This window comes from Promicromonospora iranensis (assembly GCF_028994775.1).
GTDB lineage: Bacteria > Actinomycetota > Actinomycetes > Actinomycetales > Cellulomonadaceae > Promicromonospora > Promicromonospora iranensis_A.
The window spans coordinates 223,318-280,040 of sequence record NZ_JAJQMN010000007.1; the positions used below are offsets into that span (position 1 = coordinate 223,318).

Genomic DNA, 56,723 nt, shown 5'->3' on the forward strand with positions numbered 1-56,723 from the left:
CGCCGTGCGACGACCGCCAGCTGGGCGGTGGCGGTCAGGGCGAACGGCGCGAGGGCCGCCCGACGGGCGGCCCGGTGGCGGCCACGGCCCGTGGGGGCCGGGGCGGGGGAGGGTGCGACGGAGACCGCCGGGGTGACCGTCCGGACGGTCGTGGGGTACGCCGTGCGGGACGGCGCGGGAACGGTGTTGCGCTCCATGGAGGGAATTGACCTTTCTGCTCGGGTAGAACCACACGCGCTGGCCCCTGGGTGGGCGCGCGCGAACGACCGACGCCGGGGAGGGCGCCGGATGCGTGCGGTGTTCTACGTCCGAGAGATCCCGAGCGCGTGCAACGACGGGGCGGTCCCTGCCGTCGTCGTGGGGAGCGCCCAGCGGGCGAGCAGCGCCCAGACCGGTACCAGGCGCATGGCCACCGACCGGTTCGGGGCGGTCAGGGCGAGCAGCACGACCAGCGCCAGCAGGCACAGCGTGGCGGCGTTGTGGTGGTCACCGCAGCCTCCGTCCGAGCACCCGCCGGCGTCCCGCGGGTGGTCGTGCGGGGCCGCGCCGGCGTGGGTGTGCGTGCTGCTCGGGTCGGCCGTCAGATGGTGGTCGGCCACGGCGACCACGGGCGTGCTGTGCACGTCCGAGCTGCCACTCGTGGCGTGCACGAGCATGACGCCGACCGCCAGCATCATGATCACCAGGACGCGCGCGGAACCACGCCGGCGAACGGCGGGCAGCGAGCGGAACAGGATCATCAGGCGCATGACGCCCATAAGGATAGCCACATCACGAACCGGTCACGGGCACGTCCGTCATTCCCGGGCCTGTCGCGCTCCGGCCTGCCGCGCCCGGGCATACTCCAGCTCCGGCCTGCCGCGTGCCCCGTAGCGAGGTGCCCGCGAGGCGACCCCGTGGTCCGCGAGGAACTCCAGATAGCGGCGTGCGGTGATCCGCGCGAGGTGGAGCTCGTCCGCGACCTCGCTGGCCGACAGTGCGCCGGCCTGCCGGGCCAGCAGGTCGGACACCGCATCGAGGGTGTCCTGGGACAGACCCTTCGGGAGCCCGGCTGCGTTGGACGTCCGCAGCGCCGCGAACGCCGTGTCCACCTCACGCTGACTGAGCGTGGAGACCGGCGACCGCATCTGCTCGAAGTACTTGCGGTACGCGCCGAGCTTCTCGGCGAACAGCCCGAACACGAAGGGCTTGATCAGGTACTGCACGACGCCGATCGCCACCGCCTCGCGCACCGTCTCGAGCTCGCGCGCCGCGGTCACCGCGATGACGTCCACCACGAGGCCGGCCGCGCGCAGCTGACGGCACAGCACCAGGCCGTGCCGGTCAGGCAGGTTCATGTCCAGCAGGAGCAGGTGCACCTCCTCGCCCGCGGCCTGGGCGTCGCGCAGCGCGCGCACGGTCTCGCTCGCCGTGTGCACCACCCCGGCCAGCTCGAAGCCCTCCACCCGGCGCACGAACTCGCCGTGCGCCTCGGCCGTGCGGTGGTCGTCCTCCACCACCAGGACCCGGATCATGGGCGCACCGGCCCGGTCACACCGGCCGGCGGCGCGGCCGCCACCGCGGTGGTCTCCGGCTGTCCCGGCTGTCCCGGCTGTTCGACGGCGGGCGGGCGCGGCAGCGTGACCGTGAAGACCGCCCCGACGCCGTCGGACACCTCGATGGCGCCGCCGAGGCTCTCCACCACCTGGCGCACGAGCGCCAGCCCGTAGCCGCGCCCGCCGGCAGCCGCGTCCTTGGTGCTCCAGCCGTGGTCGAAGATGCGCTCGCGGTCGGCGTCGGCGATACCGGACCCGCTGTCGGAGACCTGGAACACCAGCGAGCCGTCATCGCCGTTGGCGAGGTAGACCTCCACCCACGCCTCGTCCGGCGCGCCCTCCAGGGCGCGGGCCGCCGCCGCGTCGATCGCGTTGTCGATCAGGTTGCCCAGGACCGTCACGACGTCCACGGGCTCCAGCCAGTGCGTGCCGGGCGCGAGATGCGTCTCGAAGTGCATCTCCACGGCGCGCTCGCGCGCCTGCGCCGCCTTGCCGAGCACCAGGGCCGCGATGACGGGCTCCTCGATCGCCTGCACCACGCGGTCCGTGAGCCGCTGCCCCAGGTCCCGCTCGCTCGCGACGAAGCGCAGCGCCTCGTCGCTGCGGCCCAGCTCGATGAGGGTGGCGATGGTGTGCAGCCGGTTGCTGAAGTCGTGGGTCTGGGCCCGCAGCGCCTCCGAGATGGTGCGCACCGACGACAGCTCGCCGGTGATCCGCTGCAGCTCGGTCCGGTCCCGCAGGGAGATGATCTCGCCCACGTTCCGCCCGGCCGCGGCGGCGGTGTCACGGCCCACGAGCAGCACCCGGTCGCCCACGCGTACCGGCCCCTCGGGTGTGGCGCCGCCGAGCACGTACCGGACGGCGGGGGACAGGCGCGGGTCGGCCACCGCGAACGGCGCCGCGAGGTCCGGGACGTCGAGCAGGCGCAGTGCCTCGTCGTTGGCCAGCACCACCGTGCCGTCCTCGACCAGCAGCATGCCCTCCTCGACCGAGTGCAGCACCGCCTCGTGCGCGGTGAACAGGTGCGCGAGCTCCTCCGGCCCCTTGCTCTCGGTGATCCGGTCCAGCCGGCGCGCCAGCAACGTCGCGGCGACCGCGCCCGTCCCGAACGCCAGGAGCGTGCCGAACCCGACGATGACCAGGCGGCGCACGATACTGTCCCACAGCCGGTCGAGGGTCACCCCGGCGGACACCAGGCCGACCACCTCGCCGTCGTCGGCCACCACGGGGACCACCGCGCGCACGGACGGGCCGAGCGTGCCGTCGTAGACCTCGGTGAACGTCTCACCCCGCAGTGCGGGGGCGGTGGTGCCGACGAACGGGCGGCCGATCTGCCAGTCGTTGCGGTGCGTGTAGCGCGTCCGGTCCGTGTCCATGACGGTCAGGTAGTCGATGCCGGTCGCTGCCATGACCCGCTCGGCGTACGGCTGCAGCTCGCTCGACGCGTCGGCGACCGAGCCCGCACGATCCGTCGCCGCGGCGTCGTGCGCCCGGGCCACCGTGTCGATCACCAGCGACTCCGCCGCGACGGTGGCCGCGAGGTCGGTGCTCTCCTCGGCGGCGTGCGCCTCGGCCGAGGACCGGGCATCGAGCGCCAGCAGCCCGAACACGATGACGGCGCCGGCGAACAGCAGCGCCGTGTGCACGGCGAGGAACCACCTCGCGATGCTCGCCCCTCGCCGCTGCGTCACCGACCCATTGTGGCGCGTGCCCACGTCCCCGCCGACCGCCCGGGCGAACGGCCCGAGAACACAGCCCGAGAACACAGCCCGAGAACACAGCCCGAGAACACAGCCCGAGAACACAGCCCGAGAACACAATGTACGCAATGCCGGGTCCGACCGTGACCGCCAGCACCCTTGCCGGAAGACCACACAGCGTTGTGAGAGGAAAAACCATGGCGGTAACGAAGCCCGCCGGCACCGGGACCACCCCGCGCCGCCGGCTCGACAAGAGTCACTACCTGTACATCGCGGTGATCGTCGCCGTCGTCGCCGGCGTCATCGTCGGCCTGGCGTCCCCCGCCACCGGAGTGGCGCTGAAGCCGCTCGGTGAGGGGTTCGTCGACCTGATCAAGATGATGATCTCGCCGGTGATCTTCTGCACCATCGTGCTCGGCATCGGGTCCATCGCGAAGGCGGCGACGGTCGGCCGGGTGGGTGGCCTCGCGCTGCTCTACTTCCTCGTCATGTCCACGTTCGCCCTCGTGATCGGCCTGGTCGTCGGCAACCTGCTGCACCCCGGCGAGGGCCTGTCCATCACCGGCACCACCTACGAGGCAGAGGGCGAGGCGTCGTCCCTGGTGGACTTCGTGCTCGGGATCATCCCCACCACCCTCGTCTCGCCGCTCACCGGTGAGTCCGTGCTGCAGACCCTGTTCGTGGCGCTGCTCGTCGGGTTCGCCATCCAGCAGCTCGGCGCTCGCGGCAAGGCCGCCCTCGACGCCATTCGGCTGGTCCAGGCGATCGTCTTCCGCGTCCTGACGATGATCCTGTGGGTCGCACCGGTCGGTGCGTTCGGCGCCATCGCCGCGGTCGTCGGCGAGACCGGCTGGGGCGCCGTCGTCCAGCTGGGCACGCTGATGCTCGGGTTCTACGTGACGTGCGTCCTGTTCATCGTGCTCGTGCTCGGCACCGTGCTGAAGCTCGTGTCCGGCGTGAACATCTTCCTGCTCATGAAGTACCTGGCGCGGGAGTACCTGCTGATCGTCAGCACGTCCTCGTCCGAGGCCGCCCTGCCGCGCCTGATCTCGAAGATGGAGCACCTGGGCGTGTCCAAGCCGGTGGTCGGCATCACGGTGCCGACCGGGTACTCGTTCAACCTGGACGGCACCGCCATCTACCTCACCATGGCGTCGCTGTTCATCGCCTCCGCCATGGGGACCCCGCTGACGGTGCCCGAGCAGATCGGCATGCTGGCCTTCATGATCATCGCGTCCAAGGGCGCTGCCGGTGTGACCGGCGCGGGCCTGGCCACCCTCGCGGGCGGCCTGCAGACCTACCGCCCCGACCTGGTCGACGGCGTCGGGATCATCGTGGGCATCGACCGCTTCATGTCCGAGGCGCGCGCCCTGACCAACTTCACCGGCAACGCGGTCGCGACGGTGGTCATCGGCACGTGGACCAAGGAGATCGACCGCGACCGGGTGAACGACGTCCTCTCGGGCGGCCTCCCGTTCGACGAGAGCGCGATGGACGACCCGCACGGCGCTCCGGCCGACGACGACTCCGACGGCCGTCGCGCCGACGGGCAGAACACCGGCTCCCGGGAGAGGGTGGTCGAGCCGGCCGCGGTCTGAGGACCGCGGACCTGACGGGCGGCGGTCCGGACACTCTGGGGGTGTCCGGACCGCCGTCGTTCCTGTGGCCCCGTTCCAGCGCCCGACGGCGGCAGCCGGGTTCGGGCAGCAGACTGGTCGCATGCATCGGAACCTGCGACGGCCGGCGACCCTGTTCGCCTCGGCCGCACTCGTCCTGACCGCCTGCACGCCCGGCGCCGCCGAGCCCGCGCCGAGCACGACGATCTCGGCTCCGTCGTCCTCCGGGTCGTCCTCCGGGCCGGCCGCCTCGGACCCGATGGCGAGCGGGAGGGCGACCACCCCGCCGTCGCCGGCGGTCGACGTCACCGCGGAGATCGGCCGCCTCGAGGAGAGGTACGACGCCGTGGTGGGGCTGTACGCGGTGGACACCGGCACAGGGACGGAGGTGGCCCACCGCGCGGACCGCCGGTTCGCGTACGCCTCGACGTTCAAGGCGCTGGCGGCAGCCGCGGTCCTGGAGCGCAGCAGCCCGGACGAGCTGGCGCAGGTCGTCACCTACGACGCCGGCGACCTCCAGGAGTACTCGCCGGTGGCCGAGCGGCACGTCGACGAGGGCATGACGATGTACCAGATCATCGACGCCGCCGTGCAGGAGAGCGACAACACGGCGGGCAACCTGCTGCTCGAGGCGCTGGACGGTCCGGCCGGTCTGCAAGCCGCGCTGCGCGAGATCGGCGACGAGACCACGATGGCGGCGCGCTACGAGCCCGAGCTCAACGACGTGGCCCCCGGGGACGAGCGGGACACCAGCACCGCCCGGGCGCTCGCCCACGACCTGCGCGCCTACGGCCTGGGAGACGTGCTCGACGACTACGCCAGAGAGACCCTCGTCGAGGCGCTGCGCGGCAGCGTCACCGGCACCGAGACCATCCGCGCCGGCGTGCCGGACGGCTGGGTGGTGGGCAGCAAGACCGGCACCTCGGGGAACGGCGGCCGCAACGACATCGGTCTGCTCTGGCCGCCCGACGGCGAGCCGGTGGTGCTGGCGGTCCTCACCCAGGCCAAGGACCGCGAGGCGGAGCCTGACGACGCCCTCCTGGCGGAGGTCACGGCCGTGGCCGTCGAGGCCTTCGGCGGCTGAACCTCCGGGGCGCCTGTGGACTGCGCCACACCGAGAGATCATGTGCGCATAGATATGGACGCGGCGTACACATCTGTGGTTATATGAACGCACAGTCCACATCGGAACCTCAGGAGGATGTCGTGAGCACCAGCACCAGCACCAGCACCAGCAGCATCCGGGTCGCCCTCGTCACGGGCGGGTCCGGCGGTATCGGCCGCACCGTCGTCGAGCGGCTCGCAGCCGACGGCTTCGCCGTCGCCGTCCACTACGCGGGCAACCAGGCCCGGGCCGAGGAGATCGTCGCGAGCGTCACGGCCTCGGGCGGTCAGGCGATCGCCGTCGCCGGGGACGTCGCGGACGAGGAAGCCATGGCCGCCGCGTTCGACGCGACGGAGGCCGCGTTCGGCGGGATCGACGTCGTGGTGAACACGGCGGGGATCATGATCCTCGGCCCGGTCGCGAGCTTCGACCTGGCCGACCTCGACCGCATGCACCGCACCAACGTCCGCGGCGCGTTCGTCGTCGCCCAGCAGGCGGCCCGCCGGGTCCGGGCGGGCGGCGCGATCATCGGTTTCTCGACGAGCCAGACCCGACTGCAGCACCCGACGTACGCGCCCTACGCCGCCTCCAAGGCAGCCGTCGAGGCGCTGACCCTGGTGCTCGCACGCGAGCTGCGGGGCAAGGACGTCACCGTCAACGCCGTCGCCCCCGGGCCGACGGCGACGCCGCTGTTCCTCGACGGCAAGGACGAGCAGACCATCAAGACCCTCGCCGGGCTCGCCCCCCTGGAGCGCCTCGGCACCCCGGACGACGTCGCCGAGACCGTCGCGTTCCTGGCCGGACCCGCGCGCTGGGTCAACGGGCAGACCGTCTACGTCAACGGCGGCATCGCCTGACCCGTCGCAGGCCACCGCACGCACCAGCAGCAACGCCACCGGCAGCAACACCATCAGAAGGAGCAGTCATGAGCAACGTCATCGTGATCACGGGGGCCTCGTCCGGCTTCGGAGCCCTCACGGCTCGCGCCCTGGCCTCCGCGGGAGACACCGTCTACGCGGGCATGCGCCAGACCACCGGCCGCAACGCGCCGCAGGTCGAGGCCGCCGAGGCCTGGTCGCAGGAGCACGGAGCCGACCTGCGTGCCATCGAGCTCGACGTCAACTCCCAGGAGTCGGTCGACAGTGCGATCGCCCAGGTCCAGGCCGAGCACGGCCGCATCGACGTGCTGATCCACAACGCGGGGCACATGGTCGTAGGGCCCACCGAGGCGTTCACGCCCGAGCAGCTCGCGGAGCTGTACGACATCAACGTGCTGTCCACCCAGCGGGTGAACCGGGCGGTCCTTCCCGGCATGCGCGACCGCGGCGAGGGCCTCGTGATCTGGGTGTCCAGCTCCAGCGTCAAGGGCGGCACCCCGCCCTACCTCGCCCCGTACTTCGCCGCCAAGGCGGGCATGGACTCGCTCGCGGTGTCGTACGCGGGCGAGCTGGCCCGCTGGGGCGTCGAGACGTCGATAGTGGTGCCCGGCTCGTTCACCAGCGGCACCAACCACTTCGCGCACGCCGGCCACCCCGCCGACGCCGACGTCGAGGCCGCGTACGAGACCCGGTACGCCGGGCTGATGGACCAGGTCGCCGAGAAGCTCGCGGCGCTGGCGCCCGAGGGTGCCGACGCCTCGCTGGTCTCGGACGAGATCGCCCGCATCGTCGCCCTGCCCGTCGGGCAGCGGCCGTACCGCGTGCACATCGACCCGGCCGACGACGGCTCGGAGGCGGTCTCCGACCTCGCCGACCGCACCCGCGGCGAGTTCCTCGCCCGGGTCGGCCTGGGCGACCTGCTCACGGTCGAGGCCGGAGCGCACCCGTAGTGGGTGCCCGACCTAGACTGGCGCGCGCTGCCCACGACCTGGCTGCCCGTCACGCGGCGGTCGACGAACCTGGAGGAGGACACGTGGAGAACGAGGTGACGGCCTCCGCCGTCGAGGCGTCCGGGACCCGCGGCCGAGGGCGAGGGCGGCGTCCGGCCGAGGAGGTGCGCGGCGACGTGCTGCGCACCGTGGGGGAGCTGCTGCTCGACGAGGGCATCGCCGACCTGACGTTCGAGCGGGTCGCGCGGCTGTCCGGCGTCAGCAAGACCACGCTGTACAAGTGGTGGCCCTCCAAGGGCGCGCTGGCTCTCGACGGCTACTTCCACGCGGTCCAGGAGACGCTGGCGTTCCCCGACACCGGCGACATCCGTACGGACCTGCTCGACCAGCTGCACGCGTTCGTCCGCCTGATGACCACCACGCCGGGGGGCCGCATCCTCGCGGAGCTCGTCGGCGAGTCCCAGACGGACAAGGACCTCGCGATCGCCTACCGGACCCTGTACTCGTCCGGGCGCCGCGCGCTGGCGGGGGAGCGGCTCACGAAGGCGCAGGAGCAGGGCCAGCTCCGGGCCGACGTCGACGTGCAGGTGGTCGTCGACCAGCTCTGGGGCGCCGTCTACCACCGCCTCCTGATCCCGGACGAGCCCCTCACGGACGCCTTCGTCGAGGCCCTGGTGGACAACCTCCTGAACGGCATAGCGGTCCCGTAGCGGATCCGGCCCCGGGGCGCGTTCGGCCAGGGCTCGCTCAGCCCAGCAGCAGCGCGACCAGGAAGACGTTCTGCCCGGTCGCCAGCGCCACCAGCCCGCGTGAGTGCTGGATATTTGTGGGCCAGACGGCCGTTTGACCCACAAATACCCAGCACTCAACGGACGAGGCACGGGCGTTTCGGGTCGAACGTCCACCCCTCCACCAGGTACTGCATGGCCACCGCGTCGTCCCGCGCCCCGAGCCCGTGCGCCAGGTACAGCTCGTGCGCGGCGGCCAGGCGCTCGCGGTCCAGCTCGACCCCGAGCCCCGGCGTCGTCGGCACCTGGATCGCGCCGTCGCGGATCTGGGGCGGCGCCGTCGTCAGGCCCTGTCCGTCCTGCCAGATCCAGTGGGTGTCCAGCGCGGTGATGGCGCCGGGTGCCGCCGCCCCGACGTGCGTGAACATCGCCAGCGAGATGTCGAAGTGGTTGTTGGAGTGCGAACCCCAGGTCAGCCCGAACTCGTGGCAGAGCTGCGCGACACGCACGGAGCCGGCCATGGTCCAGAAGTGCGGGTCGGCCAGCGGGATGTCGACGGCGCCCGCGCGCACGGCGTGCGCCATCTCGCGCCAGTCCGTCGCGACCATGTTGGTGGCGGTCGGCAGGCCGGTCGCCCGCCGGAACTCCGCCATGGCCTCCCGGCCCGAGAACCGGCCCTCCGCGCCGCACGGGTCCTCGGCGTAGGCGACGACGCCGCGCATGCGGTGCCCGAGGCGGATCGCCTCCGCCAGCGGCCAGCCGCCGTTCGGGTCGAGCGTGATCCGCGCGTCGGGGAACCGCTCCTTGAGCGCGACGACGGTGTCCACCTCCAGGTCGCCGGACTGCACGCCGCCCTTGAGCTTGAAGTCGCCGAACCCGTAGCGCTCCTGGGCGGCCTCGGCCAGCCGCACGACGGCGTCGGGCGTCATGGCCTGCTCGCGACGCAGCCGGCCCCACGCGTCGGACTCGTCGTCCCCGCGCAGGTAGGGCAGGTCGGTCGCGTCCGGGTCGCCCACGTAGAACAGGTAGCCGAGCATCGGCACGCTCGCGCGCTGGACGCCGTCGCCGAGCAGCTCGGCCACGGGCACGCCCAGGTCCTGGCCGTGCAGGTCCAGCAGCGCGGACTCCAGGGCCGTGACCGCGTGCACCGTGGTGCGCAGGTCGAAGGTCTGCAGGCCGCGACCGCCCGCGTCGCGGTCGGCGAACGTGGTGGACACGGAGCGCAGCAGGCTCCGGTACCAGGCGACCGGCTGTCCGACGACGAGTCTTCCCGCCTCCTCGATCGTGGTGCGGATCTTCTCCCCGCCGGGCACCTCGCCGAGGCCGGTGCGGCCGTCGGAGTCGGTGACCACCGCGATGTTCCGCGTGAAGAACGGGCCGTGCGCGCCGGAGAGGTTGAGCAGCATCGAGTCGTGCCCGGCGACGGGCACCACCTCGACGCGAGTGATCGTCGGGTGGCCGCTCACTCAGCGGCCTCGCTCGCCTCGTCCGCACCGAGGACGACGTCGAGCACGCCGTCGACCCGGCGCGTCAGGTGCCACGGGTTGTCCGACCGGACCGGCTCGGGCAGCAGGTACTCCGGCAGGTTCTGGTAGGCGACGGGGCGCAGGAAGCGCTCGATGGCGAGCGTCCCCACCGAGGTGGTGCGGCTGTCCGACGTCGCGGGGAAGGGCCCGCCGTGCACCATCGCGTGCCCCACCTCGACGCCGGTGGGCCAGCCGTTCGCGAGGATGCGGCCGGCGGTGCGCTCGAGGACCGGCAGGAGCCAGGTGGCGGTCTCCCGGTCGGCCTCGGTCAGGTGCAGCGTGACGGTGAGCTGCCCTTCCAGCCGCTCGATCGCGGACAGCAGCTCGTCGGCGTCCGCGTACCGGACCACGAGCGACGCGGCGCCGAAGATCTCGGCCTGCAGCACCGGGTTGTCGAGCAGGGTGGTCACGTCGCTCGCGAACACCGTGGGCGCGGGGGCGTTGCGGGTCGTGCCCGGCGTGCCGGTACCCACCTGCTCGACGCCGTCCTGCGCGGCCAGCGTGTCCACGCCCTGCTGCCAGGCCTCCGCGATGCCGCCGGTGAGCATGGTCTGTCCGGCCGCGGCGGCCGCGGCGCGCCCGGCGGCCGCCACGAACGCGTCGCCGCGAGGGCCGGCCGGGACGAACACGAGGCCGGGCGCGGTGCAGAGCTGGCCGGACGAGCCGGTCACCGAGGTGAGGTACGCGGCGGCGAGCGCGTCGACGTCGCCGGCCAGGGCGCCGTCGAGCAGGACCGTCGGGTTGATCGAGCTCATCTCCGCGTACACGGGGATCGGTACGGGGCGCGCGGCGGCCGCTGCGACCAGCGCGAGGCCGCCCGCGCGGGAGCCGGTGAACCCGACCGCCCGGATCGCGGGATCGCTCACGAGCGCCTGGCCCACCACCTTCCCCGGCCCGTACACGAGGGAGAAGACGCCGGGGTGCAGCCCGCACCGCGTGACGGCGTCGGCGACGGCGCGGCCGACGAGCTCCGCCGTGCCCGGGTGCGCGTTGTGCGCCTTGACGACGACCGGGCAGCCCGCGGCGAGCGCCGAGGCGGTGTCACCGCCCGCGGTGGAGAAGGCGAGCGGGAAGTTGCTCGCGCCGAACACGGCGACGGGGCCGAGCGGCACCTTGCGCTGCCGGATGTCGACGCGGGGCAGGGGAGTGCGGTCGGGCCGGGCGGGGTCGATGCGCACGCCGCGGTGGTCACCCTGGCGGACCACCTGCGCGAACAGGCGCAGCTGGCCGGTGGTGCGGGCGACCTCGCCCGTCAGGCGTGCCGCGGGGAGGCCGGTCTCGCGCATGGCCCGCGCGACGACGTCGGGCCCGAGGGTTTCGATGTTGTCCGCGATCTGCTCCAGGAGCCGCGCGTGCGGTTCGGGTTCGAGCGCGGAGAAGGAGGCGAAGGCCTCCTGTGCGGCGGCGGTCGCCCGGGCGACCTGGGCCTCGTCGAGCAGGGAGTAGGCAGGTTCGAGGGCCTCGGCAGTGGCCGGGTCCTGCCCGGCGACGGTGCCTGCGGTACCCGCGAGGGGAGCGCCGGCGACTATCGAGTGGCCGGTGAGCTCTGTCGTGAGGGCTGTGGTGGCCTGCGTGGTCATGCTGTCTCCTTCTGGGCGGTCGCTGTTCGTCTCGCTGATCGTCTCGCTGAGCACCGGTCAGCCGGCCAGCGCGGCTTTGTCGGCGGGGCGGACGTCGGCGGGGCGCACACCGGCGGCGTCGACCAGGGCGCCGAGGTCCGCGAGGTCCTGCTCGGTCAGGTCCTGCAGGGGCGCGCGGACGCTGCCCAGGTCCCGGCCCACCACCTTGAGGCCGGCCTTGACGATGGACACCCCGTACCCCTTGGTGCGGTCACGGATGTCGAGGTAGGGCAGCACGAACCGGCGCAGCTTCTCGGTGACCGCCGCGTGGTCCTGGGCCCGCACGTCGCGGTAGAACGCCAGGGCGAACTCGGGCACGAAGTTGTACATGGCCGACGAGTAGGTGCTCATGCCGAGCTGCAGCAGCGGCAGGGCGAACGTCTCCGCGGTGGGCAGCCCGCCGAGGTAGAAGAGCCGGTCGCCGTTCGTGGCGTAGACGCGGGTGAGCTGCTCGATGTCGCCGATGGCGTCCTTGAACCCGATGAAGTTGGCGTGCCGTTCGGCGAGGCGCGCCACGGTCTGCGCGGAGTACACGGCGTTGCCGCGGTTGTAGACGATCACCCCGAGGCTCGTGGAGGCGCACACGGCGGAGGCGTGCTCCAGCAGCCCCGCCTGGTCGCACTCGGTGAGGTAGGGGGGCAGGAGCAGGAGTCCTTCCGCTCCGGCGGCCTCGGCGGCCCGCGCGTTCTGGATCGCCTGGGCGGTGTTGCCGCCGGCGCTGCCGAGCACCGGGGTGCGTCCGGCGGAGGTCTCGACGGCGAGCCGCACCACACGGGCGGACTCCTCGGGGGTCAGGCTGAAGCCTTCCCCCGTGCCGCCCGCGGCGAAGAGGCCGCCGATCGGGAAGCTCGACTGCCAGTCGATGTGCTCGCGGTACAGCTTCTCGTCGATCTCCCCGTCCCCGGCGAACGGGGTGACGGGGAACGAGAGCAGCCCGTCCTTGAGGGCGGCGGCGAGCTCCTGGGGTGCATACGTGGCCACTGTGGCCCCTCCTGTGACAGACGTCGGCGATGGCGTGCTGGCGCCAACCTAGGAACCTCGAACGATGCCTGTCCAAGCCCGATCGTGCATCGGCTGATACCCCAACAACATCGCTGGCCTGCCCTCACCCGTTGAGTGCTGGCTATTTGTGGCATCGGAACGGTTCGACAGCGCAAATACCCAGCACTCAACGAGGGGTTAGTCGTGGGGTGGGTGGAGGGAGGTCAGGAAGCTGTGGAGGGCCGGGTTCTTCGACGTCCGGTCCCAGATGGCGTGCAGCTCTACGACGCCGTGCGGGACGTCGCCCAGTTCCACGAACGTCACGCCGGGCAGCCCCAGGAGCCGCGCCGACTCGGGGACGAACGCGACGCCGCGCCCCGCGGCGACCAGGGAGCACATGGTGAGGATCTGGCTGACGACGTGCACGACGTTCGAGTGCTCGACGGCGATGTACCGCACCACCATGTCGTAGAAGTACCGGGCCTTGGTGGGGTGGTGCCCGATCACCGGCTGCTCGCGCAGGTCGGTGGCCGCGACCGGCCGGTCCAGGAGGGTCAGCGGGTGCCCGTGCGGCACGGCGAGGACCAGGTCCTCCGACAGGAGCAGCCGGGAGTCGAAGCTGTCCTGGTCGAACGGCGGACGGCCGAGTGCGAGGTCGAGTTCGCCGCGCCGGATCGCCTCGATCTGCTCGACGGTGACGAGTTCCTGGAGGTCGAGGTCGACGTCGGGCATGAACTCGGCGATCTCCTGGACGAGGGTGCCCAGCAGGCTGAACCCGGACGCGGCGGTGAACCCGAGGCGCAGCACCCCGGCCCGGCCCGCCGCGATCCTCCGGGCCAGGGCGGGGGCGGCGTCGGCGGCGGTGAGCAGGCGGCGGGCCTCCTCCAGGAACACGGCGCCCGCCGTCGTCAGCTCGACATGGCGGTTGTCCCGCTCGAGGAGCGGGACCCCTACGGCGCGCTCCAGCTTCTGAACCTGGCGGCTCAGGGGCGGCTGGGTCATGTTGAGCCGCTCGGCGGCGCGGCCGAAGTGGAGCTCCTCCGCGACGGCCAGGAAGCAGCGGACCTGATCGAGGGTGTACACGATACCTTCCGAGAATCAAGCAATGCAGTAAGAGGCTTAGACAGGCATCGTAAGTGGTTCCTATGCTCAACGCCCGACCGGGATATGCCTTTCCGTCTGTCATGTGCGGTCCTCGAACCGCTCCCAGACCTCGATTCTTGCCCGATCGCAGTGATCCGAACTCAATGACCCGATCTCAACGAGGAGAGCCGTGATGACAACTCTTGCCCCCAGGACCTTGCGTACCCGCAGGGTCTTGCTCGGCGCCGGTGCCGCCTTTGCCGCCCTGACCCTTGCCGCGTGCGGCGGAAACGTGGCCGGCGGGGCGGACGCCGCGGGTGCCGACTTCCCGACGGGCCCCGTGACCATCACCGTGGGCCAGGATGCCGGCGGCTCGACCGACCTCATCGCCCGCGCCGTGGCCGACGGCATGGCCGAGGACCTCGGCGTGTCCGTACCGGTGGTCAACCGCGCCGGCGCCAACGGCGCGCTCGCGACCGAGGAGGTCGCCGCCAAGCCCGCCGACGGCCACGAGCTGATCCTGCTCAACGCCTCCCTCATCACGATCACCCCGCTGGCGGTGTCCGACGACGAGGCGGTGAGCCTGGACGACCTCGAGGTGTTGGCCGGCCTGTCCCAGGACGACTACGTGCTGCTCGCCAGCGCCGACTCCGGCTTCGAGACCTTCGACGACCTGAAGCAGGCGTCCGGAGACGTCACGTACGGCACCACCGGCGTGGGGACCGGCTCCCAGCTGGCACAGGCGGTCCTGTTCGCGCAGGCCGAGGTCGAGGGCACCGCCGTCCCGTTCGACTCGGGCTCGCCCGCGCTCACCGCCGTCGTCGGCGACCAGGTCCAGGTGGCCACCGTGCAGCTGGGCGAGGCCAAGTCGCAGATCGACGCCGGGAACGTGGTGCCGCTGCTCGCCTTCTCGGCCGAGCGCAACCAGTTCCTCCCGGACGTGCCGACCGCCGTCGAGGAGGGCTACGACGTGCCCGTCTCCCAGTACCGCGCCGTCGCCGCACCGAAGGGTCTGCCCGAGGACGTCAGGACCCGGCTCGTGGAGTCGATCGACGCCGCGATCGCGACGGAGACCTACCGGTCGTTCAACGAGAACAACCTGCTCACGCCGCACGAGATCTCCGGCGAAGAGGTCACCGCGGAGTGGACGGAGCTCGCCGAGAAGTACCAGGCGCTCACCGACGAGTACGACATCAGCCTCGCGGAAGGCTGACCGGCGTGGAGAGCGCAGCCGTGCGGACCACCGAGCCGGTCGAGCCGGAGCCCACCGAGCCGGAGCCCACCGGCTCGGAGCCGGTCGAGGCCCTGGCCGACGACGCCCCGCCCGCCGCCGGCCCGGTGGCCAACCTGGCTGCGTGCCTGGTGACCGCCGGCGTCGGCGGGGCAGGCGCGGTGGCGGCGGTGGGCCTGGGCCTGGGCACGCCGGCACAGCCGGGCGCAGGGCTCTGGCCCCTCGCGGTCAGCGTCGCCGTGGTCGTGCTGTCCCTCACCCAGGCGGTGGTCGGACGCCGGGGCGGGGACGGCGAGAAGTTCTCCCGCTACTCGTGGCTCTCGCTGGCCGGCCTCGCGACGCTCCTCGGGCTGGTGGCCCTGCTGCCGGTGATCGGCTTCGAGATCCCCGCCCTGCTGCTGAGCCTCGTGTGGATGAAGTTCCTCGGCGGCGAGTCCTGGCGCTCCGCCGTCCTGTACTCGGTGCTCGTCGTCGGCGCCCTCTACGCCGTCTTCGTCGGGGCGCTCGGTACGAACGTCCCGCACCTCTTCTAAGGGAATCTCCGAGGGAATCACGTGGAATCGCTGCAGAACGTCCTCGCCGGGTTCGCCGTCGTGCTGGAACCGACGAACCTCCTGTACTGCCTGGTCGGGGTGGTCATCGGCATGCTCATCGGCGTGCTGCCGGGCCTCGGCCCGGCGGCGACCATCGCCATCCTGCTCCCGCTGACCTACGGCGTCGAGCCCGTCACGGCCATCATCATGCTCGCCGGGATCTTCTACGGCGCCCAGTACGGCGGCACCATCACCTCCGTGCTGCTCCGCCTGCCCGGTGAGGCCAGCTCCGTCGTCACCGTCCTGGACGGGCACGCGCTCGCCCGGCAGGGCCGGGCGGGCACGGCGCTCGGTGTCGCCGCGGTCGGCTCGTTCGTGGGTGGCACGGTCGCGATCATCGGGCTGACCTTCCTCGCGCCGCTGGTAGCGGGCTTCGCCCTCGACTTCGGGCCGCCCGAGTACACGGCCCTCGCCCTGCTGGGCATCCTGCTGGTCTCGACCATCGCGTCCGGTGCCCGGGTCAAGGCCCTGATCGCCGCCGCGATCGGCCTGCTGCTCGCCACCATCGGCCGCGACGCCTTCACCGGGGCCGAACGGTTCACGTTCGACAACCTCAGCATGGCCGACGGCATCGACTTCGTACCCGTCGCCATGGGCCTGTTCGGTCTCGGCGAGATCCTCTACAACCTGGAGGAGCGGCACCGGGCGGTCCACGCACCCGGCAAGATCGCGAACGTCTGGCCGTCGCGCAAGGACCTCAAGGAGTCCTCGGGCGCCGTGACCCGCGGGTCCGTGCTCGGGTTCTTCCTGGGCATCCTGCCCGGCGGCGGCGCGACCATCGCCTCCATGGCGGCCTACGCCGCCGAGAAGAAGCGCGCCAAGGACCCGAGCCGGTTCGGCAAGGGCGCCATCGAGGGTGTCGCCGGCCCGGAGACGGCGAACAACGCCGCCGCGACCAGCTCCTTCATCCCGCTGCTCACCCTCGGCATCCCCGCGAACGCCACCATGGCGCTCATGTTCGGCGCGCTGCTCATCCAGGGCATCACGCCGGGCCCGCAGCTCGTGACCGAGCACCCCGAGCTGTTCTGGGGCGTCGTCAACTCGATGTACATCGGCAACGTGCTGCTGCTCATCATGTCGATCCCGCTGGTCGGCGTCTTCGTCCGCATCCTCCGGGTGCGGGCGGCGATCCTCGCGCCCGTCACCGCGCTCATCACCATGATCGGCGCGTACACGATCAACAACTCCGTGTTCGACGTACTCCTGGTCGTCGTCTTCGGCGCCGTCGGCTACCTGATGAAGAAGTTCGGTTTCGAGCCCGGGCCGCTCGTCCTGGCGTTCGTGCTCGGCTCCCTGCTCGAGTCGAGCCTGCGGCGCTCGCTGCTGATGTTCGACGGGTCTGCCGCCGGCTTCTTCACCCGGCCCATCTCCGCGACGCTGCTGGTCGTGTTCGTGGTGGTCGCCGTGCTGCCGCTGGTCCGGTCCGTCCGTGAACGGCGGGCGGCCCAGAACCCCGCGCAGGACCGTTCCGCGCAGGACCGTTCCGCGCAGGACCGTTCCGCGCAGAACCGAGAGGAAGAGTCAGTATGAGCATCGTGGTCGGCTACGTCCCCACGCCCGCAGGGGAGGCCGCCGTGCAGGCGGCGATCACCGAGGCCCGGCTCCGGGACGAGGACCTCTTCGTCGTGAACTCGGCGCGCGAGGGCGCGGTGGTGGAGACCACCGTCGCGACGACGGAGGACCTCTCGCGGATCCTCACGCAGGCCGACGACGCCGGGGTGCGGGCCGAGGTGGTGCGCGGCACGCACCGTGAGGACTTCACCGACGAGATCCTCGACCTGGCCGAGAAGCACGACGCATCGCTCATCGTGATCGGCCTACGCCGTCGCAGCACGGTGGGGAAGTTCATCATGGGGTCGGTGGCCCAGCGCATCCTGCTCCAGGCCGACCACCCGGTGCTGGCGGTCAAGCCTGCGCGCTAGCCGACCGCCCTCCGCCCTCGGCCGTCGCCCACGTTGACCACAGCCGTCGCTGCTATGAACAGTCCGTTCGGCAGCAACTGCTGTGGTCAACGCGGGCTGTTCGGGGTGGCTGCCGCGGACTCCTCGAGGAGCCGGCGGCGGGAGCCCGCCAGGTGGACCCGCATCGCCGCCGCGGCGGCGAGCGGGTCCTGCGACTCCAGCGCCGCGAGGACGGCGCGGTGCTCCTGCACGACGGCGGTGAAGCGGCCGGCGTCGTGCCCGGCGCCGTCCAGGCGGCCGCGCGGCATGGCGATCATCTGCGGACCGAGCCGGTCCAGGGCCTCCAGCAGGAACCTGTTGCCGGCGGCCTCGGCCACGAGCCGGTGGAAGGCGAAGTCGTGCTGCATCGCCGTCGCCGGGTGACCGTCGGACGACGCCAGTGCGTCGAGCCGGTCGGCCAGCGCGGCGAGCTGGGCGGACGTGCGGCGGGTGGCGGCGAGCGCGGCGGCCTCGGCCTCCAGCGCCAGGCGGTACTCGACGAGGGCGAGCCGGTCGTCGAGGGAACGGGCGAGCGGTGCGCCGCCGTCGGCGTCCTCGGCCGGGGGAGTGAGCGCGTAGCTGCCGCTGCCCCGCCGGGTGTGGACCAGGCCCTCCAGGTTCAGGCGCGCGATCGCCTCGCGGACGACCGTGCGGCTGACCTGGTGCTCGGCCGCCAGGCGCGGCTCGCTCGGGAGCTTCTCGCCCGGCGCGATGTCGCCGTTGACGATGCGCGAGCGCAGCGCCTCCACCAGGGTGCTGCTCAGGGTCTGGGCCATGTGCTCATGCTTCCATCAGCGTTGCCCGAAGGTCGCGGTGTCCGTGGTCCAGGCGCGAGCCTGCTCGCTGAACGTGACACCCAGGCCCGGCCGGTCCGGGACCAGCATCCGGCCGCCGGAGGTCTCCAGGCGCTCGTTGAAGAGCGGGTCGAGCCAGTCGAAGTGCTCCACCCACGGCTCGCGCGGGTAGGTCGCGGCCAGGTGGAGGTGGATCTCCATGGCGAAGTGCGGCGCGAAGCCCAGCCCGGCCTGGTCCGCGAGCGTGAGCAGCCACAGGAACTGAGTGATCCCGCCGACGCGCGGCGCGTCCGGCTGGATGATGTCGCACGCCCGCGTCGCGATGAGGCGCTCGTGCTCGGCCACCGACGCGAGCATCTCGCCGGTGGCGATCGGGGTGTCCAGGGCGGCGGCGAGCGCGGCGTGACCCTCGGCGTCGTAGGCGTCGAGCGGCTCCTCGATCCAGTCCAGGTCGAACTGCTCCAGCCGGCGGCCCATGCGCAGCGCGGTGGTGCGGTCCCACTGCTGGTTGGCGTCGACCATGAGCGGCACGTCCGCGCCGATGTGCTCGCGGACGGCCGCGACGCGCGCCAGGTCGGTGGCGCCGTCGGGGAGGCCGACCTTGATCTTGATGCCGCCGATGCCCTCGGCGATCGAGCGGCTCGCGCGCTCCTTGACCTCCTCGATGCTCGCGTTCAGGAACCCGCCGGAGGTGTTGTAGGTGCGCACCGAGTCGCGGTGCGCGCCGAGCAGCTTGGCCAGCGGGAGGCCCGCGCGCTTTGCCTTGAGGTCGTACAGCGCGATGTCGATCGCAGCCAGCGCCTGGGTCGCCACACCCGAGCGGCCCACCGACGCGCCTGCCCACAACAGCTTCGTGTACAGCTTGGCGATGTCGTTGGGGTCCTCGCCGACGGCGGTCTGCGCCACCTCCTTGGCGTGCGCGTACTGGGCGGGCCCGCCGGCGCGCTTGGAGTAGGAGAAGCCGAGGCCTTCGAACCCCTGCTCGGTGGTGATCTCCGCGAACAGGAAGACGACCTCGGTCATCGGCTTCTGGCGGCCCGTGAAGACCTTGGCGTCGGAGATGGCGGTGGCCAGCGGCAACGTGACAGTCGAGAGCTGCACGGTCCGGATGGCGTCGGGCTGGTACGTCATGGCGCTCCTTTGCGGCGAGGTTCGGAGTGAGCATACAAGTTGCAGACCTGTATGACGAATATGGATGGCACCCTGAGCCCATGACCACGCATCTCGTCGTCGGCGCCGGGCCGGTCGGCGCCGCACTCGCACACCGGCTCTCCCAGGCCGGACGCACCGTCCGCGTCGTGACCCGCTCCGGCGGCGGCCCCGACCTTCCCCGCGTCCAGCGGCTCGCACTGGACGCGACCGACGCGTCGGCGCTCGCCGCGGCCGCCCGCGGCGTCGGCGTCGTGTACAACTGCGCGAACCCCGGGCCGTACCCGGAGTGGGAGCGCGGCTGGCCGCCGCTGGCGACGTCCGTGCTGCACGCGGCCGAGGCCTCCGGCGCGGTGCTCGTCAGCCTCGGGAACCTCTACGGCTACGGGCCGGTCGGCGGGCCGATGACGCGCAACCGGCCGCTCGCGCCGTCGAGCGCCCTGGGCGAGGTCCGGGCCCGGGTCTGGCAGGAGGCGCTCGCGGCGCACCAGGCCGGACGCGTGCGTGTCACCGAGGCGCGCGCCTCCGACTACATCGGGCCGACGGTGCCCGTCTCGCACGGGCTGCTGCCCAGGTACGCGGCGTCGACGCTGGCCGGGAAGACGGCGGCGGTCATGGCGGACCCGGACCAGCCGCACACCTGGACCGCCGTCGACGACGTGGTCTCCACCCTCATCGCGCTCGGTGCCGACGACCGGGCCTGGGGCGAGCCGTGGCTCGTGCCGTCGAACCCGCCGGTGTCCGTCCGCGAGGTGCTGCGCGAGCTCGGCGCACGGGCAGGCACGGGGGAGCCGCGGCTGCGGCAGGTGCCACGCATCGCGCTGCGGGCCGGTGGTCTCGCCGCGCCGTTGGTGCGGGAGGCGCTGGGCGTGCTCTACCAGTTCGACAGGCCGTTCGTCGCGGACGCCACCGAGACCAGCAACGTGCTGGGCATCCGGCCGACGCCGTGGGACACCATCCTGGACCCGACGGCCCGAGCCTGGCGCGCCCGCGCACAGTCCTGAACCGGGGCGGCTGCGGACTGCCGTGGTGAGGCGCTCCTGTTAGCATCGCTATATGGCGATGACAGAGACTGCTGGCGATCATGCCCTGGACGGCCCTGCGGCGATGGCGGTGGCGGCCTGCCTGTTCCACGGCTTCTCGGACCCGTCGCGGCTCGCGATCCTGCGACACCTCGCCCTCGGCGAGCATCGCGTCGTCGACCTGACCGGGCACCTGGGCCTCGCGCAGTCGACGGTGTCCAAGCACCTGTCCTGCCTGCGGGACTGTGGGCTGGTCGACTCCCGGCCGCAGGGCCGGGCGTCCGTGTTCTCGCTGACCCACCCTGAGGCGACGCTCGCGGTGCTCGAGTCCGCGGAGCGGCTGCTCGCGCTGACCGGCGACGCCGTCGCGCTCTGCCCGGTCTACGGGGTCGACGGCTCTGCCGCGCACCCGTCGGAGTCGGAAGCCGCGGTGGCGTGAGCTCGCAGAAGCAGCCGGCGCCCCCCAGGCAGCCGGAACCGCAGACGACGGAGCGGCTGACGCGACGAGGCCTGCGGCTGGCCCAGTTCACCGTCGCCTACAACGTCGTCGAGGGTGCCGTCGCGATCACCGCGGGCGTCGTGGCCGGGCTGGTCTCGGTGATCGGGTTCGGCATCGACTCCGGGATCGAGTCGATCTCGGCGGTGCTGGTGGGCCTGCGTCTGTCCGCCCGGCTGCGGCACGGGGAGGCCGACGAGCGCAAGGAGCGGCTCACCCTGCGGCTCGTCGCGATCACATTCTTCCTGCTCGCGGGCTACGTCACCGTCGAGGGCGTCCGCAGCCTCGTGGTCGGCGAGACTCCGGAGAGCTCGCCCGTCGCTGTCGGGCTGCTGATCGCGTCGCTCGTCGTCATGCCGCTCCTGGCCGAGGCCAAGAGGCGTGTCGGAGTGGCGCTCGCCGACCCGCTCATCCTGGCCGACGCCGCCGAGACCCGGATCTGCGTGCTGCTCTCCGTGTCCACGCTGACCGGCCTCGTCGTCTTCGCGCTCACCGGCGCCGGCTGGGTGGACGCCGTGGCCGGGTTCGTGATCGCGGCGTTCGCCATCCACGAGGGCCGCGAGGCGTGGGAGGGCGAACTGGCGCACGACCACAGCCAGGGCCATGATCACGAGCACGACACCAAGCACGACCACGACACTGACCACGGGAAGGCCGCAGTCGATGGCTGACCACCAGCACCACCACGGCGCCCACGGCACGACAGGCGGCGAGGGCAACCGGCGCCGCCTGGCGGTCGCGTTCGGGATCACGGCGGTGGTCTTCGTGGCGCAGGCCGTCGGGGCCGTGCTCACGGGCAGCCTCGCGCTCCTCGTCGACACCGCGCACATGCTGACCGACGTCGCGGGCCTGGCCATCGCGCTGTTCGCCGCGTCGCTCGCGCTGCGGCCGCCGTCGCCGCGCCGCACGTGGGGGTTCCTGCGGGCGGAGGTCCTGGCCGCGCTGGCCCAGGCTGCCGTGCTGCTCGCCGTCGGCGTCTACGCCCTGGTCGAGGGAGTGAGCCGCCTGGTCGGCCCGGCGCAGGCGCCCGGTCCGGGTCTCCTGGTGTTCGGCATCGTGGGCCTGGCCGGGAACGTCGTGGCGCTGCTGGTGCTGGCGGGCGGCAGGTCGGCGTCGCTGAACCTGCGCGCCGCGTTCCTGGAGGTGGCGAACGACGCGCTCGGGTCGGTGGCGGTGATCGTGGCCGCCGTCGTGATCGCGACCACCGGCTGGCAGCGCGCCGACGCCGTCGCCGGCCTGGTCATCGCCGTCCTGATCCTGCCGCGCGCCGCCAAGCTGCTGGTCGACTCGGCGAACGTGCTGCTGGAGTCCACGCCCGCGGGTATCGACCTGGAACAGGTCAGGGCCCGGCTGCTCGAGGTGGAGAACGTCGAGGCGGTGCACGACCTGCACGCCTCCCTCGTCGCCACCGGCGTGCCGACCATCAGCGCGCACGTCGTGGTGCGGGACGCCTGCTTCCGCGACGGGCACGCGCCCCCGGTCCTCGACGCCCTCCAGCGGTGCGTCGCCACCGAGTTCGACGTGTCCGTGGAGCACTCGACCTTCCAGCTCGAGCCCGCCGAGCACGCGCGGCACGAGGCGCCGACGCACGCCTGACGGTGCCCGACCCAGGTCGACGTCGGACCAGCATCGGACCGGACCGGACCGCACCGCGCCGCGCCGCGCCGCCGGTCAGTCCGCCGCCGTGCCTGCCGGACCGCAGACACGCTCGACGAGGTAGCGCCAGCCCGCCTCGAAGCGGTCGGTGCGCGCCGTCCGGTACTGCTCGGGGGCGTCGAAGATCTGGAGCAGGAGCGGACCTTCCAGCGCGGACGCGAGCTGGCCGGCGAGCAGGTCGACGTCGGCGTCCGGCAGGTCGAGCTCGCGCAGGAGCACGTGGATGTGGATCTGGGACAGCGGCGGGCGTCGGCCGCTCACCCGACGGCCCTCGGTCGCGGCGCGCGCGATGGCCTGGTTCTCCGCGAGGAAGCGGATGCGGGCGGAACCGTAGGCGATGAGGCGGTCGACCGGCGGAGCTCCGGGACCGAGGGGCGGCGGGCCCGAGAGGATCTCCTGCTGCAGCGCACGCTCGTTGTCGTCTAGGAGCGCCTGGAAGATGCCCGCCCTGGTCCCGAACCGCCGGAACACCGTGCCCTTGCCCAGCCCGGAGCGCTCGGCGAGACGGTCCATCGTGAGGCTGTCCGGTCCCGCCTCGGCCAGGAGCTCGCGCGCAGTGGCGAGCAGCCGCTGACGGTTGCGCGCCGCGTCGGCGCGCTCGGGCGGCGGAGCGCCCCACGTCAGCGGTGTACTCATTCCCGGATGCTATCGGGAATCGCGTAACCGGGGTAAAGTCCGGTTAGTCGACCGGTGCGGCCGACCGAGACTGTGGAGGATGAGATGGCAGACATGAACACGCAGGTCATCGAGGCGTTCCGGGCCAACGCGGGAGTGTTGGGCGACGACGTCGCGGGCGGGCACTTCACCGGGAAGCGCCTGGTGCTGCTGCACCACGTGGGCCGGGTCAGCGGCACGGAGCGTGTGACCCCGCTCGTGGCCGCGACCGACGGCGACGCCTACCTCGTCGTCGGGTCCCTGGGCGGGGCGCCCGACGACCCGGCCTGGGTGGCGAACATCGAGGACGGCCCCGGCGAGACCACCATCGAGGTCGGGGACCAGACGCTTCGCGCGGCCACCACCGTGGTGCGGCCCGGGCAGCCCGACTGGGAGCGCCTCTACGGCATCTGGGCCGAGTACTGGCCGGACGCCAAGGAGTACGAGAAGAAGACGGACCGCCAGTTCCCGGTCATCCGGCTCGAGCCCCAGGCCTGACCTCCGGTCCGGTCGGACCGGCCCGTCCGGTCCGGTCGGGCCCGACCTCAGCCGACCGAGCGGACGAACTCCCGCACGCGCGCCGCCATCTCGGCCGGCACCTCGGCCACCGTGAAGTGACCGCCCTCCGTCAGGCGGTCGAACACGCGCAGGTCGAGGTAGTGGCGGCGTGCGAGCGCCTCGGGGTAGGTGGCCTCGTGGCGCTGGATCAGCACGGCCGCGGGCACCGTCGTGGGCGGGATCGGGTCCGGCTGGTCGGCGCCCTCGTAGTACGGCCGGAACGACGAGCCGATCGTCTGGGTGGCCCAGTAGATCGTCGCCTCCGTGAGGATGCGGTCGCGCGAGATGCGGCGCTCCACCGCCCGCGGATCGCCCGGCGGCGTGTCGCTCCACTCGACCAGCTTCTCGGCGAGCCACCCCAGCAGGCCTGCGGGCGAGTCGTTGAGTGCCGTCGCGAGGGTGTCGGGCCGGGTGGCCTGCACGTGGCCGTAGGCGCCGTCGGTCTGGTGCTTCGCGGCGATGCCGTCGAAGAACTCCGTGACCTCGGGGTCGTCGAGGGCGGCGCGCTCCTCGCTGGTGGGGAAGTGGGCGTGCGTGGCCACGATCCCCGCCACCTGCTCGGGGTAGCGGGCGGCGATGAGGTCGCTGACGTTCGCTGTGACGTCCTCGCCGTACGTGAAGTACCGGTCGTAGCCCAGCACGTCCGTCATCAGCGCGTGCATGGTGGCGGCCAGCCGCTTCTCCGACACCGGGCCGGAGGCGTACGGCGAGGAGAAGCCGAACCCGGGCAGGCTCGCGACCACCACGTCGAAGTCGGGCAGCAGGTCGGCGAAGTCGAGCTGTAGCGCGAACGTGTGCGGCCAGCCGTGCAGCACCAGGAGTGCGGGGGCGTCCGGCCGGTCCGCGCGCAGATGGGCGAAGTGCAGGTCGACGTCGCCGATCTCGGCGACGAACTGCGGGTGCTCGTTCAGCCAGGCCTCGCGTGCGCGCCAGTCCCAGCTGATCCAGTGGTCGACGAGCTCGCGCAGGTAGCCCGCGGTCATGCCCGACGCCGGGCGCCGGGGTGAGTCGTCCAGGATCCGGCTCCGGGCGAGACGCTCGCGCAGATCGGCGAGGACCGGGTCGGGGACGTGGACCGTGAAGGGGCGCGGGTTGGTCGGCGGCTCGCTCATGAGGACGACGCTATGCCGAGCCACTGACATCGACGGGGAGGACCCGCTGCCCGGGAGGGTCGTTGCCTACGGGGCCGGTGGTGCGGCTCGCTCGAGGAGTGCCCGGGTCGCGGCGTCGATGTTCTTCACGAGCTTGTGCACCCCGTCGAGGAAGATGACGAGGCCGACCAGGAAGAGCGTGAGCCCGACGATCACGGCCGGCGCCGAGACGGCGGGGCCCCAGATCATGAGCGCTGCCCCCAGGATCAGCCCGCCCAGACCGAGAGTGATCGGACCGGCGGACCGGTGGGCCGTCGTCGGCCATGTCGTCGCCTGCTGAGTCGTGTCGGTCATGCCCCACATCGTCGTGGCCGGGGAACGCCCTGGCCAGAGGCTGGCCGGGTGAACCGCGCACCGCCCGTCAGGGGGTCAGGGAGACGGTGAGCATGTGTGCCGGGGCCTTGTGGAAGGTGAGCACGGCGCCCGTCGTCGGCTCGGTCCAGGACGTGCCCGGGGCGAACGGTGCGTCGTCCAGGCCGTCCGCCGATCCTGGCGTCGAGTCGATCACCCGGACCGGGCCCTCGCCCGAGCTCACGGAGGTGTCGACCGTGTAGACGAGGGCGCCGCTCGCAGCGATGTCCCGGTCGTAGCCGATGGCCTGCCGGTTCTCGACGACGACGGCGCGGGTCGCCGACACCGGGTACACCAGCATCCTGTCGCGGCCCGGGTGCGGGTCGCCCGACTCCGCGACAGGGCTCAGCCGGGCGCGGGTGGCTCGCTCGGGAACCGCGCAGACCACCTGCTCGTCGTCGAGCCAGCCGAGCTGCCACCGGTGCCAGGCGAGGTACTCCGGAGCCTGCCCCGAGATCAGGCCCATCAGGTCCCAGCCGCCGGCCGCCGCGTGCCAGTTCCCCGGGTCCTCCGGTGGCGCCTCGAACAGGTACAGGTCGGGCAGGCCGAGGCTGTGCCCCGTCTCGTGCGCCAGGACCAGCCCGCCCCAGCGCCACTGGTCGTACCCGAACGTGACGGCGTGCGTGAGGTGGTTGCCGTCGGCGGTGACGTCCAGGAAGTTCGTCGTCGGCGAGTAGGTGATGTTCGGCGCCTGCTTCGTGGCGGACACCCAGACCACGTCCACGTCGGAGAAGTCGAAGGTGTCGTCGGCCGCCGCTATCGCGTCGCCGATGTAGCGCACGTGGTCCTCGTACGTCAGCCCTCGTTCGAACGGGTAGGCGGTGGACGGCTCGGGCATGCGTACCCAGCCGTCCGACGTCGTGGTGGTGACCTCGAGCCGGCCACCCGAGACCCGTTCCAGGTACTCGATGCCCGACGCGAGGTTGGCCTCGGCCTCGTCGAACGAGCCGGCGGGCGCCGGATGGTCCTCGAAGTCGACGAAGAGCTGCGCCGCCTTGAGCGTGCCGACCGCGGGGAGCGCCTGCTCGTCGACCGGGAAGCCGGAGCCGAGCCCGTCGACGGCGGCGGGCAGCTGGCAGTCCGCCGCCGAGGCGGGCTGTGCTGCCACGGGGAGGGCTGTCGCAGGGACGACTGTCGCGGCGGTCCCGAGCAGCCCCAGGGCCAGACCGGCGGCCACCGCGCCGCGGACAGCAGGGCGGACAGTTTGGCGGACAGGAGGGCGAGTTCGGCGCTGGACGTGCTGGTGCATGAGGTTCCCAACTCCTTCGTTGTCGTGCTCGTGCGGCTGTAGCTCTCGTGCGGTTCCCGGACTCGTGCGGTTCCCGGATTCGTGCGGTCAGCCGGCAGGCGGGAGCTCGAGGGTCCGTACCGGCTCCTCGTTGCCCGCCCGGTCGGTGGCGGTGAACTCGATGACCTGTGGCGTGTCGCCCAGGGCGCGCGTGAACGGTTCGCGGAAGGTCGCCCAGAACGTGTCCGGTCCCTTCCACCGGATGCTGTCCACGCCGGAGACGTCGTCCGTGGCGGCGAGGTTGATCTCGACGCCCCGCGGGCCCAGTCGCCGGGCGGTGGCGGTGGTCACGGGCGGCGTGGTGTCGACGCTGATCTCGCTGACGACGTGCCGCTCGCGCCCGTCGCGGTCGACGGCGCGCGCGGTGACCGTGTGCACACCGTCGCCGAGGCGCAACGGCTCCGGTCCGGCCGCGACCCAGGGGCCGTCGCCGACGCGGACCTCGACGGTGGGCTCGCCGACGTCGGCCCGCCCCGTGACGGTGAGCTCGGCCGGCCCGTGGTACCAGCCCGTGACGCCGGGCGCCGTGGCCGGGACCACCTCGACGCGGGGCGCCGAGCCGTCCCGCGCCGCGGTGGGTGCCTCGGCCAGGAGCGCGGCCTCCTCGCGCGCGGCCTCCGCCTCGGCCGCACCCGCTGCCCCGCCGACGCCGTAGCCCGCGTCCCGCCCGACGCCGGAGCGTGCGGCGGCCCGCAGTACGTCGGCGGCCTCGGCCGCGCTCAGCAGCCCGAGCCCGACGAACTCGTGGGCCGTGCGCAGCACCGCCCGGAGGAACCCGGCCCGCGAGGGGAAGCCGCCGTCCGACCAGAGGACGTCGAGGAACGTGCTGCCGTCCCGGCGGGCCACGTTCGGCACGCCGGAGTCGGCCCCCGGCCCCGCGAACGCGATGCGGCCGTCCGACCGGCGCAGGTACATGTGGTACCGGGCGTCGGACCCGGACCATGCGGGCTCCAGCACGAGGTCACCGAGCCGCCACGTCCCGTCGTCGTCCGGTGTGAGCGGGGCGTCGAGCGTCCCGTCGAGGCGCCGCCAGGTCGCGGCGGCCACCGGGAGCCAGGTGGTGGCGGCGCTGCGTGCCAGCAGCACCGTCGGCCCGAGCTCCAGCGTCACCAGGGAGGTGTCGTCGGGCGCCGGGACCTCGCGGAGGGTCAGCGGCATGCGGATCTCGACCACGGTGCCCGGGCGCCAGTCGCGCCGCAGCGAGACGTACCGCCCGGGGACGGCGTCCACGGGCTGCGGCTCACCGTCGACGGTCACGGTGACGGCACTTCCGGGCCCGTTGGTGACCCAGCCCGGGACCCGCAGCCGCAGGTCCAGGTCGCCGGTGGCGTCCACACGGATCCGGCTGCCGCCCTCCAGCGGGTAGGCGGTCTCCTGGACGAGGCGGACGTCCTGCTCGGCCCAGTGCACGGCGGAGGCCAGGTAGAGGTTGACCCAGACGGTGCGGTCCGCGCCGGCCACCGACCGGAAGTAGACGGAGTCCTGGTACTTGACGTGGTTCTCCAGGCCCGTGCCGCCGCAGCAGGTACCGACGTTGTCGTACTCGCGCAGCGCCCCCGGGTGCACCGGGAACATGTACGTGACCTCCGGGGAGTCGTCCGAGTCGACGTCGCGCCGCGAGCCGAGGACCTGGTTGGTGACCGCCCGCTCGTAGTACTCGGCGTACCGGGGATCGCCGGTACGCCCGAACAGGGCACGGGCGAGCTTGAGCATGTTGTACGCCACGCAGGTCTCGGCGTTCCGGTTGCCGATGTCGCCCGCGACGGCGCCCGCCGGGCCCCACAGCTCGTTCTCGCCCGAACCCCCGTGCGCGAACGTGCGGCCCGGGACGAGCATGTCCCAGATATTGACGACAGCGTCCAGGTAGCGGGCCTCGCCCGTCAGGTCGTGCAGGCCGAGATAGCCCAGCAGTGTCGCGGCGTGCTGGTTGGCGTGCATGCCGTCCAGCACGTCGCGGCCCGACGCCGCGGCGTCCAGCAGCGAGTCCAGGTCGAAGAGCCGAGCGGTCTCGACGAAGCTCCTGTCGCCCGTCAGCACCGCGAGGTCGCACAGGACCTCGTTCATGCCGCCGGCCTCGCCCGCGATGTAGAGGGACCACATGTCCCGGCGCTGCTCCGCGGGCAGCACCGAGAGCCGGCCGTGCACCCACCGCCCCATGTCGGCGGCGATGTCCAGCGCCGTCCGCGACCCCGCGTGCCGGTACGCGTCGAGCAGCCCGGCCATGATCTTGTGGCACGTGTAGTACGGCGCCCAGATCTCGCCGTACGGGGCGAGCCCTTCCAGCCTGGAGAACTGCCACTCGCCGTAGGCCGCGAGGAACCCGGGATGGCTGTAGCGGCCCGACGCCGCGAGCGCCTCCTGGACCTCCCGCAGGCCCTCGACCATGTGGTCGACCTTCTGCTTGAGGATGGCCTTCAGCTCGGCCTGCTCGACGGCGTCGCCCGTACCGCCGTGGGCGAGGGCGAGCATGGACAGGAAGTGGCCCGCGTAGTGGCCGCGCAGCAGGTTGGCGGTGGGCGCCGCCGCGCGTCCCGGGTACTCGTCGGGGCCCCAGGGCTCCTCGTCCGGGTGGCCGAAGTCCTCCCAGCCGCCGGGCGGTAGCGCACCGCGTGTGTCCAGGCCGGCGTTCGCCCGGAAGACGGCGAGCATCCGGTCGACCGGGTAGGTGCGCGCCAGGTGCAGCATCCGGTCCCGGGCGCGCGTGAAGATGCCGTCGTGCAGCGTGACGGCGCCGAGCGGGAACTGCTCGGCGACGGTGATCGGCTCAGGCATCGCCGATCCGCTCCGTGGTCCAGCGCTCGATGCCGGCGGCGTCGATGGGGAGGGCGTCGGACAGCACCTCGGCGCCGTCGGCCGTGACCAGCAGGTCGTCCTCCAGGCGGACGCCGATGCCGCGCAGCTCGGGTGGCACGGTCTCGTCGTGCGCGTGGAAGTACAGGCCCGGCTCGACGGTCATGACCACGCCCGGCGCCAGGGGCGCCGCCTGGTAGGTCGGGTAGTCGGAGTGGGCGCAGTCGTGCACGTCGAGCCCGAGGTGGTGGCCGATGCCGCAGACGAGCCAGCGCCGGTGCTGCTGCCCGCCGGGGGAGAGGGCCTCGTCGACGGAGACGTCCAGGAGGTCCCAGTCGTGCAGCCCCTGGGCGATCACCTCCATCGACGCGAAGTGGAAGTCGAGGTACTCGACCCCCGGGCGGATCTGCGCCATCCCCGCGCGGTGCGCCTTCTCGACCAGGTCGTGCACCTCGCGCTGCACCGGGCTGAAGCTGCCCGACGGCGGGATCGTCCGCGTCACGTCCGCCGTGTACAAGGAGTTCGCCTCGACCCCCATGTCGAGCAGCAGCGGCATGTCGGGCAGCACCGGCCCGTCGCAGCGCACCCAGTGCAGGGTCGGCGCGTGCGGCCCGGAGCCGACGATGGTCGTGTACCCCGGCCCGTTGCCGAACGTGCGGGCGTGCCGGTCGAACGTCCCCTGCAGCCAGCGCTCACCCAGCCCGCCGATCGCGCGCGGCAGCTCGGCGACCACCGCCTCGAATCCGCTCACCGTGTGGTCGACGGCCTCGCGCAGCTGGGCGATCTCCCAGTCGTCCTTGATCATCCTCAGGTCCGAGAGGGCCCGGGCCAGGTCCTCGGACGGCTTCAGGCCGAACCGGCGCACCAGGGCGTCGTCGACCGACGGCGCCGCGAGCGCCCCGTCCATCGTCCCGAGCACCGTGTCGAGCGCGGACAGCGGCTCGACGGCGATGCCGAACGCCTCCGCCCAGTCGGACAGGTCGGGCGACGGGCCGACCCAGAGCTCGCCGTAGGCGGCGTTGCCGAAGAACGCACTGTCGCCCGGCTTGGCCGGCGGCGGCAGGTAGAGCGTCGCGTCGTGTCCGCCGCCGCTCGCCCGGAGCACGAGCACGCCGTCCTCGGCCTGCGCGCCCGTGAGCCAGACGAAGTCGCTGTCGGCGCGGAACCCGTACTGCACGTCACCGTTGCGCAGGCTCGCGCGTCCAGCACCTACCACGACGTCGCTCGCGCCGATCCGCTCCGACAGCCGGCGGCGGTGCTCGGCGGCGGCCGCCGGAGCTCCGGGGGTCACCGGCACGACGACGTCGGGCGCGCCCCAGCCCTGCTCCATGTGGGCGTTGAACGCCGCGCTCTCGACCAGCCGGGGCGCGCGGGTGCCTGCGTAGGGGGGCCGGCCAGGGTTGGTGTGATGGCTCATCGGATCTCTCCTCCTCGGTCGCGGACCAGCTCCCGCAGCCGGGTGAACACCCGCGGGTCGCCGATGCCGTCGTGCTCGTACTCGTTGGTCACCCACGCCTGCGACGACCCGACCCGCGAGAGCGTGGCGAGCTGCAGGCCGGAGTCGACGAACATGTCGTCGTGATAGACCACCGCGGCGACCGGCACCTCGTTCGCAACCAGGCGGTCCAGGTCGTACAACGGCGGCCAGTCCGGGCGCGCCGCCAGCTCGTGCACGGCGGGCGCGAACGGCCGCAGCAGGCGGATCTCCTCGAACATCCACGGGAACGCCATCTCGCCCGTGAACAGCAGCGGACGGCGGTCCGGGCCGAACTCCGGCCGCCGGTCCCGCTCCGCCTGCGCCGCCCATGCGAGCGGCCCGTTGCCGCCGTGCCCGTAGATCGACTCCTGCAGCGTCCAGAACAGCGGGCCGTCCGCCTGCGACGTCCGCACCATCGCCTCCTGCAGGAACCCCGCCGACAACCGGCCGGGCCGGGCGAACGCCTTCTCCACCAACCAGTGCAGCCGCTCGGGCCCTGGCTTCATGCCCAGGTCGATCCCCATGGACTGGAACCGGTGCACGGTCAGCACGTCACCGTCCGGCAGCCGGACGTCGCCCTCGGCGAGCCGGTCCGCGACCGCCGCCACCGCGCCGTCGTCGGCCGGGTAACGCCGGTAGAACTCGCCGGTGCGCGCGGCCACCCGGCCGAACGTCCGGCGGTACACCTCCGCGGCGTCCGGCGGCGTACCCGGCACCCCGCCCGCGACGTAGCACGCGCGCAGCGCCTCCGGCGCGACCGACAGGTAGGTCAGCGTGATCCAGCCGCCGAAGCTCTGCGCGAGCGTGGCCCACGTCCGCCCGCCGTACACGCGCGCCCGGACCTCCTCCAGGTCCGCGACGATCGAGTCCGCCCGGAAGCACGCCAGGAGGTCCGCGCCCTCGCGCGCGCCCAGCCCCGCCAGCACCGCACCGTCCAGCGGCGTGCTGCCACCCGTCCCGCGCTGGTCCACCAGCACCACGCGGTAGTCGCGCAGTGCCACGTCCAGCCAGCCGTCCCGCCGCAGCGGGCGCGGGTTCGCGCCGCCCGGACCACCCTGCAGGTACACCAGCAGCGGCAGGTCGTCCCGGTCCTCAGCCGGATCCACCAGCTCACGGACGAGCAGCTCCACCTCCCCGGACAGGCGACCCGACCGGTCCAGCGGCACCGCGAGACGGCGCTCGCGGACGCCGACGCCGCGGAGCAGGTAGGACGTCCAGCCCGCGCTCATGAGGTGGCCCCCGCGGACCGGCCCGCGTTCGCCCGCCGCTGCCGCTCCCATTCGGGGCGGATGCGCGGGACGGCGTCGAGCAGCTTGCGCGTGTACTCGTGCCGCGGCGCGTCGAAGACGGCGTCGCGCGCACCTTCCTCGACGACCTGCCCCTGCGTCATCACCGCCACCCGGGTGGCGATCTGCCGCACCACCGCCAGGTCGTGCGCGATGAACAGGTACGTCAGGCCCTCCTCGCGCTGCAGTTCACGGAGCAGGTTGATGACCTGCGCCTGGACCGACACGTCGAGCGCGGAGACCGCCTCGTCGCACACCACGACCCGCGGGCTCACCGCCAGCGCGCGGGCGATCCCGATGCGCTGCGCCTGCCCGCCGGAGAACTGCGCGGGGTACTTCTGCGAGTGGTCGGGGTCGAGCCCCACCCGCTCCATGAGGGAACGGGTGAACGCGCGGGCGCCGCCCGGGACCGGCCGCTGCTGGTAGAGCAGGGGAGCGGTGACGATCCGCTCCACGGTGTGCCGCGGGTTGAGCGAGGAGAACGGGTCCTGGAACACGACCTGCACCTCGCTGCGGAAGCGGTTCAGCGCGGACCGCTTCAGCGCGGTCACGTCCTCGCCGTCGAGCTCGACCGTGCCGGACGTGACGTCCAGCAGGCGTGCGGCGAGCCGCGCCGTCGTCGACTTGCCCGACCCGGACTCGCCGACCAGGGCGAGCGTCTCGCCCGCGCGGATCTCGAAGCTCACGTCGTCCACCGCCCGGAAGGTGGCCGGACGGCGCAGCAGGCCGCCGGTACCCATGACCGGGAACTCCTTGACCAGGTTCGTGGCTCTCAGGAGCGGCTCGCTCATGCGGGACCTCCGTTCTCGGTGGCAGTGTTCTCGGTGGCCGGGCTCGTGGTGGCAGCATCCGGCACCACGGCGCGCAGCTCGCCGATCTCGTCGTCGATGCGGGGTACGGCGTCGAGCAGCGCCTGGGTGTACGGGTGCCGCGGGTCGGTGAAGATCTGCTCGACGGCGCCCCGTTCGACGCACACACCGTCCTTCATGACGACGATGTGGTCGGTGATCTCGCTGACGACCGCCAGGTCGTGCGTGATCAGGACGAGGCCGGTGCCGGTCTCGCGTCGGATCTCCTGGAGCAGGTCCAGGATCTGGGCCTGCACCGTGACGTCGAGCGCCGTGGTCGGCTCGTCGGCGATCAGCAGCTCCGGCTCGGTGCTCAGCGCCATCGCGATCATGACGCGCTGGCGCATGCCGCCGGAGAACTGGTGCGGGTAGTGGTTGACTCGCACCGCGGCGTCGCGGATGTGCACCCGCTCCAGGGCCGCGATCGCGATCTTGCGCGCCGCCCGGCGGGTCACGCCGGGGCGGTGGGCGCGGTACGCCTCCTCGATCTGGAGCCCGACGGTGTAGTACGGGTTCAGGGAGGACAGCGGGTCCTGGAAGACCATGGCGACGCGGTCGCCGCGCACACGGCGCAGGTCGGCCTCGGACATGCCGACGAGCTCACGCCCGCGCAACCGGACGCTCCCGGTGCGGCGCGCCGCCCGGGGCTGCAGGCCCATGATCGCGAGGCTGGTCATCGACTTGCCCGAGCCGGACTCACCGACGATGCCGAGCGCCCCGCCGGGCTCCAGGTCGAGGTCCAGCGACTTGACCGCGTCGAGCGGGCCGCGCGGCGTGGGGAAGGTGACCGTCAGGTCGCGCACCTCGAGCAGCATGGGATCGGTCGTCATGCGTTCACCCGCACTCTCGGGTCGATGGCGGTGTAGACGACGTCGACCACCATGTTGCCGACGACGACGAGGAAACCGGCGAGCAGCGTGACGCCCATGATCACCGGCTGGTCGTTGCGGGCGATGGAGTCGGCGGCCATCTTGCCGACGCCGTTGATCCCGAAGACCGTCTCGGTGATGAGCGCCCCGCCGAGCAGGCCGGCGAAGTCCATGCCGAAGATCGTCACGATCGGCGTCAGGGCGGGGCGCAGGGCGTGCCGCCGCCACACGAGCGACTGCGGCAACCCCTTCGCGTAGGCGGTCCGCACGTAGTTCTCCCGCAGCACGTCGAGCACGTTGGCGCGGGTGAGCCGCGTGTAGGCGGCCGCGTACCCGATCGCGAGCACCATCCACGGCATCACGAAGTTGAGGAACCACTGCACCGGGTCGTCGGCGAACCGGACGGCCTGGGGGAACGGCAGCCACTGGAGCTGGACGACCAGCACGTACTGCAGCACCAGCGCGAGCACGTAGTTGGGGATCGACATGCTCGTGAGCGTCAGCCCCGTGGTGAACCGGTCGAGGAAGGTGCCCTCCTTGACGGCGCTGAGGAGCCCGCCGACGAGGCCGGCCAGCAACCACAGCACGGCGGCACCGATCGCGACGGTCGCGGAGACCGGGAGCCGCTGCACGATCATGTCCCAGACCGCCTGGCTGGACTGGAACGAGTAGCCGAGGCACGGCGCCGCGCACTCGACGGCGCCCGCACCGTCGCCGTACGTGCGGCCCGCGAAGATGCCGACGACGAACAGGAAGAACTGGGTCCAGAAGGGCTGGTCCAGCCCGAGGTTGCCGCGAATCTGGTCGATCAGCTCCGGGGTGCAGTTCTTGCCGCAGATCTGTACGGCCGGGTCGGGCGAGAGCGCGAAGAAGACCAGGTACGTGAACAGGCACACCAGCAGCAGGACCATCAGCCCGGACGAGACACGGGTGAGGAGGAACCGGGGCATCAGCGACCTTCCTGGGCGTCGACGACGGCACGCAGCCGGTCACCGAGCACGGTGAACGCGAGCACGAGCAGGAACAGGCACATGCCGGGCACGAGGAAGTACGCGGGGTCGACGGCGTACCACTTCACGGAGGCGGCGATCATCTGCCCCCAGCTCGGCGCGGGCGGGACGACGCCGACACCGAGGAACGACAGTCCGGCCTCCGTGCCGATGAAGCCGGGCACGGCGAGCGTCGACATGACGATGATCGTCGAGCGCAGGTTGGGCAGGATCTCGCGGAACACGATGCGTGCCCCGCTCGCCCCGGCGGCCCGCGCCGCCTCGACGAACTCGCGCTGCGCCAGCGACATGGTCTGGCCCCGGACGACGCGGGCCAGGTAGGGCCAGCCGAAGACCGAGATCACCACCACGAGCAGCGTCGACCGGTTGCTCGCCGGCAGCGCGGACAGGACGGCGATCATGAAGATGAGCGCCGGGAAGGCCATGAGGAAGTCCATGACCCGCGACACGACGAGATCGACGCGCCCGCCGAAGTAGCCCGCCAGGAGCCCGAGCGAGACACCGAGCACGGTGGTCAGCAGCGTCGCCGACAGTGCGATGCTCATGGACACCCGGGCGCCGTAGACGATCCGGGCGAAGATGTCGCGTCCGCTGCCGGGCTCGACGCCGAGCCAGTGCTCCGCGCCCATCCCGCCCCACGGCCCGATCGGCATGCCGCCCAGGTTGGGGTCGATGGCGGTCTGGTCGAACTCGTAGGGCGTCCAGCCGCTGATGGAGGTCAGGACGGGCGCGAAGATCGCCACGAGGGTCACGAGGACGATGTAGCCGAGCCCGAGCATCGCGCCGACGTCGCGGCGCAGGGCCTGCCAGGTCCCGCCGGCACCGGCCTGGACGGCGCCGGCAGCCTGGGTGGCCGCCGGCGCCTCCGCGGTGTCGTCGGCCCCGGCCCCGCCGGCCGTGGCGGCCGTGAGGTCTGTCTGGGGTGACGTCATGGGTCAGCCCTTCTCGGGATCCTTGAGACCGACGCCGACGTAGTCGATGCCGCCGGTCGCGGCGTTCGCCGAGGAGAAGAGGCCGGTGACGTTCTCACCCGGGAGGGAGACCGTCTTGGCGACCATCAGCGGCACGATCGGCGCCTGCTCCAGGATCTGCTCGTCGAGGTCGCCCCACTGCTCGTTGGCCGCGTCGATGTCCGCCATCGCCTTGATCTCGTCGATCCGGGCGTTGATCTCCGGGTCGTTGATCTGGGCGAGGTTGGCGTTGCCCTTCTCGTAGATGTTGCGGCCGTCGAACAGCGGCGGGATGAAGGTCGCCGCCGACGAGGCCCAGTCCGGGCACCAGCCGGTGATGGCCGCGTCGTTCTGCTGCGACGGGGTGCCGATGGTCTCGTAGTACGTGGAGGTGTCGATCAGGTTGAGCTCGACCGTGATGCCGATCCGCTCGAGCGCCTGCTGCACCGCCTCGCCCTGCGCCTGCATGGACTCCTGCGAACGGATGTCGAGCGTCATGGTGAAGCCGTCGGACAGGCCCGCCTCGTCCAGCAGCTGCTGTGCGGCCGCGACGTCGCCGCTCCCGTCCTGCGACGGGTACAGGTCGAAGTCCTTGTGACCGGCGACCGTGGACGGGAGGATCGTCGTGGACGGCTCGCCCAGCTGGGTGCCGCCGCTCGCGTTGACGATGGCGTTGCGGTCGATCGCATAGCTGATCGCCTGCCGCACGCGGACGTCGTCCAGGTGCTGCTTGGTGGTGTTCAGGCTCATGTACGTGGTGCAGATGCCCGGGAGCTCGAGGATGCGCTCCTGCAGCTGAGGCGTCTGCAGCCGGGGGAGCGTGGCCGGCTGGACGGTGCCGGCGATGGCGTTGACGTCCGCGCCCTGGCCGGCGATGAGCCGCTCGTCGATGGTGGCCGGGTCGAGGCCGATGGTGAACTCCCAGCCGTCCGGCTTGGCGGCGCGCACCTCGTCCGTGGCCGGGTCCCAGCTCTCGTTGCGCTCGAGCTTGATGGTGCTGCCCGGCACGTACTCGGCCAGCTTGTAGGGCCCGGACGCGATGATCTCGTGGATGAACTCGTCGCCCTCACCGGTGCCCTCGGGGAACGGCGTGGCGTTCACCTGGGAGACCACGGCGTCGAACTCCGGGAACGGCTCCTTGAGGTGGAAGACGATCGTCTTGTCGTCGGGCGTCTCGATGGTCGGCAGGTCGCCCGTCTCGTACGGACCCTGGTAGTCCTCGGGAGCGTCGACGACCTGCTTGAGGTACGGCGAGCCGATCCCGATCTGCGGGTCCCAGGCCCGGGAGATGCCGAACTTGACCTCGGCGGACGTGATCGGGTCGCCGTTCTCGAACGTCAGGCCGTCCTTGAGCGTGTAGGTCCAGGTCAGCCCGTCGTCGGACACCTCGCCCAGGCTCTCGGCGAGGTCCGGGACGATCTCGTTCGGGTCTTCGGCCGAGCCGGGAGCGGACGTCGTGAGCTGGCGGTAGACCAGCCGGTAGAAGTTGTTCACGCCGCCGTCCCAGCCGCGGGCCGGGTCGAGGTACGAGAAGTCGGCGTTCTGCAGCACGTGGACGGTGCCGCCCTCGGCGGGCTCGGCAGTGAACCCGCCTCCCCCGGAGGAGTCGTCCTGGGCGCCGCCGCCGCAGGCGGCGAGAGCGAGGGTCGTGGCGGCAGCGATGACAGCTGTCGTTATCCGATGGAGCTTCACGATGTGGCCTCTCGGTCGGTGACGCGGTCGCGTCGAGGGGTCGTACGGGTAGGACGCGAGGGCCAGGTCGGGCTGGTCCTCGGGCGGGTCGGTCCGGTCAGGTGTGCCGGAGCCAGACCCGCATCGCCCCGGGTTCGCGGTTCGCCCAGAGGTGGTAGGGCACCAGCGCGACCGGCGTCGTCGTCGACGGGGTCGGTGGGTCTGTCCGGTCCGCGGCCGGGTACGGGTCGTCCGACGGCGCGGGCCGCCGGCTCACGTGCGCGGTCACCGCGTGGCGCAGCACGGGGTCGTCCGACGGCGAGTCGCCGCCGGCGGTGCGCTCGCTGACGGTGCCCGCACCGACGGTGTGCACGACCAGCTCGTCGAGGGGTGCGGGGGAGTCGGCCCGCTCCAGGCAGTGCACGACCGGCCCGCGGACGACGGCGACGGCGCCGCGCGTTGCGTCGACGGCGGGGTGCGAGACGACGAGGGTCGGTCGCATCGGCAGGTCGAGCACCACCTCCTGGCCGGGTCGCCATGCGCGGGTCAGCCGCAGCCAGCCGTGCGAGATCTCGCTGTCGCCCGGTTCTCCGGCGATCGGCGCGCCGTCGACGGTGACACGCGGCGTCGTCGCCCAGGCGGGGACCCGGAGCGTGAGCGTCGCCGGCTCGTCGCGGGCGGCGAGCACGCGGACCGTGACCCGCCCGTCCCAGGGATAGTCGGTGACGACGTCGACGGTGAGCGCGGCGGACCGGATGCGGCAGGCGGTGAGCAGAGCGACGGTCAGGCCGTCCGGCGTCTCGAGCGCCACGTGGTCCTGCAGCCCGCTGATCCAGCGCGCCGCGTTCGGCGGACAGCATGCGCAGCCGAACCAGCGGCGGCGCAGCGGCTCCGCGGGGTCCGCCGGCCGCCCGTCGGTGTGGTCGGGGCGACGCTGCAGCGGGTTGTCGTAGAAGAACCGGGTGCCTTCGAGCGAGACCCCTGCGGCGAAGCCGTTGTAGAGGACGCGCTCCACGTGGTCCAGCACCGCGGCGCTGCCGGTGGCCAGGAACAGCCGCCAGCCCCACTGCATGGTGCCGATCGCGGCACAGGTCTCGGCGTAGGCGCGCTCGGACGGCAGCTCGTACCGGTCGCCGAACGCCTCGTCCGAGTGCCGCGAGCCGATGCCGCCCGTGACGTAGGACTTGGTGCGCACCATGTCGTCCCACAGCCGCAGCAGGTGGTCGGTCCGCGCGGTGTCGCCGCGCTCGATGGCGACGTCGGTGGCGCCCGCGGCCAGGTAGACCATGCGGACGGCATGCCCGGTCACCGTGTCGAGGTCGCGCAGCGGTGCGTGGTCGGCGTAGTACGCCGGCCCGAACGGTGCCCCGGCGAAGAGGCCTGAGCCACGCCGCTCGACGAACAGCTCCGCCTGGCGCAGGTAGGGCTCGTGACCCGTCTCGCGGTACAGCTCCACGAGCGCCGTCTCGACCTGCGGGTGGCCGCAGTACTCCGCGCGGCCCTCCTCACCGAACCGGTCCACCACGAGGTCCGCGAACCGGCGGGCGACGTTCAGCAGCCGGTCGTCGCCCAGCCGGCGTGCGGCGGCGAGCGCGCCCTGGATCAGGTGGCCCAGGTTGTACAGCTCGTGCCCGCCGGCCAGGTCCGCCCACGGCTCGACGGGGGTGTCGGTGCCCTGGTGGAAGGAGGACAGGTACCCGTCGTCGCCCTGGGCACCCTCGATGAGGTGCACCGCCTCCTCGTAGAAGGCGCGCACCGCTGCCCTGCCGGCGTCGTGCTCACCGCTGTCGTGCTCACCGCCGCGGGCCAGCTCGTACGCGGCCGCCTCGAGTGTCTTGTAGGCGTCCGTGTCCGCGAACGGGTAGCCGCCGCGGAAGGGCTCCTCGGTCTGTTCCGCCACGCGGCGGAAGTTGTCGAGGACGCCGGCTGCCCGCACCTGCTCGACGGCGTGCGGCAGCGTCGCGGCGGCGTTGCGCCGTTGCCAGTGGCCCAGCAGACCATCGGTCAGCGCGACGTCGCCGAGGCCGAGCGGTCGCCCGGCTGTCTTGGCCGGGGCGGTCCGGTCCTGGGCCGCGGGTTCCGGCGCCCCGGTCCTCGTGTCGGTCGGCATCGTCCCCTCACCTTCGAGTAGTCGGTCCGCGATATGTGATGCGTGATATTTTACTGATGGACGACGACGGTGTCGATGGGGTGAATGTAAACGACGTGTTTCCTTGTTCCTGGGCCGTTCTCGGCGCCAGCCAACCCGCCCGCGCGGACCTGCCTCAGGTACCCTCGGGCGCGTTGACGATCGGATTCCCGTCCCGTGTAATATACTACTAGCGTTGCCTGACCACCCAGGAGTGCATGATGAGCGCAGCAACACCGACCCCGTCGGTCCGTCGTCTCCCACCGGTCGCGAGCCTGCGCGAGCAGGTCCACCGCGCCCTCGTGGCGGCGATCGTCGCCGGCGAGCTGGAGCCCGGTGAGCTCGTCTCCGTGCCGACCCTCGCCGCCCGGTTCGACGTGTCCGCGACGCCGGTGCGCGAGGCGGTGCTGGACCTGGAGCGCCGGGGGTTCCTGGAGGCGGTGCGCAACAAGGGGTTCCGTGTCACGCGCGTCAGCGACCAGACACTGCGGCACGTCGCCGCCGTCCGCCTGGTGATCGAGCCGATCTGGATGGAGCGCCTGGCCAAGTCGTTCCCGGTCGGGCAGCTCGCGGAGTTCCGCGCGCTGGCCGACGAGATCGTCGAGGGTGCGCGCACCGGTGACCTGATCGCGTACCTGCAGGCGGATCAGTCGTTCCACCTTCGGCTGATGGGGCTGCTGGGCAACCCGGTGGCGAGCGAGATCGTGTCCGACCTGCGGGACCGGGCACGTCTGCTCGGGCTGTCGACGATGGTCGCCAGCGGAACGCTCGCGAGCTCGGCCCAGGAGCACCACGAGCTGCTCGACCTGCTGGCCGCCGGCGACGGCTCGGGGGCCAAGGCGCTCATGGAGCGGCACATCGGGCACTCGCTCGGTACGTGGGCGGGCAAGCCGGAGGACTGAGCCCGAAGAGCGAGCCGACCAGCAAGCCCGACCGGCGAGGCCGGAGAACGTGGACCAGAGACCGAGGGGGTGGAAGTGGCAGTGGAGGTCGTGATCGTCGGCGCCGGGATCGTCGGCGCGGCGTGCGCGCGCTCCCTCGCCCGGGCGGGCGCCCGGGTGACGGTGCTCGACCGCGGGGCGGCCGCCGCCGGCACCAGCGCCCACGGCGAGGGCAACCTGCTGGTCTCCGACAAGGGCCCGGGCCCCGAGCTGGAGCTCGCCACGGTGTCCCTCCACCGGTGGGCCGCGCTCGCGGACGAGCTGCCGGACGAGCTGGGTCCACGGTTCCCGTCCGTCGAGCACGAGGCCAAGGGCGGTCTCGTGGTCGTCACCTCCGCCGAGGGCCTGGCCGGGCTGCGCCGGTTCGCCGACGCGCAGCGGGCGTCGGGCGTCGAAGCGGTCGAGATGAGCGCCGAGCAGGCACGCGAGCTCGAGCCCGACCTGGCGCCCGGCGTCGTGGGCGCCGTCCACTACCCGCAGGACGCCCAGGTGCAGCCGGTAGCGGCCACCGAGGCGCTGCTCGCCTCGGCGCGCCGGGCCGGTGCCGAGGTCCGCACCGGTGTGGAGGTGACCGGCCCGCTGCTCGGCGCCGGCGGCCGGCTCACCGGCGTCGTCACGTCGCGGGGCGAGGTGGCAGCGGACGCCGTCGTCGTGGCGGCGGGGCCCTGGTCGGCGGAGGTCGCCGACCGGCTGGGCTCCTGGATCCCCGTGCGGCCGCGCCGCGGCATGGTGCTGGTGACCACCCCCATGCCACAGCGCATCCGGCACAAGGTCTACGACGGTGACTACTTCGCCGCCACGCAGTCGGCGGGCGCGGAGCTGCAGACGTCCGCCGTCATCGAGTCGACGCAGGGCGGCACCGTGCTGATCGGTTCGAGCCGGGAGCAGGTCGGGTTCGACGAGCGCTTCCGCGCCGAGGTGCCCGCCGAGATGGCGCGGCGCGCGGTGGCGGTGTTCCCGTTCCTCGCGCGGACCAACGTGATGCGGTCCTACCTGGGCTTTCGTCCGTACATGCCCGACCACCTGCCGGTGATCGGCCCCGACCCCGTCCGTGCCGGGCTGTGGTTCGCCACGGGCCACGAGGGCGCGGGCGTCGGGCTGGCTCCGGCGACCGGTGACCTGCTCGCCGCGCAGCTGCTCGGCCTCGAGCCTCCGGTGGACCCCCGCCCGTACGCCGTCGACCGGCCGACGCTCCTGGAGACACGCCCGTTGGAGACCCAGCCATGACCTCGTACCGCGTACCGGCCGAACGCGACCCGGCCCGGCCGGCCGCCGACCGCCCGCTGACGATAGTGGTCGACGGCGAGCCCGTGGCCGGGACCGCCGGGCAGACGATCGCCGGGGTGCTGCTGGGCGCCGGACGGCGCGAGTGGCGCACGACCGCGGCGGGCGGCGCACCGCGCGGCGTGTTCTGCGGGATCGGCGTGTGCTTCGACTGCCTCGTCGAGGTCAACGGCCTCCGGGACGTGCGCGCATGCCTGCGCCGCGCCCAGGAGGGCGACGTCGTGACCCGACAGGGCGGAACCCCATGAGAGAGGTGACGAGAGGCGGCACGACGAGAGACGTGGTCGTCGTCGGCGCGGGCCCCGCGGGGCTGGCCGCCGCGCTGGCGGCTGCGTCGGCGGGTGCGCGGGTCACGCTGCTCGACGCGGCCGACGGGCTCGGCGGCCAGTACTGGCGGCACCTGCCGCCGGAGCGTCCGGCCGGTCGCGAGGGCCTGCTGCACCACAAGTGGGCCGTGTTCGGCGAGCTCGCCGACACCCTGCGGGCGCACCCGGCAGTGACCGTGCTCCCCACGGCCCAGGTGTGGTCGCTCGAACGGCACGACGGCGGCGTCCGCCTCAACGTCCTGGTGGGGGAGCCTGACGGCGAGGGGCGCGAGTCGCTGGTGCTCGACCCCGACGCCCTGGTGCTCGCCACCGGCGCCCACGACCGCACCCTGCCGTTCCCCGGCTGGCAGCTGCCCGGTGTGTACTCCGCGGGTGCGGCGCAGGCGCTGGCGAAGGGGGAGCGGGTAGCGGTCGGGCGGCGCGTCGTCGTCGCAGGGGCCGGGCCGTTCCTGCTGCCCGTCGCGTCGTCGCTGCTGCAGACCGGCGCCACCGTCGTCGGTGTGCACGAGGCGGGCCGGGTGGGCTCCCTCGCCCGCGGCTGGCTGAACCGGCCCTGGGAGCTCGCGGGCGCTACCGGAAAGGCCGGCGAGCTGGCCGGCTACGTCAGCGACCTGGTGCGCCACCGCGTGCCGTGGCGGCCCCGCGAGGCGGTGGTCGCCGCGCACGGCGTCGGACAGGTCGAGGCGGTGACCATCGCCCGCCTGGACGACAACTGGGCACCGGTCGCGGGCACGGAGCGACTGGTGGAGGCGGACGCCGTGTGCGTCAGCCACGGCTTCACGCCGCGGCTGGAGCTGGCGATCGCCGCCGGGTGCGACCTGTCGCCGGGCCGGTTCGTGCGGGTCGACGACCGCCAGGCCACCTCGGTGCCCGGGGTGTGGGCCGCCGGCGAGATCACGGGCATCGGCGGCGCTGACGCGGCCCTGGCGGAGGGCACCGTGGCCGGGACGGCGGCGGCCGGTGGAGACACCGGCTCCGGAGCCGCCCGCACCGCCGGCCGGGCCAGGTCCCGGGCGCGCGGTTTCGCGGCGCGCATCGAGGCCGCGCACGGTATCCGCGCCGGGTGGACCGCCTGGCTGCGCGACGACACGGTCGTCTGCCGCTGCGAGGAGACCACCTACGGGCGCGTGCGCGAGGTCGTCGAGCTGACCGGGTCGCGCGAGGCGCGGTCCGTGAAGCTGACCAGCCGCGCGGGCCTCGGCCCGTGCCAGGCACGGATGTGCGGCCGGACGCTCCAGGAGCTCCTGGCCGGTCCGGGTGCCTGCGGCGATGCAGAAGGTGCCGGGGGTGGCACGACATCGACCGTGGACCGTCGTCCGCTCGTCGTCCCGGTCCGGCTCGGCGACCTCGCGGCTCTGCCCGCCCCTCGGCGCTCACCTTCCCCACTGACAGCAGCAGAATCCCAACCCGGAGGAGACCGGACATGAACCAGCGTTTCGACCTCGGCGGCGTGATCGTCGCCACCACCCTCGCCTTCAAGCCTGACGCCGCCGCGCCCGCGGGCCTCGCCGTCGACTACGAGCGGTTCGCCGCGCACTGCGAGTTCCTCATCGACAACGGCTGCCGCGGCGTCGGGCCGAACGGCTCGCTCGGCGAGTACTCGTCCCTGACGGACGACGAGCGCCGCAAGGTCGTGCAGACCGCCGTCGCGACGGTCGGCGGCCGCGGGCTCGTCGTCGCCGGCGTGCACGGCGTCGGGTCGCACCAGGCCACGTACTGGGCGGAGCTCGCCAAGGAGGACGGCGCGGACGCCGTCCTGCTGCTGCCGCCCACCATCTACCGCGCGAACCGGTCCGAGGTGATCGAGCACTACACGCGCGTCAACGAGGTGGGTATCCCGATCATGATCTACAACAACCCGTTCGACACGAAGGTGGACCTGACGCCGGACATCCTTGCCGAGCTCGCCGAGCTGGAGAACGTCGTCGCCGTGAAGGAGTTCTCCGGCGACGTGCGGCGCGTGCTGGAGATCAAGGAGCTGGCCCCGGACCTCGACGTGATCGCCGGCGCCGACGACCTGCTGTTCGAGTCGCTGGTGGCGGGCGCCACCGGCTGGTTCGCCGGCTACCCGAACGCGTTCCCGCGCGAGGCCGTCGAGATCTACACGCTGGTCACCGAGGGCAAGATCGTCGAGGCCCGGGAGCTGTACAAGCACCTCGTGCCCGCGTTCCGCTGGGACTCCCGCACCGAGTTCGTGCAGGCCATCAAGCTCTCGATCGACATGGCCGGGCAGAGCTACGGTGGGCCGACCCGCCCGCCGCGCGGCCCGCTGACGGCAGAACACGAAGCCCAGGTCCGCAAGGACACGGAAGCAGCGCTCACCTACATCGCCTCCCGTTGAGTGCTGGCTATTTGCGCCCTCGAAAGGATTCGACAGCGCAAATAGCCAGCACTCAACGGGAAAGGAGACAGCATGCGTAGCAGCAGGACCATCACCGCCGTCGACTCGCACACCGAGGGCATGCCCACGCGTGTGATCACGGGCGGCGTCGGGCGGATACCGGGCGACACGATGAACGACCGGCGGCTGTACTTCATGGAGCACATGGACGAGCTGCGGCAGTTCCTCATGAACGAGCCGCGCGGGCACGCCGCGATGAGCGGCGCCATCCTGCAGCCGCCGTCGCGGCCCGACTGCGACTGGGGCGTCGTCTACATCGAGGTGTCCGGCTGCCTGCCCATGTGCGGGCACGGCACCATCGGCGTGGCGACGGTCCTGGTCGAGACGGGCATGGTCGACGTCGTCGAGCCGGTCACCGAGATCCGGCTCGACACGCCGGCCGGGCTCGTCGTCGCGAAGGTGGCCGTCAGCGACGGCCACGCGGACGCCGTGACCATCGAGAACGTACCGAGCTTCGTGACCGCCCTCGACCAGAAGGTCGAGGTTCCCGGCTACGGCACCGTCCCGTACTCGATGGCGTTCGGCGGGAACTTCTACGCGCTCGTCGACCTGGCCGACCTCGGGCTGCCGTTCGAGCGGACCCGGCAGCAGGACCTGCTCGCCGCCGGGCTCGCGATCATGGACGCGATCAACGAGACCGCCCTGCCGAAGCACCCGGCGCTCGACGGCGTGGCGGGTTGTCACCACGTCGAGCTCATCGCCCCCGGCTCGGACGCGCGCCACTCCCGCCACGCGATGGCGATCTGGCCGGGCTGGTTCGACAGATCACCGTGCGGCACCGGGACGTCCGCCCGCATGGCCGAGCTCTGGACCCGCGGCGAGCTCGCGCTGGACACCGACTTCATCAACGAGTCCTTCATCGGCAGCCGGTTCGTCGGCCGCCTGGTCGCCGAGACCACCGTCGCGGGCGTGCCCGCTGTCGTGCCGACCATCACCGGGCGCGCCTGGGTGACCGGCACCGCCAACTACCTGCTCGACCCCAGCGACCCGTTCCCCGCGGGCTTCGTCTTCTGAGCCCGACTGCTGGGCCCGACTGCTGGGCCCGACTGCTGGGCCCGACTGCTGGGTCGCTCGCCATACCTGCCATCTGCTGAGGAGCCGAACCCATGACCGCCACCGCGGCCCCTGAACACCTTGACCGCAGCGTCGACGACGTGGCCCGCCGGGCCCAGCACGCGTTCGACGGCCTGACCCGCACGGCCCCCGGCGTGCGCGCCACCGCCCTGCGCGGCGCGGCCGCCGCCCTCGCCGACCACGCGGACGAACTGGTAACCCTTGCCCAGGAGGAGACCGGCCTGGCCGAGGCCCGGCTCCGCGGCGAGCTCAAGCGCACGCAGGTGCAGCTGCGCCTGTTCGCGCATGTCGTGTCCGACGGCGCCTACCTGGACGTCCGCCTCGACGAGGCCGACCCCGACTTCGTCCTCGGCCCTCGACCCGACCTGCGCCGCAGCCTCTGGCCGGTCGGCCCCGTGCTGAACTTCGCGGCGAGCAACTTCCCGTTCGCGTTCTCCGTCGCCGGCGGGGACACGGCGGCAGCGCTCGCGGCGGGCTGCCCGGTGATCGTCAAGGCGCATCCGGGGCACCCACGGCTGTCGGAGCGCACGGCCGAGATCGTCACCGCTGCGCTGACCGAGGCGGGCCTGCCGGAGGCCACGCTGCAGCTGGTCGCCTCCCAGGACGCGGGGATCGCGCTGGTCGAGCATCCCGCCGTGCGGGCTGCGGCGTTCACCGGGTCGCTACGGGTGGGGCAGCTGCTCGCCGCCCGGGCGGCCGCGCGGCCCGACCCGATCCCGTTCTTCGGCGAGCTGGGCAGCGTCAACCCGGTGCTCGTCTCGGCGCACGCCCTGCACGAGCGCGGCGGCGAGCTGCTCGGCGGCTACGTGGCGAGCGTGTCGGGCTCGGCCGGCCAGCTCTGCACCAAGCCGGGCTTCCTCCTCGTCCCCGAGGGCGCCGAGTACGACGACGCCGTGGCCGACGCCGCCGCGCAGGTTCCGGAGCACCGGCTGCTCAACCCGTCGATCGCGGACGGGTACGAGCGCCGGGTCGCGCAGGTGCTGGGGGTGGACGGCGTGCGCGTCGTGCACGCGGGCGGCTTCCGGCGCGCCGCTGACGGGCAGGCCTGGGTGACTCCGACGTTCGTCGCCGTCCCGCTCGACCTGCTGCGCCGCGCGGGAGCGGCGCTGCTCGACGAGGTGTTCGGGCCGTTCTCCGTGATCGTGGAGTACCCCGATGGCACGGACCTGGCCGCCGTCGTCGCCGAGCTGTTCCCCGGAAACCTCACCCTGACGCTCCATCTGGGGGAGCGCGAGGCCGCCGAGGAGCAGGCCGCCCTCGTGGCGCGCCTGGGCCGGCACGCGGGGCGGGTTCTGCTCGGTGGCTGGCCCACTGGCGTGGCGGTCACGCCGGCGATGCAGCACGGCGGACCGTGGCCTGCCACGACCACCGACGGGACATCGGTCGGGACGGCGGCGATCGGCCGGTTCCTGCGAGGGGTCGCCTTCCAGGACGCCCCGCAGGAGCTGCTGCCCCCGCCCTTGCGCGACGACAACCCGTGGGGCGTGCCACGAACTGTGGCCGCTCGGGGGGAGTCACTGGGCTGGTGAGTCGCTGGGCTGATGACCGCACCCGGGTTCACGAGCGCCCGGTCGATCCCGCCCGAGGGCGGCGACCGGGCGCCGATCTGACCACGGTCGAGCTACAGCCCCGTCATGCGGAGCATCGCCTCGGTGTAGCGCTCGCCGCTGACCTGGATCCGTTCGGCGCCGGCCGCGATCTCGGCGAGGTCCTCGGCGGCGAGGTCGACGTCGGCCGCACCGATGTTGTCCTCGAGACGGCTGAGGCGGCGCGTGCCGGGGATCGGGACGATCCACGGCTGCTGGGCGAGCAACCAGGCGAGCGCTACCTGCGCCGTCGTGCAGCCCTTGCGCGCGGCGACCGTGCCGAGCAGCTCGACGAAGGCCAGGTTGGCCTGGCGGTTCTCCTCGGTGAAGCGCGGCAGGCCGGCACGCATGTCGTCGTCGGCCAGCGTGGTGCCGAGGGCGCCCGTGAGGAATCCCCTGCCGAGCGGGCTGAAGGGGACGAACCCGATGCCGAGCTCCTCGAGCGTCGGGAGGATCTCGGGCTCCGGGTCGCGGGTCCACAGCGAGTACTCGCTCTGCAGCGCCGTGACCGGCTGGACCGCGTGCGCGCGGCGGATCGTCCCGGCGCCCGCCTCCGAGAGCCCGAAGCGGCGCACCTTGCCGGCCTCGATCAGCTCGGCGACGGTGCCCGCGACGTCCTCGATGGGCACCTGCGGGTCGACGCGGTGCTGGTAGAAGAGGTCGATGACGTCCGTGCCGAGGCGGCGCAGCGCGGCATCGGCCACCTGCCGGATGTGCTCGGGGCGGCTGTCCGTGCCGACACTGCGGCCCTCCTCGTCGATCTTGAAGCCGAACTTCGTGGCGATGACCACCTGGTCGCGTACCGGGGCGAGTGCCTCGCCCACCAGCTCCTCGTTGACGAACGGGCCGTAGACCTCCGCGGTGTCGAAGAGGGTGATCCCACGGTCGACGGCGCCCCGCAGGACCGCGATCATCTCCTCGCGGGTTCCCGGGTTGGGACCGTAGCCCTGACTCATGCCCATGCAGCCCAGCCCGATGGCGGAGACCTCGAGGCTGCTCGTCCCGGATCCCAGTGTTCTTGTCTGCATGGATGACTCCTCTGTCGTGGGTGGAACGGTGCCGCCCGGTACCGCTTCACGGCCGGCAGCAGCAGTCTGGCAGGCCCCACTGACATGCTCGGCCCGACGTCGCGGGTCCGTGTCGGTGAGGCCGCGTACGGTCGGCGGCGTGGCGTGATCGGATCGCGCTCGCACCGGGTTCGCGGGCTGGCTACATCAGCGGATCTGGAGATGCAGTACGCCAGAATCGAACGTATATTCGACTGATAGGCGGCGGTAAGGCGGTCTGTATAGGGAAAGGGGGCGCATATGGGCCAGGCGGAGAAGTGGCTTTCGGGCGAAAACACCAGCCTCGATGTGGTCGCGGAACGGTCCCTGCGCCCGCTGGTCGCGGAACTGCCGGCCAAGTCTTCTTCGGTAAGGCATGGTGCAAGCTCGGGACCCATCCTGAGCTGGGGTGCGGTAGCCCTTGGCCATGAAGGTGCTCTGCCGTCGGCCACTGTGACCTGGCCCGGCCACGGTCGGTCCGTCGCCACCTCGACCGTCACTGCCGCTGGCACCGCCGTCCCGGCAGCGACCGCTGTCGCTGGTACCGCCGCTCCGGTTGTGGCTCTGGCCGGTGTGACGGCCGGCGTAGGTACCGGCGACGTGGCTGGTGGTGCTCAGATCGGGCTGGATGGGATGCCGATGGGCGCAGGCCTGGTGAGTGTGCTGGCGGATGTCGAGGTCGCTGATCTCGCGGACGATGTGCTGCTCGACGTCGCGGCACGGTGGCAGGACGTCATCTCCTGGGCAACCGCGATGCAGTCACGCGCGCTGGGCGAGATCGCCCGGCGCAGGTCGTGGACCGAGGAGCACAACGCCGCGGCCGCGGAGATCAGCGCCCGCCTGCGCGTGCCGCAGCGCGAGGCCAACAAGCATCTCGCTCGTGGCGCGGGCCTGGCCGAGCACCCTCAAGTCATGAACGCCCTGCACGACGGCCTGATCGACACCGCCAAGGCCGACATCCTCCTGCGCAGCGGCAACCTCCCGCTTGAGCAGCGCGAGGAAGCGATCACCCGGTACCTGCCCCAGGCGCCCGATCGCACTCGCGAATGGCTGCGCAACAAGATAAACGCGTTCGCCAACCAGCTCAAGGGCGCCTTGGCGGCCGCCAAGCATGCGAGGTCTCGCCGTGCCGTCTATCTCGACCCGGCCGACAACACCATGGCATGGATCAGTGCGAACCTGCCCGCCACCGACGCCGCTGCCGTGTGGGACGCGATCGAACAGGCCGCCCACGCCCTGCGCCGCGCACCGGGAGCGACCCGGAGCCTGTCGCAGGCCCGTGCCGACGCACTCGTCGCGATCACCACCGGTCGCCTCATCGTCCCGCCCCATCCCGAGTGCGGCCCCTCCAGCATCGCAGCCGCGGTCGGTACCGCGACCGCTGACGTCGCGACGACCAATGTCGCGACACGGACACCGACGCCGGCGGCGGCGGCGACGGCAACGGCAAGGTCCGACAATCCGGCAAAGGCGGGAAGCGCTAAGACGGGAACCGCAAAGACGGGAACCGCAAAGACACCAGGGCGTGTAGTGGCGACGAGGGGCGTCGCGCCGACGGAGGCTGCTGCGCCGGCGGAGGGTGACGCGGTGGATGCCTCGCCCGAGGAGGTCCTGCCCCGGACGACCCTTCCGTCCACCGGCTGTACCTGCGGGGGCTGTACCTGCGGTGGCACGACGATACGAGTCATCCCGGTCAAGCCGCAGATCCGGATCACGGTTGCTGCCACCACACTCCTTGGCCTGGACGACAATCCCGGACACCTGGACACGTACGGCCCCCTCCCCGCCGACATCGCCGCCCAGGTCGCCACCGACGCGACCTGGCAGCGACTCCTGGCCGACCCCGTCACCGGGATCCTGACCGACTACTCCACCACCGCCTATCAGCCCGGCAAGCTCCTCCGCCAGGCTGTCATCGCACGGGACGAGACCTGCACGTTCCCACAGTGCGACCGACCAGCCCGGTGGGCTGATCTGGACCACATCACTCCCTTCGATCACCACCTCGACCCAGCTGGTCAGCCACCGGGCGCCCCCGGACAGACCCGTGCGACCAACCTCCAACCCCTGTGCCGTGCGCACCACCTCGCTAAGACCCACCACGGCTGGACCCCGGTACGCGACCCTGCCACCGGAATCACGACCTGGACCGCACCCACCGGACACAGCTACACCCGGCTCGCCACCCAGAGCGCGCCGAACCCGGCGAGCCAGGCCGGCCTGAACATGCGAGTCGGCCAGGTGAGCAACGACATCACGAGCCTGACTGACGACACCCGGGCACGTCTCGGACAACCACCAATCGACGAGGCGCGCACCACGACACGACCCACCGACGTGTCGCCCTTCGACGGGTTGCCCGCCAACAGGCCGTCCACCGTAGAGGCTGAGGTCGAACGGCCAACTACCGAGCAGCGGCTACGACGCTTCCCCGATGAACCACCTTTCTAGGGCGCGGGCAGAGCAGTACCGGCAAGCCGGCCGACCCAGCCGGCCGACCCAGCCGGCTCGCAGCCCGCACCCGAGCCGGAGACGTCAGGCAGCGCTGCCCCCGCTGCGGTACGGGCGGAAGAAGTCGCGCAACTCCTGCGCGTAGAGCTCCGGCTCCTCGAACGCCGCGAAGTGTCCGCCGCGCTCGGGCTCCGTCACGCGCACCGCGTTGGCGGTGCGTTCGAGCCACGCGCGCGGCGGCCGCACCACGTCGCCGCGGAAGAGCGAGAATCCGGACGGCACCTCCACCCGGCGCGTGAGCTGCTCGGCGGGGATCTTCGAGTTCGCGTGGTACATCCGCATGGACGACCCGATGGTGCCCGTGAGCCAGTAGATGGTGATGTTGGTGAGGATCTCGTCACGGGTGTAGGCGCGGCCGACGCCGCCGTCGCTCCAGCCGTGGAGCTTCTCGACGATCCACGCGGTGAGGCCTGCGGGGGAGTCGTTCAGCCCGGCGGCGACGGTCTGGGGTTTTGTGCGGTGCATCGCGCCGTAGGCCCCCTCGGCAGCGGTCCAGGTCGCGGCCTCGGCGAACCAGGCACGTTCCCCGGGCGTGAGGGTCGCGGGATCACCGGCGAAGACGGGCAGCCCGCCGTCGGTCCGGTGGACTGCGACCACCCGGTCGGGATGGTCGAGCGCGAGGTAGCGGCTCACGTGGCTGCCCATGTCCCCGCCCGCCGCGCCGAAGCGCTCGTACCCGACGGTGCGCATGAGCTCTGCCCACAGCTGGGCGACGGCGACGGAGCTCAGCGGCGGCCCGGTCGGCCCGTCCGAGTACCCGAAGCCGGGCATATCGGGGACGACGACGTCGAACGCGTCCGCGGGGTCGCCGCCGTGCGCACCGGGGTCGGTCAGGAGCGGGACGACCTTGGAGTACCGCCAGAACGAGTCCGGCCAGCCGTGACTGAGGACCAGGGGCAGCACCGGCCCGGCGGGGGCGACGGCTCGGGCGTGCACGAAGTGGATCCCGAGCCCGCCGACCTGCGTGCGGAAGCGGGGGAGGCGGGCGAGCGCCGCCTCCTGCGCCGGCCAGTCGAACCCGTCCGCCCAGTACGCGACCAGCTCGCGGAGGTAGTCGACGTCGGTGCCGAGCGACCAGCCGGCGTCCTCGGGGGCATCCGGCCAGCGGGTCGTCCGCAGCCGCGCGCGGAGGTCGTCGATCGCCTCGGGGGCCGTCCGCGAGACGAACGGCTCGGGGTCTGCAGGGGTGTCCGACACGGACCTCACCTTACGAGGTCGCGGGGCGCAGGCGGAGGGTCTCGCCGACGGCGCGCGCACCGGTCCCCGCGCTGATGATGGCGGGGCCGGGCCGGTCGTACGTGGCGTGGACGTGCCCGGTACCGCTCACCAGGGCGCGGCGGAACCAGCCGTTGTCACGGCCGTGGACGTGGTCGCCGACCCGGGCCCACCACATGGTGGCGGGCGGGCGGCGGCTGCCGTCGGGCCGGTAGCGGTGGGCAGGCTCACCGCCGCAGGTGCTGGACACGCCGGACGGCGAGCGCGGCGGCGGTCATGCAGAGCGCCGCCCCGCTCACGACGACGGCGCTCGGGCCCGCCGGGCGGCCCGCGCCGTCGAGCACGATGCCCATGAGGTCGAACCCGGCGACCTCGTTGAGCGCCATGTACCAGACGACCAGGTACAGCACCTGGAACACGCGCGGGGTGCGCGTGACGGTGCCCAGCAGCAGCGCGAGCGACGGGATCACCAGCGCACCGGCAGCCCAGTGCGCCGCACGCACGGACTCACCCGCGAGCAGCATGTTCGCCAGCGGCCCCACGGCGGTCACCGCCGTCAGCGCGACCCCGGCCACCCACTGGGCGGTGACGCGGTGCAGGGTTCCGGGGTAGGCACCGAGCAGGGTGTCCAGCCCGTGCTCGAGGTGCTGCGTACCGAGCCGCGACCAGACGAGGACCGGCCAGATCCACGCCGCGGCCAGCAGTGCGGTACCCGGTTCGCCGACGACGACGGCCGCGACGTTCAGTCCCAGGGCGACGAGCCACCACCACCGGGGCAGGTCGGAGGTCAGGACGCGCAGCTCGCCGGCGACCATGCGGCCGAGGCCAGGTCGGGTGCCGGTGCGCGCCGACGTCATCGAATCGACCGACACAGCCGAGGCCGTGCCGGCTGCGCGCCCACCCGGCACGGGAGCCGGGGTGCGCACCGGCTCGGCGCCACCCGCGCCACCCGCCCCACCCGCGAATACCGGAGAACCCGCCGCCCTGGACGCGTCGAACCGGTCGAACCACAGCGCCGGGAGCACGGCGAGGAGCACGGCGGCGAGCAGCACCACGAGGCGGCCCACCATGAGACCTGCGGACGGCACCAACCCGTCCCAGTCGAACACTCGCAGCGGCTCACCCACCTCGGTCAGGCCGAGACTGAACTCGCCGGCCGGAGTCAGCCCCTGCTCGACGACGGACGACTGCATCGACGCGGCCACCGCGTCGAAGCCCCCGAACGGCACGCCGCTGCTGCCGAGCAGGAGCGACATCCACACGACGAACCAGACGATGTTGCCCAGCCCGGCGCGCAGCGGCCGGATCGTCTCGAACAAGACGGCCGCCGCCGACGTCACCGCCAGCACCGGCACCGTGAACAGGACGAACGGGGCCAGCAGCGCCACCGGCTCCATCGCGTACGACTCGCCCCGCGCGATCTGGAGCCCGAGCGCCGTCAGGGCCAGCACTCCCGCCATCGAGGCCAGCACGAGGAGATTGCTGAGGAACTTCCCCGCGAGATAGGTCGTGCGGGACATCGGCGTCCCGGCGAGCACCTGCCCCACACCGGTCAGCCGGTCCCGGGTCACCGTGCCGCGCACCACGTAGAACCCCCCGAGCATGAGCCACAACCCGCCCGCGAGCGCCGTCGCGGTGCCGACCCAGGCGCCGTCGTACAGGCCGCGGTAGCCCCCGGCGTCCAGGATCACCCAGACCGAGTCGGCGGGCGGGACCGCGAGCCAGCCCAGTCCGACCGCCGCGGCGAGCGTGACCAGGTAGGCGGGCCGGCGGGTGCGCTCGCGGAAGTCCGCGACCGCTATGCCCCAGAGGGCCGTCCCGAGGAGCGCGGTCATCGGACGACGCCCGCGGTCGCGGCGTGGCCGTGCACCACGGCGAGGTAGGCGTCCTCGAGGTCCGGGGCGACCGGGACGGCGTCCGCCACCGGAGCCGACGGCGCGAGGACACGCACCCGCATCCCGGCCGGGGTGCGCACCTGCTTGCTGATCACGTGGCGCTGGCGGAGGATCTGCAGGGTCTCGGCGGGGACCGTGACTTCCCAGACCTGCCCCTGGGCGAGGCGCAGCACCTCCTCCGGCGTGCCGCGCACGCGGAGCCGGCCGCCGGACATGATCGCGATGTCCGAGGCGACGGACCCGACGTCGGACGCGATGTGGGTGGAGAGCACGACCACACGGTCGGTGGCGAGGTCGCTCAGCAGGTTGCGCAGCACGACGCGCTGCTCGGGGTCGAGTCCGGCGGACGGCTCGTCGACGACGAGCACCTGCGGATCGGTCAACAGCGCCTGGGCGATCCCGACCCGGCGGAGCATGCCGCCCGAGTAGGCACCCAGCGGCCGCCGTCCCGCTCCGGCGAGGTCGAGGATCTCGAGCAGCTCGCCGATCCGAGCGCGTGCGGCGCGTGCCCCGACACCCTTGACCGCGGCGAGGTACGACAGGAACTCCGACGCGCTCAGGTGCGGGTACACGCCGAAGTCCTGCGGCAGGTAGCCCAGTCGGCGGCGGAGGGCGTCGGGCCGGCGCACCGCGTCGGCGCCGTCGAACAGCACCTGCCCGCTGCTGGGCCGGGTCACTGTGGCGGCGATCCGCATGAGCGACGACTTGCCGGCGCCGTTGGGGCCGAGCAGTCCGATCAGGCCGGGGCCCAGTCGCAGGGTGACGGCGTCGACGGCGTGCAGACCCCCGCGGTACCGCTTGGCGACGTCCACGAGCTCGAGTACTGGTTCCATGCGTCGATGGGACCATCCGCGCAGGTGGGAGGTCATTACCACTAGTAAGCGAACCCGAGGTAGGGCTAGCACTACCCGCCACGCCCGACCTCTGGCGGCCGATTAGCATGACGGCGTGCGAGAGAACGGGCCGCTCACGGCGCTGGAAGCCGTCACGTGGCCCCGGCTGCTGGTGAGCCGGTGGCCGTGGCGCTCCCTCGTGTACCTGGTGAGCACCTTGCCGCTCGGTCTCGTCGCCGCTGCCCTCACGCTGGTCCCGGTGGTCGTGCTGGTCACCCGCTGGGACGCGGGCACGCTCGAAGTCAGTACCGCCCTGGTCCTGGTGGTGCTCGAGCTGCTGCTCGTGGTCGGGCTCGGGCCCTGGTTCGCGCCAGCGCTGGCCAGGTCGGAACGACGCCGGCTGCGCTGGGTCGACGGCCGCCCCGTACCGGAACGCCCGCGCCCGGTCGACGACGTGTCCGCCACGACCGACCCGATGCCCTCCCGCTATGCCGACCCGGCGACCTGGCGGGAGGTGGCGTGGCTGCTCGTCCTGGCCACCGCCGCACCGGCCGCCGCGGTCGCGGCTCTGACGTTCGGCCTGCTGGTCGGTCTCTACGCGGTCAGCCCGCTCGTGCTGCTGGCGCAGCGGCCGGGCGACCAGCCCGTCGCCCTGGGCTTCTGGTCGGTCTCCACCGTCGCCGAGACCGTCCCGTTCGCGATCGCCGGGATCGTCCTGCTGCCCGTGGTCGGGTACGTCTGGACGCTGGTGGCCGGGGGAGCAGCCGAGGCAGCGCGGCGCCTGCTGGTCGGCGCCGAGAGCGAGATCCGGGCCGAGCTCGTCGAGGTGTCGCGCTCGCGTGCCCGACTCGCCGACGCCTTCGACGCCGAGCGCCGTCGGATCGAGCGGGACCTGCACGACGGCGCCCAGCAGCGCCTCGTCAGCCTGACCCTGCAGCTGGGACTGGCGCGGCTCGACGTCCCGCCCGACTCCCGCGCCGGGCAGTCCCTCGCGACGGCGCACGACCAGGCCAAGGAACTGATGACCGAGCTGCGCGAGCTCATCCACGGCATCCAGCCGCAGGTTCTGACGGATCTCGGGCTGCCGGCGGCGCTCGCGGAGCTCGCCGACCGGTCGCCGGTACCGGTGGAGGTCGACGCCGAGCTCGACTCCCGTCCGGAGCCCAGGGTCGAGTACACGGTCTACTTCGTCGTCTCCGAGGCGCTGGCCAACGTCGCCAAGCACGTGGGCGCGGCCGGCACCGTGCGGGTGACCGTGCGTCGGGCCTCCCGGGCCGGAACCGTGACGGTCGAGGTGTCCGACGACGGTCCCGGCGGAGCCGATCCCGCACGCGGCAGCGGGCTGGCCGGGCTCGCCGACCGCGTCGCCGTGATGGGCGGCACGATGTTCCTGTCCAGCCCGCCCGGCGGGCCGACGACGCTGCGCGCCGAGCTGCCGTGCGGCCCGGAGGGCGCTCTGTGACCGGGATCAGCGTCGTCGTCGCCGAGGACGGCGTCCTGCTGCGTGCGGGGCTGGTCGGCCTGCTGGAGCGGTTCGGGTTCGAGGTGCGCGCCGCGGTCGACGACGCCGACGCGCTGCGGGCGGCGGTCGCGAGCCACGATCCCGACCTGGTCATCACCGACATCCGGATGCCGCCCACGCACACGGACGAGGGCCTGCGGGCGGCGGTCGAGCTGCGCGGCGCGTACCCGGGGCTGGCCGTCGTCGTGCTGAGCCAGTACGTGCAGCACTCCTACGCCGCGGACCTGTTCGGCACCGGTGAGGGCCGCGGCGTCGGCTACCTCCTCAAGGACCGGGTGGTCGACGTGGAGGAGTTCGTCGACTCCTTGCGCCGGGTCTGCGCGGGAGGGACCGCCGTGGACCCGCAGGTGGTCGGACAGCTCGTGCGGCGGCAGGACGATCCGCTGTCCGCTCTCTCGGCCCGCGAGCGCGACGTGCTCGGGCTGGTCGCCGAGGGGCACTCGAACGGCTCGATCG

At 72.6% G+C, this 56,723-nt stretch carries 52 protein-coding genes (2 of these 52 only partly in view); 24 read left to right on the top strand and 28 right to left on the bottom strand.

Annotation, left to right across the window (positions count from 1 at the left end; genetic code table 11):
- The 4 genes from LUU90_RS15090 to LUU90_RS15105 form a co-directional block, all read right to left on the bottom strand.
- Positions 1 to 197, bottom strand: partial view of a C40 family peptidase gene (locus LUU90_RS15090; RefSeq protein WP_275004284.1) — the 5' end (the start) only. 655 nt of this gene lie to the left of the window's left edge; the window shows 197 of its 852 coding nt (coding positions 1–197); its start codon is at positions 195 to 197; the stop codon falls past the left edge of the window.
- Between the two features lie 105 nt (positions 198 to 302).
- Positions 303 to 770: a hypothetical protein gene (locus tag LUU90_RS15095; RefSeq protein ID WP_275004285.1), complete on the bottom strand. Its 468-nt coding sequence runs from the start codon at positions 768 to 770 to the stop codon at positions 303 to 305.
- Positions 771 to 797: 27 nt separating this feature from the next.
- Entirely contained in the window at positions 798 to 1,514 is a 717-nt protein-coding gene (locus tag LUU90_RS15100) for a response regulator (protein WP_275004286.1), read from the bottom strand.
- A complete protein-coding gene (locus tag LUU90_RS15105; protein ID WP_275004287.1) occupies positions 1,511 to 3,226 on the bottom strand; it encodes a sensor histidine kinase in 1,716 nt (571 codons plus the stop codon). Before LUU90_RS15105 ends, LUU90_RS15100 begins: the two co-directional genes overlap by 4 nt.
- A gap of 206 nt (positions 3,227 to 3,432) precedes the next feature.
- Between LUU90_RS15105 and LUU90_RS15110 the strand changes: the two genes are divergently transcribed.
- From LUU90_RS15110 to LUU90_RS15130, 5 genes are all read left to right on the top strand, one after another.
- Entirely contained in the window at positions 3,433 to 4,833 is a 1,401-nt protein-coding gene (locus LUU90_RS15110) for a cation:dicarboxylate symporter family transporter (RefSeq protein WP_275004288.1), read from the top strand.
- 121 nt (positions 4,834 to 4,954) lie between these two features.
- Positions 4,955 to 5,935, top strand: coding sequence for a class A beta-lactamase (gene bla / locus LUU90_RS15115; RefSeq protein ID WP_275004289.1), 981 nt, complete (start codon positions 4,955 to 4,957; stop codon positions 5,933 to 5,935).
- Between the two features lie 122 nt (positions 5,936 to 6,057).
- A complete protein-coding gene (locus LUU90_RS15120) occupies positions 6,058 to 6,813 on the top strand; it encodes an SDR family oxidoreductase (protein ID WP_275004290.1) in 756 nt (251 codons plus the stop codon).
- A 68-nt stretch (positions 6,814 to 6,881) separates the two neighbouring features.
- On the top strand, positions 6,882 to 7,784 hold the full coding sequence (locus tag LUU90_RS15125) for an SDR family oxidoreductase (protein ID WP_275004291.1): 903 nt from the start codon (positions 6,882 to 6,884) through the stop codon (positions 7,782 to 7,784).
- 83 nt (positions 7,785 to 7,867) lie between these two features.
- Positions 7,868 to 8,494 (top strand): TetR/AcrR family transcriptional regulator, encoded by a 627-nt coding sequence (locus tag LUU90_RS15130; protein ID WP_275004292.1) that lies wholly within the window; start codon positions 7,868 to 7,870, stop codon positions 8,492 to 8,494.
- Between the two features lie 155 nt (positions 8,495 to 8,649).
- On the opposite strand, the gene LUU90_RS15135 is transcribed toward LUU90_RS15130, so the two are convergent.
- The 4 genes from LUU90_RS15135 to LUU90_RS15150 form a co-directional block, all read right to left on the bottom strand.
- Entirely contained in the window at positions 8,650 to 9,978 is a 1,329-nt protein-coding gene (locus LUU90_RS15135; RefSeq protein WP_275004294.1) for an enolase C-terminal domain-like protein, read from the bottom strand.
- A complete protein-coding gene (locus LUU90_RS15140; RefSeq protein ID WP_275004296.1) occupies positions 9,975 to 11,618 on the bottom strand; it encodes an aldehyde dehydrogenase (NADP(+)) in 1,644 nt (547 codons plus the stop codon). Before LUU90_RS15140 ends, LUU90_RS15135 begins: the two co-directional genes overlap by 4 nt.
- A gap of 57 nt (positions 11,619 to 11,675) precedes the next feature.
- Positions 11,676 to 12,638 carry a 5-dehydro-4-deoxyglucarate dehydratase gene (gene kdgD, locus LUU90_RS15145; protein WP_275004297.1) on the bottom strand — a complete coding sequence of 321 codons (963 nt, stop codon included), beginning with the start codon at positions 12,636 to 12,638 and terminating at the stop codon, positions 11,676 to 11,678.
- Positions 12,639 to 12,836: 198 nt separating this feature from the next.
- Positions 12,837 to 13,721 carry a LysR family transcriptional regulator gene (locus LUU90_RS15150; RefSeq protein ID WP_275004299.1) on the bottom strand — a complete coding sequence of 295 codons (885 nt, stop codon included), beginning with the start codon at positions 13,719 to 13,721 and terminating at the stop codon, positions 12,837 to 12,839.
- A gap of 193 nt (positions 13,722 to 13,914) precedes the next feature.
- Here LUU90_RS15150 and LUU90_RS15155 point away from each other — a divergent pair, with 193 nt between their 5' ends.
- The 4 genes from LUU90_RS15155 to LUU90_RS15170 are packed head-to-tail and all read left to right on the top strand — an operon-like array spanning position 13,915 to position 17,467.
- A complete protein-coding gene (locus tag LUU90_RS15155; RefSeq protein WP_275004300.1) occupies positions 13,915 to 14,934 on the top strand; it encodes a tripartite tricarboxylate transporter substrate binding protein in 1,020 nt (339 codons plus the stop codon).
- 5 nt (positions 14,935 to 14,939) lie between these two features.
- Positions 14,940 to 15,485: a tripartite tricarboxylate transporter TctB family protein gene (locus tag LUU90_RS15160; RefSeq protein WP_275004301.1), complete on the top strand. Its 546-nt coding sequence runs from the start codon at positions 14,940 to 14,942 to the stop codon at positions 15,483 to 15,485.
- Positions 15,486 to 15,506: 21 nt separating this feature from the next.
- A complete protein-coding gene (locus LUU90_RS15165) occupies positions 15,507 to 17,075 on the top strand; it encodes a tripartite tricarboxylate transporter permease (RefSeq protein WP_275004302.1) in 1,569 nt (522 codons plus the stop codon).
- Positions 17,072 to 17,467 (top strand): universal stress protein, encoded by a 396-nt coding sequence (locus tag LUU90_RS15170; RefSeq protein ID WP_275004303.1) that lies wholly within the window; start codon positions 17,072 to 17,074, stop codon positions 17,465 to 17,467. The genes LUU90_RS15165 and LUU90_RS15170 overlap by 4 nt, the downstream gene beginning before the upstream one ends.
- 86 nt (positions 17,468 to 17,553) lie before the next feature.
- Here the strand turns inward: LUU90_RS15170 and LUU90_RS15175 are convergent, their stop codons facing one another.
- Positions 17,554 to 18,261, bottom strand: a complete 708-nt coding sequence (locus LUU90_RS15175) for a FadR/GntR family transcriptional regulator (protein ID WP_275004304.1) — start codon at positions 18,259 to 18,261, stop codon at positions 17,554 to 17,556.
- Between the two features lie 15 nt (positions 18,262 to 18,276).
- Positions 18,277 to 19,410: an L-talarate/galactarate dehydratase gene (locus LUU90_RS15180; RefSeq protein WP_275004305.1), complete on the bottom strand. Its 1,134-nt coding sequence runs from the start codon at positions 19,408 to 19,410 to the stop codon at positions 18,277 to 18,279.
- A gap of 80 nt (positions 19,411 to 19,490) precedes the next feature.
- Here LUU90_RS15180 and LUU90_RS15185 point away from each other — a divergent pair, with 80 nt between their 5' ends.
- From LUU90_RS15185 to LUU90_RS15200, 4 genes are read left to right on the top strand one after another with little or no spacing between them, the layout of a single operon-like run.
- Positions 19,491 to 20,432, top strand: a complete 942-nt coding sequence (locus LUU90_RS15185; protein ID WP_275004307.1) for an NAD-dependent epimerase/dehydratase family protein — start codon at positions 19,491 to 19,493, stop codon at positions 20,430 to 20,432.
- 52 nt (positions 20,433 to 20,484) lie between these two features.
- Complete coding sequence (locus tag LUU90_RS15190) at positions 20,485 to 20,889, top strand: ArsR/SmtB family transcription factor (RefSeq protein ID WP_275004308.1); 405 nt, start codon at positions 20,485 to 20,487, stop codon at positions 20,887 to 20,889.
- Positions 20,886 to 21,617: a cation diffusion facilitator family transporter gene (locus LUU90_RS15195; protein WP_275004310.1), complete on the top strand. Its 732-nt coding sequence runs from the start codon at positions 20,886 to 20,888 to the stop codon at positions 21,615 to 21,617. Before LUU90_RS15190 ends, LUU90_RS15195 begins: the two co-directional genes overlap by 4 nt.
- Positions 21,610 to 22,542, top strand: a complete 933-nt coding sequence (locus LUU90_RS15200; protein ID WP_275004311.1) for a cation diffusion facilitator family transporter — start codon at positions 21,610 to 21,612, stop codon at positions 22,540 to 22,542. The genes LUU90_RS15195 and LUU90_RS15200 overlap by 8 nt, the downstream gene beginning before the upstream one ends.
- A gap of 75 nt (positions 22,543 to 22,617) precedes the next feature.
- On the opposite strand, the gene LUU90_RS15205 is transcribed toward LUU90_RS15200, so the two are convergent.
- A complete protein-coding gene (locus LUU90_RS15205) occupies positions 22,618 to 23,238 on the bottom strand; it encodes a TetR/AcrR family transcriptional regulator (protein WP_275004312.1) in 621 nt (206 codons plus the stop codon).
- Positions 23,239 to 23,331: 93 nt separating this feature from the next.
- On the opposite strand from LUU90_RS15205, the gene LUU90_RS15210 reads away from it, so the two are divergent.
- On the top strand, positions 23,332 to 23,754 hold the full coding sequence (locus LUU90_RS15210) for a nitroreductase/quinone reductase family protein (protein WP_275004313.1): 423 nt from the start codon (positions 23,332 to 23,334) through the stop codon (positions 23,752 to 23,754).
- 47 nt (positions 23,755 to 23,801) lie between these two features.
- On the opposite strand, the gene LUU90_RS15215 is transcribed toward LUU90_RS15210, so the two are convergent.
- From LUU90_RS15215 to LUU90_RS15270, 12 genes are all read right to left on the bottom strand, one after another.
- Entirely contained in the window at positions 23,802 to 24,926 is a 1,125-nt protein-coding gene (locus LUU90_RS15215; RefSeq protein ID WP_275004315.1) for an epoxide hydrolase family protein, read from the bottom strand.
- A 66-nt stretch (positions 24,927 to 24,992) separates the two neighbouring features.
- Positions 24,993 to 25,259: a hypothetical protein gene (locus LUU90_RS15220; protein WP_275004316.1), complete on the bottom strand. Its 267-nt coding sequence runs from the start codon at positions 25,257 to 25,259 to the stop codon at positions 24,993 to 24,995.
- 67 nt (positions 25,260 to 25,326) lie between these two features.
- On the bottom strand, positions 25,327 to 26,424 hold the full coding sequence (locus LUU90_RS15225) for a M6 family metalloprotease domain-containing protein (protein ID WP_275004319.1): 1,098 nt from the start codon (positions 26,422 to 26,424) through the stop codon (positions 25,327 to 25,329).
- Between the two features lie 228 nt (positions 26,425 to 26,652).
- Entirely contained in the window at positions 26,653 to 29,376 is a 2,724-nt protein-coding gene (locus tag LUU90_RS15230) for a beta-L-arabinofuranosidase domain-containing protein (protein ID WP_275004320.1), read from the bottom strand.
- Complete coding sequence (locus LUU90_RS15235; RefSeq protein ID WP_275004321.1) at positions 29,369 to 30,811, bottom strand: aminopeptidase P family protein; 1,443 nt, start codon at positions 30,809 to 30,811, stop codon at positions 29,369 to 29,371. The genes LUU90_RS15230 and LUU90_RS15235 overlap by 8 nt, the downstream gene beginning before the upstream one ends.
- Positions 30,808 to 32,100, bottom strand: coding sequence for an alpha/beta fold hydrolase (locus tag LUU90_RS15240; RefSeq protein ID WP_275004322.1), 1,293 nt, complete (start codon positions 32,098 to 32,100; stop codon positions 30,808 to 30,810). The genes LUU90_RS15235 and LUU90_RS15240 overlap by 4 nt, the downstream gene beginning before the upstream one ends.
- Positions 32,097 to 32,948 (bottom strand): ATP-binding cassette domain-containing protein, encoded by an 852-nt coding sequence (locus LUU90_RS15245; RefSeq protein WP_275004323.1) that lies wholly within the window; start codon positions 32,946 to 32,948, stop codon positions 32,097 to 32,099. The genes LUU90_RS15240 and LUU90_RS15245 overlap by 4 nt, the downstream gene beginning before the upstream one ends.
- Positions 32,945 to 33,835, bottom strand: a complete 891-nt coding sequence (locus tag LUU90_RS15250) for an ABC transporter ATP-binding protein (protein ID WP_275004324.1) — start codon at positions 33,833 to 33,835, stop codon at positions 32,945 to 32,947. The genes LUU90_RS15245 and LUU90_RS15250 overlap by 4 nt, the downstream gene beginning before the upstream one ends.
- Positions 33,832 to 34,824 (bottom strand): ABC transporter permease, encoded by a 993-nt coding sequence (locus LUU90_RS15255; RefSeq protein ID WP_275004326.1) that lies wholly within the window; start codon positions 34,822 to 34,824, stop codon positions 33,832 to 33,834. Before LUU90_RS15255 ends, LUU90_RS15250 begins: the two co-directional genes overlap by 4 nt.
- Positions 34,824 to 35,816, bottom strand: a complete 993-nt coding sequence (locus LUU90_RS15260; protein ID WP_275004327.1) for an ABC transporter permease — start codon at positions 35,814 to 35,816, stop codon at positions 34,824 to 34,826. Before LUU90_RS15260 ends, LUU90_RS15255 begins: the two co-directional genes overlap by 1 nt.
- A gap of 3 nt (positions 35,817 to 35,819) precedes the next feature.
- Complete coding sequence (locus LUU90_RS15265; protein WP_275004328.1) at positions 35,820 to 37,526, bottom strand: ABC transporter substrate-binding protein; 1,707 nt, start codon at positions 37,524 to 37,526, stop codon at positions 35,820 to 35,822.
- A 97-nt stretch (positions 37,527 to 37,623) separates the two neighbouring features.
- Positions 37,624 to 39,615 carry a glycoside hydrolase family 127 protein gene (locus tag LUU90_RS15270; protein WP_275004329.1) on the bottom strand — a complete coding sequence of 664 codons (1,992 nt, stop codon included), beginning with the start codon at positions 39,613 to 39,615 and terminating at the stop codon, positions 37,624 to 37,626.
- A 239-nt stretch (positions 39,616 to 39,854) separates the two neighbouring features.
- Between LUU90_RS15270 and LUU90_RS15275 the strand changes: the two genes are divergently transcribed.
- From LUU90_RS15275 to LUU90_RS15305, 7 genes are all read left to right on the top strand, one after another.
- Positions 39,855 to 40,535 (top strand): GntR family transcriptional regulator, encoded by a 681-nt coding sequence (locus LUU90_RS15275; protein WP_275004331.1) that lies wholly within the window; start codon positions 39,855 to 39,857, stop codon positions 40,533 to 40,535.
- Positions 40,536 to 40,610: 75 nt separating this feature from the next.
- On the top strand, positions 40,611 to 41,801 hold the full coding sequence (locus LUU90_RS15280) for an NAD(P)/FAD-dependent oxidoreductase (protein WP_275004332.1): 1,191 nt from the start codon (positions 40,611 to 40,613) through the stop codon (positions 41,799 to 41,801).
- Positions 41,798 to 42,106 (top strand): (2Fe-2S)-binding protein, encoded by a 309-nt coding sequence (locus LUU90_RS15285; protein ID WP_275004333.1) that lies wholly within the window; start codon positions 41,798 to 41,800, stop codon positions 42,104 to 42,106. The genes LUU90_RS15280 and LUU90_RS15285 overlap by 4 nt, the downstream gene beginning before the upstream one ends.
- Complete coding sequence (locus LUU90_RS15290) at positions 42,103 to 43,611, top strand: NAD(P)/FAD-dependent oxidoreductase (RefSeq protein WP_275004334.1); 1,509 nt, start codon at positions 42,103 to 42,105, stop codon at positions 43,609 to 43,611. Before LUU90_RS15285 ends, LUU90_RS15290 begins: the two co-directional genes overlap by 4 nt.
- Positions 43,608 to 44,525, top strand: coding sequence for a dihydrodipicolinate synthase family protein (locus LUU90_RS15295; RefSeq protein WP_275004336.1), 918 nt, complete (start codon positions 43,608 to 43,610; stop codon positions 44,523 to 44,525). The genes LUU90_RS15290 and LUU90_RS15295 overlap by 4 nt, the downstream gene beginning before the upstream one ends.
- Positions 44,526 to 44,597: 72 nt before the next feature.
- Positions 44,598 to 45,599 carry a proline racemase family protein gene (locus LUU90_RS15300; RefSeq protein WP_275004338.1) on the top strand — a complete coding sequence of 334 codons (1,002 nt, stop codon included), beginning with the start codon at positions 44,598 to 44,600 and terminating at the stop codon, positions 45,597 to 45,599.
- 92 nt (positions 45,600 to 45,691) lie between these two features.
- The gene (locus tag LUU90_RS15305) at positions 45,692 to 47,188 is read left to right on the top strand and encodes an aldehyde dehydrogenase family protein (RefSeq protein WP_275004339.1); all 1,497 of its coding nucleotides are present in this window, start codon (positions 45,692 to 45,694) and stop codon (positions 47,186 to 47,188) included.
- 92 nt (positions 47,189 to 47,280) lie between these two features.
- On the opposite strand, the gene LUU90_RS15310 is transcribed toward LUU90_RS15305, so the two are convergent.
- Complete coding sequence (locus LUU90_RS15310; protein WP_275004340.1) at positions 47,281 to 48,273, bottom strand: aldo/keto reductase; 993 nt, start codon at positions 48,271 to 48,273, stop codon at positions 47,281 to 47,283.
- Positions 48,274 to 48,552: 279 nt separating this feature from the next.
- Here LUU90_RS15310 and LUU90_RS15315 point away from each other — a divergent pair, with 279 nt between their 5' ends.
- Positions 48,553 to 50,742, top strand: coding sequence for an HNH endonuclease signature motif containing protein (locus LUU90_RS15315; RefSeq protein WP_275004341.1), 2,190 nt, complete (start codon positions 48,553 to 48,555; stop codon positions 50,740 to 50,742).
- A gap of 84 nt (positions 50,743 to 50,826) precedes the next feature.
- Here LUU90_RS15315 and LUU90_RS15320 read toward each other — a convergent pair whose 3' ends face one another.
- Genes LUU90_RS15320 through LUU90_RS15335 form a run of 4 tightly spaced genes read right to left on the bottom strand, consistent with a single transcriptional unit; the run spans position 50,827 to position 54,745 of the window.
- On the bottom strand, positions 50,827 to 51,999 hold the full coding sequence (locus LUU90_RS15320; RefSeq protein WP_275004342.1) for an epoxide hydrolase family protein: 1,173 nt from the start codon (positions 51,997 to 51,999) through the stop codon (positions 50,827 to 50,829).
- Positions 52,000 to 52,009: 10 nt separating this feature from the next.
- Complete coding sequence (locus tag LUU90_RS15325) at positions 52,010 to 52,267, bottom strand: DUF2255 family protein (RefSeq protein ID WP_275004344.1); 258 nt, start codon at positions 52,265 to 52,267, stop codon at positions 52,010 to 52,012.
- Positions 52,245 to 53,852: an ABC transporter permease gene (locus LUU90_RS15330; RefSeq protein ID WP_275004345.1), complete on the bottom strand. Its 1,608-nt coding sequence runs from the start codon at positions 53,850 to 53,852 to the stop codon at positions 52,245 to 52,247. The genes LUU90_RS15325 and LUU90_RS15330 overlap by 23 nt, the downstream gene beginning before the upstream one ends.
- Positions 53,849 to 54,745 carry an ATP-binding cassette domain-containing protein gene (locus LUU90_RS15335; protein ID WP_275004346.1) on the bottom strand — a complete coding sequence of 299 codons (897 nt, stop codon included), beginning with the start codon at positions 54,743 to 54,745 and terminating at the stop codon, positions 53,849 to 53,851. Before LUU90_RS15335 ends, LUU90_RS15330 begins: the two co-directional genes overlap by 4 nt.
- Positions 54,746 to 54,860: 115 nt before the next feature.
- Between LUU90_RS15335 and LUU90_RS15340 the strand changes: the two genes are divergently transcribed.
- Together LUU90_RS15340 and LUU90_RS15345 are read left to right on the top strand one after the other, a co-directional pair.
- Positions 54,861 to 56,207 carry a sensor histidine kinase gene (locus tag LUU90_RS15340; protein ID WP_275004348.1) on the top strand — a complete coding sequence of 449 codons (1,347 nt, stop codon included), beginning with the start codon at positions 54,861 to 54,863 and terminating at the stop codon, positions 56,205 to 56,207.
- Positions 56,204 to 56,723, top strand: partial view of a response regulator transcription factor gene (locus LUU90_RS15345; RefSeq protein ID WP_425596238.1) — the 5' portion only. The gene runs 140 nt beyond the window's last position; 520 of the gene's 660 nt are visible here — the first part of the coding sequence; its start codon is at positions 56,204 to 56,206; its stop codon lies beyond the right edge, outside the window. The genes LUU90_RS15340 and LUU90_RS15345 overlap by 4 nt, the downstream gene beginning before the upstream one ends.

Coding starts and splice junctions, on each gene's coding strand:
- LUU90_RS15140 (WP_275004296.1), bottom strand. CDS start 11,618: ATGACCACGCAGGCCACCACAGCCCTCACGACAGAGCTCACCGGCCAC.
- LUU90_RS15315 (WP_275004341.1), top strand. CDS start 48,553: ATGGGCCAGGCGGAGAAGTGGCTTTCGGGCGAAAACACCAGCCTCGAT.
- LUU90_RS15190 (WP_275004308.1), top strand. CDS start 20,485: ATGGCGATGACAGAGACTGCTGGCGATCATGCCCTGGACGGCCCTGCG.
- LUU90_RS15240 (WP_275004322.1), bottom strand. CDS start 32,100: ATGAGCGCGGGCTGGACGTCCTACCTGCTCCGCGGCGTCGGCGTCCGC.
- LUU90_RS15155 (WP_275004300.1), top strand. CDS start 13,915: ATGACAACTCTTGCCCCCAGGACCTTGCGTACCCGCAGGGTCTTGCTC.
- LUU90_RS15270 (WP_275004329.1), bottom strand. CDS start 39,615: ATGCCGACCGACACGAGGACCGGGGCGCCGGAACCCGCGGCCCAGGAC.
- LUU90_RS15230 (WP_275004320.1), bottom strand. CDS start 29,376: ATGCCTGAGCCGATCACCGTCGCCGAGCAGTTCCCGCTCGGCGCCGTC.
- LUU90_RS15305 (WP_275004339.1), top strand. CDS start 45,692: ATGACCGCCACCGCGGCCCCTGAACACCTTGACCGCAGCGTCGACGAC.
- LUU90_RS15250 (WP_275004324.1), bottom strand. CDS start 33,835: ATGACGACCGATCCCATGCTGCTCGAGGTGCGCGACCTGACGGTCACC.
- LUU90_RS15100 (WP_275004286.1), bottom strand. CDS start 1,514: ATGATCCGGGTCCTGGTGGTGGAGGACGACCACCGCACGGCCGAGGCG.
- LUU90_RS15275 (WP_275004331.1), top strand. CDS start 39,855: ATGAGCGCAGCAACACCGACCCCGTCGGTCCGTCGTCTCCCACCGGTC.
- LUU90_RS15285 (WP_275004333.1), top strand. CDS start 41,798: ATGACCTCGTACCGCGTACCGGCCGAACGCGACCCGGCCCGGCCGGCC.
- LUU90_RS15220 (WP_275004316.1), bottom strand. CDS start 25,259: ATGACCGACACGACTCAGCAGGCGACGACATGGCCGACGACGGCCCAC.
- LUU90_RS15295 (WP_275004336.1), top strand. CDS start 43,608: ATGAACCAGCGTTTCGACCTCGGCGGCGTGATCGTCGCCACCACCCTC.
- LUU90_RS15125 (WP_275004291.1), top strand. CDS start 6,882: ATGAGCAACGTCATCGTGATCACGGGGGCCTCGTCCGGCTTCGGAGCC.
- LUU90_RS15310 (WP_275004340.1), bottom strand. CDS start 48,273: ATGCAGACAAGAACACTGGGATCCGGGACGAGCAGCCTCGAGGTCTCC.
- LUU90_RS15210 (WP_275004313.1), top strand. CDS start 23,332: ATGAACACGCAGGTCATCGAGGCGTTCCGGGCCAACGCGGGAGTGTTG.
- LUU90_RS15170 (WP_275004303.1), top strand. CDS start 17,072: ATGAGCATCGTGGTCGGCTACGTCCCCACGCCCGCAGGGGAGGCCGCC.
- LUU90_RS15180 (WP_275004305.1), bottom strand. CDS start 19,410: ATGACGTACCAGCCCGACGCCATCCGGACCGTGCAGCTCTCGACTGTC.
- LUU90_RS15205 (WP_275004312.1), bottom strand. CDS start 23,238: ATGAGTACACCGCTGACGTGGGGCGCTCCGCCGCCCGAGCGCGCCGAC.
- LUU90_RS15255 (WP_275004326.1), bottom strand. CDS start 34,824: ATGCCCCGGTTCCTCCTCACCCGTGTCTCGTCCGGGCTGATGGTCCTG.
- LUU90_RS15215 (WP_275004315.1), bottom strand. CDS start 24,926: ATGAGCGAGCCGCCGACCAACCCGCGCCCCTTCACGGTCCACGTCCCC.
- bla (WP_275004289.1), top strand. CDS start 4,955: ATGCATCGGAACCTGCGACGGCCGGCGACCCTGTTCGCCTCGGCCGCA.
- LUU90_RS15235 (WP_275004321.1), bottom strand. CDS start 30,811: ATGAGCCATCACACCAACCCTGGCCGGCCCCCCTACGCAGGCACCCGC.
- LUU90_RS15335 (WP_275004346.1), bottom strand. CDS start 54,745: ATGGAACCAGTACTCGAGCTCGTGGACGTCGCCAAGCGGTACCGCGGG.
- LUU90_RS15185 (WP_275004307.1), top strand. CDS start 19,491: ATGACCACGCATCTCGTCGTCGGCGCCGGGCCGGTCGGCGCCGCACTC.
- LUU90_RS15300 (WP_275004338.1), top strand. CDS start 44,598: ATGCGTAGCAGCAGGACCATCACCGCCGTCGACTCGCACACCGAGGGC.
- LUU90_RS15260 (WP_275004327.1), bottom strand. CDS start 35,816: ATGACGTCACCCCAGACAGACCTCACGGCCGCCACGGCCGGCGGGGCC.
- LUU90_RS15110 (WP_275004288.1), top strand. CDS start 3,433: ATGGCGGTAACGAAGCCCGCCGGCACCGGGACCACCCCGCGCCGCCGG.
- LUU90_RS15200 (WP_275004311.1), top strand. CDS start 21,610: ATGGCTGACCACCAGCACCACCACGGCGCCCACGGCACGACAGGCGGC.
- LUU90_RS15290 (WP_275004334.1), top strand. CDS start 42,103: ATGAGAGAGGTGACGAGAGGCGGCACGACGAGAGACGTGGTCGTCGTC.
- LUU90_RS15330 (WP_275004345.1), bottom strand. CDS start 53,852: ATGACCGCGCTCCTCGGGACGGCCCTCTGGGGCATAGCGGTCGCGGAC.
- LUU90_RS15175 (WP_275004304.1), bottom strand. CDS start 18,261: ATGGCCCAGACCCTGAGCAGCACCCTGGTGGAGGCGCTGCGCTCGCGC.
- LUU90_RS15245 (WP_275004323.1), bottom strand. CDS start 32,948: ATGAGCGAGCCGCTCCTGAGAGCCACGAACCTGGTCAAGGAGTTCCCG.